The 47784-nt window shown below is 57.3% G+C and carries 40 protein-coding genes, 1 tRNA gene and 3 pseudogenes; 11 read left to right on the top strand and 33 right to left on the bottom strand.

What is annotated here, in order from left to right; all coding sequences use genetic code 11:
* Window positions 1-8 precede the first annotated feature (8 nt).
* A tRNA-Met gene (locus tag HA41_RS11690) sits at window positions 9-85 on the top strand.
* 104 nt (window positions 86-189) lie between these two features.
* On the opposite strand, the gene amiC is transcribed toward HA41_RS11690, so the two are convergent.
* Window positions 190-1434 carry an N-acetylmuramoyl-L-alanine amidase AmiC gene (gene amiC, locus HA41_RS11685; protein ID WP_094120943.1) on the bottom strand — a complete coding sequence of 415 codons (1245 nt, stop codon included), beginning with the start codon at window positions 1432-1434 and terminating at the stop codon, window positions 190-192.
* 232 nt (window positions 1435-1666) lie between these two features.
* On the opposite strand from amiC, the gene argA reads away from it, so the two are divergent.
* Window positions 1667-3007: an amino-acid N-acetyltransferase gene (gene argA, locus HA41_RS11680; RefSeq protein ID WP_094120942.1), complete on the top strand. Its 1341-nt coding sequence runs from the start codon at window positions 1667-1669 to the stop codon at window positions 3005-3007.
* Between the two features lie 50 nt (window positions 3008-3057).
* Here the strand turns inward: argA and recD are convergent.
* From recD to rppH, 12 genes and pseudogenes are all read right to left on the bottom strand, one after another.
* Window positions 3058-4898 (bottom strand): annotated as a pseudogene (recD, locus tag HA41_RS11675) (exodeoxyribonuclease V subunit alpha).
* A complete protein-coding gene (gene recB / locus HA41_RS11670) occupies window positions 4895-8434 on the bottom strand; it encodes an exodeoxyribonuclease V subunit beta (protein ID WP_094120941.1) in 3540 nt (1179 codons plus the stop codon). The pseudogene recD and the gene recB overlap by 4 nt, the downstream one beginning before the upstream one ends.
* Window positions 8431-11322, bottom strand: coding sequence for a pitrilysin (ptrA, locus tag HA41_RS11665; RefSeq protein ID WP_094120940.1), 2892 nt, complete (start codon window positions 11320-11322; stop codon window positions 8431-8433). Before ptrA ends, recB begins: the two co-directional genes overlap by 4 nt.
* A gap of 107 nt (window positions 11323-11429) precedes the next feature.
* Window positions 11430-14807 carry an exodeoxyribonuclease V subunit gamma gene (gene recC, locus HA41_RS11660; RefSeq protein WP_094120939.1) on the bottom strand — a complete coding sequence of 1126 codons (3378 nt, stop codon included), beginning with the start codon at window positions 14805-14807 and terminating at the stop codon, window positions 11430-11432.
* Between the two features lie 104 nt (window positions 14808-14911).
* Complete coding sequence (locus HA41_RS11655; protein ID WP_094120938.1) at window positions 14912-15151, bottom strand: prepilin-type N-terminal cleavage/methylation domain-containing protein; 240 nt, start codon at window positions 15149-15151, stop codon at window positions 14912-14914.
* Between the two features lie 46 nt (window positions 15152-15197).
* Window positions 15198-15602: a DUF2509 family protein gene (locus tag HA41_RS11650; protein ID WP_094120937.1), complete on the bottom strand. Its 405-nt coding sequence runs from the start codon at window positions 15600-15602 to the stop codon at window positions 15198-15200.
* On the bottom strand, window positions 15599-16126 hold the full coding sequence (locus tag HA41_RS11645; RefSeq protein ID WP_208612761.1) for a prepilin peptidase-dependent protein: 528 nt from the start codon (window positions 16124-16126) through the stop codon (window positions 15599-15601). Before HA41_RS11645 ends, HA41_RS11650 begins: the two co-directional genes overlap by 4 nt.
* Window positions 16127-16393: 267 nt before the next feature.
* Entirely contained in the window at window positions 16394-16591 is a 198-nt protein-coding gene (locus tag HA41_RS21700) for a prepilin-type N-terminal cleavage/methylation domain-containing protein (protein ID WP_425270646.1), read from the bottom strand.
* Window positions 16592-16782: 191 nt separating this feature from the next.
* Window positions 16783-17577, bottom strand: coding sequence for a thymidylate synthase (gene thyA / locus HA41_RS11635; protein WP_094120935.1), 795 nt, complete (start codon window positions 17575-17577; stop codon window positions 16783-16785).
* Window positions 17574-18455, bottom strand: a complete 882-nt coding sequence (gene lgt, locus HA41_RS11630) for a prolipoprotein diacylglyceryl transferase (protein ID WP_094120945.1) — start codon at window positions 18453-18455, stop codon at window positions 17574-17576. The genes thyA and lgt overlap by 4 nt, the downstream gene beginning before the upstream one ends.
* Window positions 18456-18631: 176 nt before the next feature.
* Window positions 18632-20878: a phosphoenolpyruvate--protein phosphotransferase gene (ptsP, locus tag HA41_RS11625; RefSeq protein ID WP_094120934.1), complete on the bottom strand. Its 2247-nt coding sequence runs from the start codon at window positions 20876-20878 to the stop codon at window positions 18632-18634.
* Between the two features lie 12 nt (window positions 20879-20890).
* A pseudogene (rppH, locus tag HA41_RS11620) lies at window positions 20891-21417 on the bottom strand (RNA pyrophosphohydrolase).
* A gap of 684 nt (window positions 21418-22101) precedes the next feature.
* On the opposite strand from rppH, the gene mutH reads away from it, so the two are divergent.
* From mutH to HA41_RS11595, 4 genes and pseudogenes are all read left to right on the top strand, one after another.
* Entirely contained in the window at window positions 22102-22779 is a 678-nt protein-coding gene (mutH, locus tag HA41_RS11610; protein WP_094120933.1) for a DNA mismatch repair endonuclease MutH, read from the top strand.
* Window positions 22780-22878: 99 nt separating this feature from the next.
* A complete protein-coding gene (locus HA41_RS11605) occupies window positions 22879-23589 on the top strand; it encodes a TerC family protein (protein ID WP_094120932.1) in 711 nt (236 codons plus the stop codon).
* 118 nt (window positions 23590-23707) lie between these two features.
* Window positions 23708-23926 (top strand): YgdI/YgdR family lipoprotein, encoded by a 219-nt coding sequence (locus tag HA41_RS11600; protein WP_094120931.1) that lies wholly within the window; start codon window positions 23708-23710, stop codon window positions 23924-23926.
* 140 nt (window positions 23927-24066) lie between these two features.
* A pseudogene (locus HA41_RS11595) lies at window positions 24067-25105 on the top strand (NADP(H)-dependent aldo-keto reductase).
* Window positions 25106-25145: 40 nt separating this feature from the next.
* Here HA41_RS11595 and HA41_RS11590 read toward each other — a convergent pair.
* The 5 genes from HA41_RS11590 to HA41_RS11570 form a co-directional block, all read right to left on the bottom strand.
* Entirely contained in the window at window positions 25146-25610 is a 465-nt protein-coding gene (locus tag HA41_RS11590) for a GNAT family N-acetyltransferase (protein WP_094120930.1), read from the bottom strand.
* Window positions 25610-26383, bottom strand: a complete 774-nt coding sequence (locus HA41_RS11585) for an FCD domain-containing protein (RefSeq protein WP_033733824.1) — start codon at window positions 26381-26383, stop codon at window positions 25610-25612. The genes HA41_RS11590 and HA41_RS11585 overlap by 1 nt, the downstream gene beginning before the upstream one ends.
* A 96-nt stretch (window positions 26384-26479) precedes the next feature.
* The gene (locus tag HA41_RS11580; protein ID WP_094120929.1) at window positions 26480-26797 is read right to left on the bottom strand and encodes a PTS sugar transporter subunit IIB; all 318 of its coding nucleotides are present in this window, start codon (window positions 26795-26797) and stop codon (window positions 26480-26482) included.
* Between the two features lie 23 nt (window positions 26798-26820).
* The gene (locus HA41_RS11575; protein WP_094120928.1) at window positions 26821-28248 is read right to left on the bottom strand and encodes a glycoside hydrolase family 1 protein; all 1428 of its coding nucleotides are present in this window, start codon (window positions 28246-28248) and stop codon (window positions 26821-26823) included.
* Window positions 28245-29594: a PTS sugar transporter subunit IIC gene (locus HA41_RS11570; protein WP_094120927.1), complete on the bottom strand. Its 1350-nt coding sequence runs from the start codon at window positions 29592-29594 to the stop codon at window positions 28245-28247. The genes HA41_RS11575 and HA41_RS11570 overlap by 4 nt, the downstream gene beginning before the upstream one ends.
* A 179-nt stretch (window positions 29595-29773) precedes the next feature.
* On the opposite strand from HA41_RS11570, the gene HA41_RS11565 reads away from it, so the two are divergent.
* Window positions 29774-30082 (top strand): PTS lactose/cellobiose transporter subunit IIA, encoded by a 309-nt coding sequence (locus HA41_RS11565; protein WP_094120926.1) that lies wholly within the window; start codon window positions 29774-29776, stop codon window positions 30080-30082.
* A gap of 32 nt (window positions 30083-30114) precedes the next feature.
* Here the strand turns inward: HA41_RS11565 and lysA are convergent, their stop codons facing one another.
* Window positions 30115-31371: a diaminopimelate decarboxylase gene (lysA, locus tag HA41_RS11560; RefSeq protein ID WP_094120925.1), complete on the bottom strand. Its 1257-nt coding sequence runs from the start codon at window positions 31369-31371 to the stop codon at window positions 30115-30117.
* 101 nt (window positions 31372-31472) lie between these two features.
* On the opposite strand from lysA, the gene HA41_RS11555 reads away from it, so the two are divergent.
* On the top strand, window positions 31473-32393 hold the full coding sequence (locus HA41_RS11555; RefSeq protein WP_094120924.1) for a LysR family transcriptional regulator: 921 nt from the start codon (window positions 31473-31475) through the stop codon (window positions 32391-32393).
* Here the strand turns inward: HA41_RS11555 and HA41_RS11550 are convergent.
* Window positions 32390-33553 (bottom strand): MFS transporter, encoded by a 1164-nt coding sequence (locus tag HA41_RS11550; protein WP_094120923.1) that lies wholly within the window; start codon window positions 33551-33553, stop codon window positions 32390-32392. The two genes, HA41_RS11555 and HA41_RS11550, sit on opposite strands and share 4 nt — an antisense overlap.
* Before the next feature lie 367 nt (window positions 33554-33920).
* On the opposite strand from HA41_RS11550, the gene HA41_RS11545 reads away from it, so the two are divergent.
* A complete protein-coding gene (locus tag HA41_RS11545; RefSeq protein ID WP_094120922.1) occupies window positions 33921-34547 on the top strand; it encodes a hypothetical protein in 627 nt (208 codons plus the stop codon).
* Here HA41_RS11545 and HA41_RS11540 read toward each other — a convergent pair.
* The 6 genes from HA41_RS11540 to xerD all read right to left on the bottom strand — a co-directional run bounded on the left by HA41_RS11540 (window position 34514) and on the right by xerD (window position 41387).
* Window positions 34514-35038 carry a cupin domain-containing protein gene (locus HA41_RS11540; protein WP_094120921.1) on the bottom strand — a complete coding sequence of 175 codons (525 nt, stop codon included), beginning with the start codon at window positions 35036-35038 and terminating at the stop codon, window positions 34514-34516. The two genes, HA41_RS11545 and HA41_RS11540, sit on opposite strands and share 34 nt — an antisense overlap.
* 132 nt (window positions 35039-35170) lie before the next feature.
* Entirely contained in the window at window positions 35171-36691 is a 1521-nt protein-coding gene (gene lysS, locus HA41_RS11535) for a lysine--tRNA ligase (protein WP_094120920.1), read from the bottom strand.
* Window positions 36692-36700: 9 nt separating this feature from the next.
* A protein-coding gene (gene prfB / locus HA41_RS11530; RefSeq protein ID WP_143807323.1) for a peptide chain release factor 2 occupies window positions 36701-37799 on the bottom strand; the annotation gives its coding sequence in 2 pieces (ribosomal slippage) (window positions 36701-37723 and window positions 37725-37799; 1098 coding nt in all).
* Between the two features lie 219 nt (window positions 37800-38018).
* The gene (gene recJ, locus HA41_RS11525; RefSeq protein WP_094120919.1) at window positions 38019-39755 is read right to left on the bottom strand and encodes a single-stranded-DNA-specific exonuclease RecJ; all 1737 of its coding nucleotides are present in this window, start codon (window positions 39753-39755) and stop codon (window positions 38019-38021) included.
* 3 nt (window positions 39756-39758) lie between these two features.
* On the bottom strand, window positions 39759-40472 hold the full coding sequence (gene dsbC, locus HA41_RS11520) for a bifunctional protein-disulfide isomerase/oxidoreductase DsbC (RefSeq protein ID WP_094120918.1): 714 nt from the start codon (window positions 40470-40472) through the stop codon (window positions 39759-39761).
* A gap of 21 nt (window positions 40473-40493) precedes the next feature.
* On the bottom strand, window positions 40494-41387 hold the full coding sequence (xerD, locus tag HA41_RS11515) for a site-specific tyrosine recombinase XerD (RefSeq protein WP_094120917.1): 894 nt from the start codon (window positions 41385-41387) through the stop codon (window positions 40494-40496).
* Window positions 41388-41489: 102 nt separating this feature from the next.
* Here xerD and fldB point away from each other — a divergent pair, with 102 nt between their 5' ends.
* Window positions 41490-42008 carry a flavodoxin FldB gene (gene fldB / locus HA41_RS11510; protein WP_094120916.1) on the top strand — a complete coding sequence of 173 codons (519 nt, stop codon included), beginning with the start codon at window positions 41490-41492 and terminating at the stop codon, window positions 42006-42008.
* A gap of 53 nt (window positions 42009-42061) precedes the next feature.
* Here the strand turns inward: fldB and HA41_RS11505 are convergent, their stop codons facing one another.
* The gene (locus HA41_RS11505) at window positions 42062-42466 is read right to left on the bottom strand and encodes a protein YgfX (protein WP_094120915.1); all 405 of its coding nucleotides are present in this window, start codon (window positions 42464-42466) and stop codon (window positions 42062-42064) included.
* Window positions 42441-42707, bottom strand: a complete 267-nt coding sequence (gene sdhE / locus HA41_RS11500) for an FAD assembly factor SdhE (protein WP_031376214.1) — start codon at window positions 42705-42707, stop codon at window positions 42441-42443. The genes HA41_RS11505 and sdhE overlap by 26 nt, the downstream gene beginning before the upstream one ends.
* Window positions 42708-42933: 226 nt before the next feature.
* On the opposite strand from sdhE, the gene ygfZ reads away from it, so the two are divergent.
* Window positions 42934-43920: a tRNA-modifying protein YgfZ gene (gene ygfZ / locus HA41_RS11495; protein ID WP_094120914.1), complete on the top strand. Its 987-nt coding sequence runs from the start codon at window positions 42934-42936 to the stop codon at window positions 43918-43920.
* Window positions 43921-43964: 44 nt separating this feature from the next.
* Here ygfZ and HA41_RS11490 read toward each other — a convergent pair whose 3' ends face one another.
* From HA41_RS11490 to HA41_RS11470, 5 genes are all read right to left on the bottom strand, one after another.
* A complete protein-coding gene (locus HA41_RS11490; protein WP_094120913.1) occupies window positions 43965-44939 on the bottom strand; it encodes a sugar-binding transcriptional regulator in 975 nt (324 codons plus the stop codon).
* A gap of 122 nt (window positions 44940-45061) precedes the next feature.
* Window positions 45062-45919, bottom strand: a complete 858-nt coding sequence (locus HA41_RS11485) for a phosphogluconate dehydrogenase C-terminal domain-containing protein (protein ID WP_143807322.1) — start codon at window positions 45917-45919, stop codon at window positions 45062-45064.
* Between the two features lie 2 nt (window positions 45920-45921).
* Entirely contained in the window at window positions 45922-46731 is an 810-nt protein-coding gene (locus HA41_RS11480; RefSeq protein ID WP_094120911.1) for a sugar phosphate isomerase/epimerase family protein, read from the bottom strand.
* A complete protein-coding gene (locus tag HA41_RS11475; RefSeq protein WP_094120910.1) occupies window positions 46728-47507 on the bottom strand; it encodes a triose-phosphate isomerase family protein in 780 nt (259 codons plus the stop codon). The genes HA41_RS11480 and HA41_RS11475 overlap by 4 nt, the downstream gene beginning before the upstream one ends.
* Window positions 47508-47509: 2 nt before the next feature.
* Window positions 47510-47784, bottom strand: a 275-nt coding sequence (locus HA41_RS11470) for a DAK2 domain-containing protein (protein ID WP_143807321.1), incomplete at its 5' end; no start/stop codon positions are given.

Below are 47784 nucleotides of genomic sequence, written 5' to 3'. Positions count from 1 at the left end.
AATACGGACGCGGGGTGGAGCAGCCTGGTAGCTCGTCGGGCTCATAACCCGAAGGTCGTCGGTTCAAATCCGGCCCCCGCAACCAATCATTTAAACACCTGAAAGGGTGTTTTTTTGTTTCTGCCGTTCCATAACGTCTTCTCCCCCGCAATCGGTACAGAACGGATAGCACAGGCTACCCGCTGCAATTTACCGATGCGCCAGCGCCGCCCCACTCTCCACATACGCCCTGATGCCTTGCAGAATCGCCTCCGCTACCTGATGCTGATAGCGCGTGGTGCGCAACTTACGTTCCTCTTCGACATTACTGATAAAAGCCGTCTCCACCAGGATTGACGGGATATCAGGCGCTTTCAGCACCGCAAATCCGGCCTGATCCACCGTGCGTTTGTGCAGATGGTTGATGCGCCCCATGCGGTGCAGCACCTCTTTGCCAAACTTCAGGCTGTCGTGGATGGTCTGCCGCTGCACCATATCGAACATGGTGTGGTCGAGATAGCGATCGCCGCTCTTGCTGACGCCGCCAATCAGGTCAGATTCATTCTGGGTCTGGGCGAGGAAGCGGGCTGCAGCCGACGTGGCACCGCTGGTCGAGAGGGCGAAGACAGAAGAGCCGCGCGCCGCCCGGCTGGTAAACGCGTCAGCATGAATCGAAACGAACAGATCGGCGCGCTGCTTACGGGCTTTGGCAACTCTGACGCGCAGCGGAATAAATACATCTTCATTGCGCGTCATATAGGCTTTCATATTGGCTTCTTTATCGATCAACGCTTTCAGCCGCCGACCGATCTTCAGCACAATATCTTTCTCTCGGGTTTTATATTTGCCGTGCGCACCGGGATCTTCGCCGCCATGACCAGGATCGATCATGATAATGATCGGACGATCGCGCCCGGCTTTACCCGGCAGCGGCGCCTGCACCGTTTCACCTTTTTCCAGATCGCCCTGGTTATAATCCTTCAGCAGCGCCAGCAGCGGATCGTCCTCCACCTGATTCTGGTTGGGATAGAGATCCACCACCAGCCGGTGATTAATTCCTGCAACCGGCGTCAGATTAAAGATCTTAGGTGCGACACTGCGCTTTAGCTCCAGCACCACCCGCACCGTGTTGCTGTCGAACTGGCCGACACGCGCATTTTTGATAAAGGGATCATCCACCCTCACCTGTTTATCCACGCCTTTCAGTACCGGGTTGAGATGCAGACCTTCTATATCAATCACCAGCCGTTCGGGATTGCTCAGTGCAAACTGCCTGTACTTCAGCGCCACATTCGATTCCAGCGTCATACGCGAGTAGGTCGAGGATGGCCAGATACGCACCGCGACGATGTGGCTTTTCGCCGCCATACCCACCCGGCTAACGCTTAGCAGCAGTAAGGCACCGCTTCCTTGTAAAAATCGTCTGCGTGAAAAGGAGGAATTAAAATCCGACATGCCGCTCCAGCTGCTGTGTAATGTCTAAAAAAGCGCCAGTTAATAAAATGGCGGCGAAAACTTTATCCAATCCGTAGGGGGATGTCACCCCGGAAATCCTAAATAATGCAGGCTGTTAGCGGCTTTGGCACCCGGAAAAACGTAAATTTTCGTCAGGATTAACGCTTGCAAAATCGCGGCTAAAAGCATAAAAATACAAAAAATTCGAATAATCATTCACTGAGGACTGGCCGTGAAGGAACGTAGTACTGAACTGGTTCAGGGTTTTCGCCATACCGTTCCCTATATCAATGCCCATCGGGACAAGACCTTTGTCATCATGCTGGGCGGCGAAGCCATTGAGCATGAGAACTTCTCGGGCATCGTCAACGATATTGGTCTGCTGCACAGCCTCGGTATCCGCCTGGTGGTGGTCTATGGTGCCCGTCCGCAGATTGATGCCAGCCTGGCGGAACATCAGCTTGAGCCGGTTTATCACAAGTTTACCCGGGTGACCGATGCGCAATCGCTGGAATTAGTGAAGCAAGCTGCCGGTCGTCTGCAGTTAGATATCACCGCCCGTCTCTCCATGAGCCTCAACAATACGCCGCTGCAGGGCGCGCATATCAATGTGGTCAGCGGCAACTTCATTATTGCGCAGCCGCTGGGGGTGGATGATGGCGTTGATTATTGTCACAGCGGGCGTATTCGTCGTATTGATGAAGAAGCTATTCATCGTCAGCTGGATAACGACGCGATCGTGCTGCTTGGTCCGGTGGCGGTGTCGGTAACCGGTGAGAGTTTTAATCTGACCTCGGAAGAGGTGGCGACCCAGCTGGCGATTAAACTTAAAGCGGAAAAAATGATCGGCTTCTGCTCAGAACAGGGCGTACTGGATAGCGAAGGAAACATCATCTCCGAGCTATTCCCGAATGATGCCCAGGCGCGTATTGACGAGATTGAAAGTGACGGCGATTACCTCTCCGGCACCGTTCGTTTCCTGCGCGGCGCGGTCAAAGCCTGCCGCAGCGGCGTGCGTCGCAGCCATTTAATCAGCTACCAGGAAGATGGCGCGCTGTTGCAGGAGCTGTTCTCTCGTGACGGTATCGGTACTCAGATCGTGATGGAATCTGCCGAGCAGATCCGGCGCGCCAATATCAACGATATCGGCGGCATTCTCGAACTGATCCGGCCGCTGGAGCAACAGGGCATTCTGGTGCGTCGCTCACGCGAACAGCTGGAGATGGAGATCGATAAATTCACCATCATTCAGCGCGACAACCTGACGATTGCCTGTGCCGCGCTCTATCCCTTTATGGATGAGAAAATCGGTGAAATGGCCTGCGTGGCGGTTCATCCTGACTACCGCAGTTCATCGCGTGGTGAAATGTTGCTGCAACGTGTGGCGCTCCAGGCACGTCAGATGGGGCTGCAGAAGCTGTTTGTGTTAACCACCCGCAGTATCCACTGGTTCCAGGAGCGGGGTTTTACGCCGGTCGATATCGAGTCGCTGCCTGAGAGTAAAAAAGAGATGTACAACTATCAGCGCCGATCCAAGGTCCTGATGGCCGATCTGACCCGCCATACGCTGTAATGGCTGAACGGGCCGGACGATTGATGTCGCCAGCCCGCTCTGACAGGCGTTTATCCTGCCTCGCCCAGACGCTCTACCAGACCACTACGCCGCTGGGTTTGCAACTGCACGGCGCGCTGGAATACGCCCGGATCGCTGTAGAGCGTCAGCTGTTTACGAGCGCGCGTTATCGCGGTGTAGACCAGCTCACGGGTCAGCACCGGCAAAAACTGCGTTGGCATCACCAGCGCGGTATGTTCGAACTCCGATCCCTGTGATTTGTGTACCGTCATCACCCAGGCCGTTTCATGCGATGGCAGGCGGCTTGGCTGAATCGCTTTGATGCTACCATCCGGCAACGGGAAAAAGACCTTCAGGTTGCCCTCTTCGTCCCGCAACGTAACGCCGATATCGCCGTTGAACAGCCCCAGCGCACTGTCGTTACGGGTAATCATCACCGGTCTTCCCAGGTACCAGCGCCCGCCGATAGCGGGACGGCGGATACGCTGTAGCTGCATCAGCCGCTGTTCAATACGCTGGTTTAATCCCTGTACGCCAAACGGTCCATCTCGTAACGCACACAGTAACTGATAACGGCCAAAGGCTGTCAGCACGTCGGCAGGTGACGCCTGCTGCCTGATCAGCTGCAAATAAGGCTGATAACCCTGCGCCACCTCATCCAGCATCGCCTGATAAGCCTCGCCACTGGTTAACGGCTGATAGCAGAGATCCTGAAAGCCTGCGGCGAAAACCGTTTTCACCTGCTGCGCATCGCCAAGGTTGATTGCCTGAGCCAGCTGGCCAATACCCGATTTCGCGTCAAAACGGTAACTTTTTGCAGCAGGCAGATACTGTCGCGTACCGCGGGTGCCAGCCGATCGTCACTGCCCTGCAGCGAACATCCGGTCAGCAACGCGAGCTGTTCTGCCCGCGCCAGGCTGTAGCCGCTCTCGGTACAGCGACAGATATCGCCCAGCACGGCACCTGCCTCAACCGACGCCAGCTGGTCCCGATCGCCAAGAAAAACCACCCGCGCATGGGCCGGCAGTGCGGCGATCAGCTTCGCCATCATCGACAGATCGACCATTGAGGCTTCATCAACTACCAGCACATCAAGATGCAGGGGATTACCGGCGTGATAGCGCAGACGCTGGGTATCCGGTTGCGCGCCCAGCAGGCGATGCAGCGTGGTCGCTTCCGTCGGAAAGCGCCGACGCTCTTCCTCGCTGACCGCTAAATTCTGCAACGCGTTACCCAGTGATTCGGTAAGGCGTGCCGCGGCTTTGCCGGTCGGTGCGGCTAACTGAATCCGTAAATTGCCAGGGTTAAGCCGGATCAGCGCGGCGAGTAATTTCGCCACCGTGGTGGTTTTACCGGTTCCGGGTCCGCCGGAAATCACCGCGGTCTTGCGGGTCAGCGCCACCGCGGCGGCAATTTTCTGCCAGTCGTCCGGGCGCGTGCCGAACAGCGTATTCAGCACTTCACTGGCCGCCTGGGCATCAAACGCCGACTTCACCTCCTGCAGGGCAAAGAAGCTCGCGACTCTGCCCTCGCTGTGCCACAGGCGATGCAGGTAGAGACGGCGGTTACTGAGCACCAGCGGGGTAATCAGGCTGCCGTCACTGACGGCAGCCCAGTCGGCCAGCAGTGATATCCAGTCATCCGGCGCACCGGCAGCCTGCCACAGTGCCTGCGCCAGCGCGGGCTGACGACCCGCAAACAGGCCCGCTTCGCACAGATTATCCAGCGGCAGGCAGACGTGGCCTTCCCCCGCTTCCGCGCTAACGCAGGCCGCCGCGAGCAGCAGTGCCGGTTGTGATTCTTCTGCCAGCAGGCGGGCAAACTGAATATCTAACGGCCGCAGGAGACGCTTCTCAACCGCCTGAAGCAGCAAGCTCAGCATTTCACTCATGACATCTCCGTGGTATGACCAAACAACGCATCAATTTCTTCAATAAAGGCTTCGCCGGGACGGGTGGCAAAAATACCGTTATCTGGCGAACTGCCGTCCATCCCGCGTAAAAACAGATAAAACACCCCACCGAAGTGGCGCTGATAATCATAATCCTGCAGGCGGTGCTGAAGATAGCGATGCAGCGCCAGGGTATACAACTGATACTGCAGGTCGTAGCGGTGGTCGATCATCGCCTGCGCCATCGCCTCGGGCGTATACGCAGCGTGGCTCTCCCCCAGCCAGTTCGACTTATAGTCGAGCAGATAATATTTTCCCTGCCAGCGGAACACCAGATCGATAAAGCCTTTTAACATGCCCCGCACCTGACGGAAATCGAGCGCTGCCGCCTGTCGTGATAGCGGATCGTGACGGCGCAACAGATCGTCGAGATCGGCCGCGGTCAGCAGATGATTAATCGGCAGATAAAACTCCATCTCGATCAGCCGGTCACTGCTTTTTATTGCCGATAGCGTCAGGCCGTCAGCATTAAGCGGCGTATGCAGTACCCGTTCGATCCACTGCTGGATAACCGGTAACCAGTTCAGCGGATAGCCGTGGTGCTGCAACTGATCTTCCAGCCAGATTTCATCCGGCGGTTCGGCAAAATCGATCGATTCAAACAGGCCATGTAAAAAGGTGCCGGGCGCGGCACCGCGCGGGAAATGGTGGGGCGTGAGAGCTGCCTCTTCACTGCCCTCCTCTTCACCTGCCGCGTCGATATCAAAATTGGGCAGCGCATCCAGCAGCGCGGAGCTGTGATGCTGTTGCAGTCCTGAGTAACTGGTGACCCGCCAGGCATCTGCCAGCGCACGCGTTACCTCCCGGCTGCTTAAAGCCTGATCGCCGGCTGGCCGATCCTGCCATGTTTCGCCTGGCCGCAAATCATCAGCGATAACCTCAATCCCGTTACCGCTTAACGCCGCCAGACGCTGGCTGAGCTGCTCCGCATCGGCCGCTTCGCCCCGCTGCACCAGATAACCCAGCGCACTTTTGTGCAGATCGCTTTCGCCCTCTTTTTTACGCGTTCCCTTGATCAACGGGGCAATACCCACGCTGCAGTGATAAACCGAACGGGTCAGTGCCACATAGAGCAGCCGCAAATCTTCTGCCAGTCGCTCCTCTTCGGCCAGCTCCATGCTCTGAGCATCGCCCTGCACATCCAGTAAGGCAGCAAAACTTTCACGATCGTGATAAAGCGCACTGGCTGCCTCACGGTAGCCGGCGGCAAACGGCAACCAGACCAGCGGGTATTGCAGCCCTTTCGATTTATGGATAGTGACGATTTGCACCAGATGACGATCGCTTTCCAGCCGTAGCTGCTGGCTGGCTGCCTGGCTATTGGGCCGGGCAATCTGCTGGGCCAGAAAACGCACCAGCGCATGCGGACTGTCGAGCTGCACCGCGGCTTCCTGCAGCAGTTCGCCCAGATGCATCAGATCGGTCAGGCGGCGCTCTCCGTTTTCGGAGGCCAGCATATTTTCAGCCAGCTGACGCTTGATCATCACGTCGCGCAGCATCGGTAACACGCCACGCTGCTGCCAGAGCTGCTGCCAGAGGGCAAACTGCTCGACCAGCCCATCCCACTCGCGTTCATTCCGGGTCAGTGCATCCAGCGCCGCGGCATCAATGGCGAAGATCGAGGTCGCCAGCGCGCTGCGCACCAGCCGTTCCTGCTCCGGTGCCTGAATCGCCTGCAGCAACCACAGTAACTCTCGCGCTTCAGGCGTGGTGTAAACGCTGTCGCGACTGGAGAGATAGACGGAAGGAATCGACAACGCATTGAGCGCATCGCGGATGAATCCTGCTTCGTTGCGACTACGGACCAGTACCGTGATGTCAGAGGCGCGCACCGGTTGCAGTGCCTCGCCTTTTCCCAGCAATGCCCGGCCCTGCTGCCCGGCCACCAGCCAGCGGCTGATATCCGCCGCACATTGACGCGCCATAAACTGCTGATAATCACTGCTGCCGGTTCCGCCGCCGGGCTGTAACCAGAAGCGCAGCGCCGGTTGCGGTCGATCGTCATAGATCAGTTTCAGCGCCTGATTCGGCGCGGCCGGTTTCACCTGCAGGAACGGAATGGCGGAGAACAGAAACGGCGATTCCAGCTGTGAAAACAGGCGATTGACGCTATTGACCATTTCCGGCGATGAGCGCCAGTTAGTATCGAGGGTATAGTGAGCACTGACTTCGTTTCTCGCCCGCAGATAGGTAAAAATATCCGCGCCGCGAAACGCATAAATCGCCTGCTTAGGGTCACCGATCAACAGCAGCGCCTGTTCCGGCTGGTTGATATAGAGCGTGCGGAAAATGCGATATTGCTGCGGGTCGGTATCCTGAAATTCATCGATCAGGGCGACCGGAAAGCGCGCCCGAATGGTCTCAGCCAGCAGGATACCACCGGGCTGCTGCAACGCCTCATCGAGCTTACTCAGCAGGTCATCAAAGCCTAACAGCGCCCGCAGCCGTTTCTCACGCTGAACGGTGGCGCGCACGTCGGTCAGCGCCTGGGCAATGATCACATCGCGCAGCGACAGAGGTTCCGCCAGAAACTGATCGATCGCCTCAAACACCGGGTGACGCGGCGCTTCGCCTTTTTTGGTTTTCTCCTCCAGCTGCTGCTGACTAAAGCGCTCCAGCTCTTTCGGCAGCTGGTAATCCAGCGTTTCGCTGTTGGCCCATTGCGTCACTTTCGCTACCCAGATCGGCAGATTTTTGCTGCTGTAGCTGCGCTTATCGACGCCGGAAGCGCCGATGATGCCTTCCACATCAGCACTGAGCGACTGCCACTGCTGCTTGATTGATGTGATGCGAGCCAGATTGCGGGCGTGACGTGACGCCAGGGTTTCATCGGCGGCTGGCGGACGTTTCAGGCTGGGCGATTCGCCCTGTAGCCAGGGGCGCAGCGTGGTCAGCAGACTGTCCGGTCCGCTCCATTCCGCTGCAATCACCCGCGCCACGTCAAGCGACAGCGGATAGCACTGACGCCGCCAGAAGTCGGCGGTGGATTGCTTCAGCAACGCCTGTTCATCCTCAATCAGCTCCTGCTCAAACAGCATGCCGGATTCAAAAGCGTTGAGGTTGAGCATCCGCTGGCAGAAGCCGTGGATGGTAAAGATGGCCGCTTCATCCATCTGTCGCTCTGCCGCCAGCAGCTGCGCGGCGGCGTGCGTTAAGTCGGGTATCTGATCAAGCAGCAACTGGTGCATCGAATCGCTGCTTTTACCGCGGATACAGGCCAGCCGCAGCTGATGGATATTCTCCCGGATACGCCCGCGCAGTTCAGCGGTGGCGGCCTCGGTAAAGGTCACCACTAAAATTTCTTCAACTGACAGGGGCCGACTGTAGGCGTTGTCGCCGCCAAGGCCCAGCAGCAGGCGCAGATAAAGCAAGCCAATGGTAAAGGTTTTTCCGGTGCCCGCTGAGGCCTCAATCAGCCGCTCGCCCCGGAGCGGCAGTGTTAAAGGATTCAGCGATTCAGGCGGTAACTGCGTCATTGAGTCTCACTCTTTACCGGCAGCGACTGCTGCAACTGTGCTACTTCACGCCAGGTTTTCCAGCCTGGCAACGCGGCAAAGGCCACTTTTTCATCACTGTTGCCCGCAATCTGCGAGGTCATCACCATACCCGTATGCTCTATCACCGCCTGCTGGAAGAAATCGGCCAGGCTGGCGGGCGTCAGTTGTTTAATCTGTGCGATCACTTTCTGGCGCGTATTAAACGCGTCGTTCTGGCGGTCAAAATCGCGACTGTAGCGATCCGCTTCCTCGTCGAGGGTCTGAGGCCGTTGTTGCAGCTCGTTGATCATCGCCTGCTGGTATTGAGCAAAGTCGGCCTGACTCATGTTGCGTAAGCGTTTTTCCGCCTGCGGATAGAAGGCCTGATAGCGTTGCAGCAGCAGGGCGGGCTGTTTGCTGTTGCTCTGCAGCAGGAAGCCAATTCCCCACTGGCGTCCCACCGGCATCTGGAAGGCAAATACCGCATAGCCGAGTTGCTCTTCAGTACGTAACTGGTTGTAGAACCACGGCTGCACAATCTGGCTCAGCATCGAACTGTTCGCCATGCTCTGATATTCGCCATAGCCCAGCGGAATATAGAGCGCCGCCAGGGCAGAATCGGTACTGCTGCCCTTCTGCTGCAGATTGGCTTTCAGCGGTTTTTCGAACGTTACATATTTGCTGCGCCAGGCATCGGTCCCGGTACTCTGCATCTGCTGTTTCAGTTCGCGACCCAGCTGAGTCACGCTGTCGGCGCTGAGGTTTCCTACCACCATCATTTCCGGCGTTGCCGCGCGGAACAGTTCATCGCGATAGGCGGTGACGTCGTTAAGGGTGATAGTACTCACCAGCTTGCGACGCGTCTCACGCTGGGTATAAGGCAACTGTGACAGCAGCTGCATCGGCTGAATCGCCTGCTCAAAGGCTTTTCCTTTCTCTGCCGCCTCAAGCCGTTCCAGATACCAGGATTTGGCCTGCTCCAGCTGCTGTTGCGTTGGCTGGAAAGTGGCATACCCTTCCACCAGCTTCTTCAGCAGGGTGGGCAGGCGCTGGGTAAAGCCGCTGGCACTGAATACCAGTCCTTCATTTTCGCCGGTTGAGAAACTGATGCCGCCCACCGACGCCTGCGAGTTAAGCTCGTCCAGCGCCAGACTGGAAAGGTAGTCATTCAGGCCAAACAGGACCTGCTGGCGCGCATCGCTGATGGCATGCTTGTTGCGCAACGCCAGCGTTATCGCAGCCTTTGGCTCACTGGCGTAAAACTGACTGGGCATCCAGTAAATGCGCATCCCGGCATCATTTTCCAGCCTGACCGGATGCGGATACTGTTTCCCGTCCGCCGGCAGCAGGGTGAAGTCATCCGGAATATAGGGATTCAGTGTGGGCATCGACAGCGCGATCTGGCTGGCCCGTTGCTGCCAGTCAGCAAACGTCTGTGGCGCTATTTTTTCAACCTGATACGGCGCATCCACAAAGTAAGCCTGTTTATTGTGCGGTTCCTGCGGACTGATATACCAGATACGCGCCTGCTGCGGCGTCATCTCGTCGAGCCGTGCTTTGATCGCCGCAGCATCATACTGATCCGCCAGATAAGGCGCATCCAGCGTGTGTTCAACCGGTACCCGCAGCATGGTGTCTGCCAGCCATTCGATGTAGTCCATATCCCGGGTGATTGAGGGATAGCGGAAATCGAGCGCCAGTACGTGAGAGACCTCATCGAAATAGCGTTTGTCATCCGCCTGCTCACGCAACAGGTTGATATAACTAAAAATAGCCGCAACCACTTCATCGCGCTGCGCCAGGCCTTTGTCGGTCAGCGAGGCGGTAATAGCAAAGACGCCGCTGTTACGATCGGTCATCGGGTCCGCACCGGCATTAACGCCATCGGCCAGTCCCTGCTTTTGCAGCCAGTCGGTCAGCGTATTTTTACTGCGATTGCCGATCAGGTAGCTAATCAGGGTGTCCGTTTTGCTGCGAAAACGGTCGCTGTTATTAGCAATACGAAACTCAATTTTAAGCTGTTTACGCGGCTGAGCCGGGACGTAATGGATCAGGATGCCCTGCTGTTCCGCGGTCACAACCGGCACGGTAATCGCGGGTACGGTGATGTTGTGGTTAGCGACCCGACCAAAGGTTTTCGCGGCAATCGACGCCATCTCTGGCAGCGTTTTATTGCTGTAAATGACCGCCTTCATCAGATTGGCGGAGTAGTGCGAGTGGTAAAAATCCTGTAGCGCCTGATGCAGTTTGCTGTCGGGCTTATCTTTCAGCGTGTCGAGGTTACCGCCGGAAAAGCGCGAGGCAGGATGAGCCGGGTTAAGGGTTTCCGCCCCGACCTGCGCCATACGTAAACCGTCGCGCGAGCGCGCCATCGTCAGTTCAGCGTTGACCGCATGGCGTTCCCGGTCAGCGTTCACCGGGTCCAGCAGCGGCGCGGCAACCGCATCGGCCAGGCGATCCACCGCCGGCTCCAGCGAAGCATTTTCCACTTCCAGATAGAAGGCGGTGCGGTAAGAGGCGGTGCTGGCATTGTGGCTGCCCCCGTGCTTTTTCAGGTACTCAGCCAGATTGTCCGGCTGCGGGTAATGGGCAGAGCCCATCAGCACCATATGCTCCAGATAGTGCGCCAGACCGAGCTGCTGATCCGGATCGTCCAGGGAACCAATCGGTAAGGTCAGTGCCGCCAGAGATTTGGGTGCCACCGGATCGGAAACCAGTAACACCGTCATGCCATTGTCGAGCCGAATCGCCTGATACTGACGAGGATCGTGTTCACTCTTGCGAATGATGTCATTAATCGGCTGCCAGCCCGTTTCTGTCTGCGCCAGTGCTGTACAAGCCAGCAGGCTTATCAGAAGCGCTGCTAACCAGCGTGCGTATGTCCGCATGTAAACCCCTTACCTTACCCAATCAACCGTCAGTGTCTGACACCGCGGCTCAACCAGAGCAAACTTTCTGTGTAATTAGCCAGTGAGCACATCTGCTGTCTGGCCTGCTATTCATCATCCTGATGTGCAGCCAGCACCGGTAAATACCAGCGCTGTGCCGCCTCAGTTATCTGGTGTAACTGTGTCTCTTCCAGCACGCGACACAGGCGTTGCAGGTAGGGATCGCTGCCTTCACCCTCTACCTGATAACTGCCTGACCACGCCGTCAGCAGGCGATTTCGCGCTTTAAGCTGGGTCGCCTCATCGGTCAGAAGTTGCTGGCTTTTTTTGTCATAGCTGGCCGTTAACCAGGCGCCGCCGCTTTTATTGAGCAGCATCAGCGGCTGGCGCATACCGGTCAGGTAGCCCGCGATATAATCATTCAGCGCAGCGATGGCGTCCTGCTGACTTACCGCCAGAAAGCACCAGCGACTATGTTGCCGGCCATACATCCGGCTACTGCCGGTTCCACCCAGCGCGCAGTAGACCAGATGCTCCAGCCAGAGCAGCAGGCCGTCGTTCATGTTCAGTACCCCTGGTCGCCAGCGCAACAGGCCGTCGCCCTGCACCTGCGTAAGCCAGCCGGTCAGGCTGACCTGTTCCAGTTGCAGATTGACTTCCCAGCTCTCCCCTTCGCTGCGCTGGGTCACCACTTCTGCCGCCACTTCCTGCATCTCGTCGCGCTGCGCCTGCCAGAAGAGTTCACCAAACGCACCATAAGGCAGATTACCCGCCGCACGGTGGTGCGCATAGAGCCGCTGGGTATCCTCTCCTTCCACCAGCGCATTCAGCAACTGCGCGTTAATCTGATAACGCTCCAGATTGTCGAGCGCAAAGGGCTCACTGTCAGGCAGTTCGTTCTCTTCCAGCCAGAAATTTACCCCGAGTCGTTGATGAAACCACGCCCGTACCGGATGGCGCCAGAAGCGCAGAAACGCCTCCAGCGTCAGCATTTCAATCGTCGGTGCCGCCAGCGGCTGGACAAAATCGGGTTGCGGCTGCCCCGTTCCCTGCGCGGCCGGTAACCATTCACGGGCAAAGCTCTGCAGCCTGGCGGCTGGCTGGAAGTTGTCGGCAGCAAACGGCATCCGGCTGTGCAGATGCTGCAGATGATCCCGTACCCGCGCCGCACTCTCATCCAGATCGCGATCTTCATCCCCCTCCAGATAAAAACTCTGTCCGATGTAATCCAGCAGTTCTGTGACCAGCACCGACGGATAGCGTTCCGTATTATCCTGAATGGCCCGCCCGATATAGCTGATGTAGAGCTGCTGCTGTGCAGAGATCAGCGCTTCCAGAAACAGATAACGGTCATCGTCACGGCGGCTGCGATCGCCTTTGCGTGACTTTTGTTGCATCAAATCAAAACCTAACGGCGCTAAGGTGCGCGGATAAACGCCATCATTCATCCCCAGCAGGCAAACTACCTGGAACGGGATCGAACGCATCGGCATCAGGGTACAGAAGTTAATCTGTCCGGCGAGAAAACGCTGGCTGATACGCTGCTGATCCAGCCGGCTGCGGAGATCGTCACGCAGCAGGGTGACCGGAATCGCCTCTTCAAACCGTGCGTTCATGCCATATTCGATCAACTCCTGCCACTGCTCCTCCACCAGCAGCAACGCCGCTTCGGTCTCCGTATCCGGGCTGAAAAAGGCGTTCAGCAGCTCGCGGCATAGCGGCAGCCAGGCCTGCAGCGGTCGTGGTTCGGCCAGCCGCTGCCGCCAATGGTTAAGCCGTGACAACAGCTCCGCCAGATGCCCGGCCAGTTCACCCACCAGGCCGCTCGATTCGTCATACGGCAGAATGCCTTGCCAGTCACCGTTGTGGCTTTCCATCGCATAGCCCAGCAGCATACGTTGCAGACCAAAGCGCCAGGTGTGCTGGCCGGTAATCGGTAATGACAGGGCTTCCACGCTGGCGTCATCCAGCCCCCAGCGCACGCCCGATTCGCTGACCCAGCGTCGCAGCAGGCGCAATCCGCTTTCATCAATGGCGAAATGGCTGGCCAGCGCTGGCACATCCAGCAGCGCCAGTACATCTTCTGAGACAAACCGGCTGTCCGGCAGCGCCAGCAGGTGCAGGAACGCGACAATCGCCGGGTGCGCCTGACTAGCCCGGCGATCTGAAATGGCGAAAGGTAAATAACGATCCGCAGGGGCGTTGGCGAAAACGGCCTGAATAAAGGGCGCATAGGCGTCGATATCGGCCACCATGACAATAATGTCACGCGCTTTCAGCGCCGGGTTGGCCTCCATCAGCGCTAACAGGTGATCCTGTAGCACTTCAACTTCACGCTGGGCACTGTGGCATACCTGTACCGCAACCGACCGATCGGCGGGATCGAGCCGGCGTTTCTGATCGCTATGCGCCAGTTCGGCGGCGTTCAGTCCGATGACAGCGTTGTCCTGCAGGTTGAGCAGATCGGACTGCAGACAGTGCAGCAGGTTGTCTTCTTCCACCTCAACAAAGGCGTCAATGTCGTCATTATCTTCCATCTGGCTGAGCAGAAAAAGATTGTCACGCCCCAGCTTGCCCCATGAGGCAAGCAACGGATTCGTCAGCTGTTGTTCACCCGCTTCATTGAAGAGCGCGGGTGCCTGTTCCACGTCGCGGAACAGTCCGCGCTGTTCATCCGCGCCGTGACGCCGACGCTGACGGCTTTGCAGCTTCGCCAGAAAGGCATAATCCTGAATATCGCCCCAGTAATCGCGGCAGGGATTGGTAAACAGCAGATGGATATCGATATGGCGTCCCAGCGCCTGCAACGCCTGAAGATAGACCGGTGGCAAGGCGGAGATGCCGCAGATAAAGACCCGCTTCGGCAGATTTTCTGGCGTGCGCTGCGCCTGTTCCAGCGTCTGAATAAAACGCGCATAGAGGTTGGCACGATGCCATTCAGGCTGCCGCAGGGTGGCGGTATAGCTAACCAGATCGCGCCACAGTGCTGCCTGCCAGCGCTGCGCCTCGCCCAGCCCCTCAATGGTTTCACCGCGCTCCCAGCTGTTGAGCCAGTCGGCGCGATAGACCAGATACTGGTCAAACAGATCCGCCACCCGCGAGCTCAGCTGGAACAGTTTACGTTTGTCGCCATCGTCATGCAGGTAGTGGCGCAGCGAGATAAATTCCTCATGCTCCAGCATCTCCGGCAGACGATGCATCAGCTTCCAGCTCATGCTGGCTTTACTGAAGGCGCTCTCCACCGGAATGTCGGGCAGCACCCGGACGAACATCTCCCAGATGAAGCTGGCCGGCAGTGGAAATTCGATGTTGGCGGCGATACCAAAGGTCTGCGCCAGCTCCATTTGCAGCCACTGCGCCATCCCCGGGCTTTGCACCAGCACCATTTCTGAGGCGAAAGGATCATCCAGTGGATCATGTTTAATCACCGCAGCCGCCAGAATCTTCAGCACATCAAGCTGATTTGAGTGATAAACGTGAAACATGAAAACTCCTGTGGTAACTCAGAACATAACTGCGGTATTGCGGCCCGGTAACTCTACCGCGGATCGCGGTTGAAGCCCATCAAAAGGGCGTTCGTGACTGCGGTTTAACAGCGTAATCGCGTCAGGGTAGCCGTACGCTGCTGCGGCCCCTGGACGTCGGCCCGTTCCAGCACACAGCCTGTCGGGCTGCTCTGCCGTTGCAGGGTGGAATGCCAGCCTGCGACGGCCTGCCCGACCAGACGTTGCTCCGCTACCCGCCACGCCTCGCGCTGCTCCCACTGCTGGCTGAACCCGCGAACCAGCGCGCGATGATATTGTAAAAGCGCACTGCTGCTTAATGCCATTAACAGCAGAGCAAATAACGCTTCCGGCAGGCTGAATCCGCCGGTCTCAGAGACAGTCGCCCGGCCTGGTGAACGGACAGTAATCGATCCAGCCGTGCGGCAGCGCCTGAATCCGGCTCTGCTGGAGTGTGACCCACTGCCATACCGCGGTGCCACTGCCGCTGGCTTCACCTTTAAGCAGCCCTTTTCCATCTTCACCTCGCTGTAGACAACTGCGCCAGCCCTCGCCTTCGTTAAGCTGGCAACCGGCCGTTTCGCCTGCCGGCCAGCGTTGGGTTAAGCCCCATTGCAGTGCCGACTGCGCCCGCCAGAAATCCTGTATGAACTGCTGCTCATCAGCCAGTAACAGCACCCCCTGCTCCAGCATTTTCCGGCTGGCATGCAGCGTCAGGCTGCCGATCACTAACAGCATTAACACCATGCCCAGCGTGCTGCTGCCCCGCTGCTTCACAGGTTTTCACCCTCTACCCAGCTTTCCACCGTTTCCAGCCAGCGCCCGGCTCGTCCCTGCAACCGCAACCGGATTAACCTCTGCTGGCGGATCACACTGAACTGCTCCAGCGTCAGGAAAGCCGGATCAGAGAGCCGTTCCCAGCCGCCAGAACGGCAGTCATCAACCCCGCGCTGCATCTCCAGCTGTTGCAGCCGCAGGCGATAGCCGTAGTGATCGCTGTCCGTCTGGTTAACGCCTTCCCACTGACCATTGCTGTTCTCATCCCAGCGCAGCAGCAGACAGTTTTCACTGATTGTCAGTGCGCCGTTGCCACACTCGCCGTGGCAATAGCCGGCCCGCCGCACCGCCTTTTCCAGCGTGGCCATGATCTGCTGAAGCTCCTGACGCAGCTGCGCCCGCTGCAACAATTCGACGTTCTCGCCCAGCAGCAGCGGTAAGAAACGTCCGGCGCTGACCATCAGCACCGCACCAATCGCCATCGCGATCAGCATCTCCAGCAGGCTGAAACCGGCCGCTTTCACCGGCACGCCTCCTCTTCGGTAGAGCAAAACGGATACGCGCCCGGGCCGAAATAATCAGCCGCAGCCGGCCTGCCTTATTACCCAGTTCGATGCTGCCCGCTCTGGCCACGTTGCGACGCCCGTAAAAGCCCGGCTCGCCGCGTATCTCGTATAGGATCACTTCAGGGTACGGCGCAACGAAATGCAGCCGCTTTCCGGCCTGACATGCATCAGGCGATGGACTGCCGCCGCCAATACACCAGGGATGATCCGCCCGTGACCAGAGGATCAGGTCACGATTTTGCCGGAACGCCTGAGCACGCAGCCGCAACAAAAACCCTGCAGCTGCTGGGCGGTATCGCGCAGCTGCTGCCGCTGCTGCCAGCGCTGCCAGCCGTGAAGCGCGCCGAGGCTCAGGATGCCAGCAATCACCATCACCACCAGCAGTTCCGGCAGGGTAAAACCGCGTAACGGGTATCTTTTCATGGCGCTAGCGTGCCGGGTGATGAAAGCGGGAACAAGCGGGCAGTTGAGGGGCTGGAAACCACATCGCAGAGAAAACGATCATCAGACATTCAGTGGCATGCCGCTGCGAGCCGTGCCGCCTTTTTTGCCGCTCAGGCATAAAAAAAGCCCCGGCGTGCAGAGCATCACCGGGGCTTTTTCATTGGCATGGGTTAAATCGCGACCGGCGCCTTAATGGCCGGATGCGGATCGTAACCTTCAATGTCGAAATCATCGAACTGGTAGTCAAACAATGAAGCGGGTTTACGCTTAATGACCAGCTTCGGCAATGGACGCGGCTCACGGGTCAGCTGCAGGCGCGCCTGCTCCAGATGGTTACTGTAGAGGTGGGTATCCCCACCGGTCCAGACGAAGTCACCGACCTGCAGGTCACACTGCTGTGCCACCATATGCACCAGCAGTGCATAACTGGCAATGTTGAACGGCAGACCCAGGAAAATGTCACAGGAGCGCTGGTAAAGCTGGCAGGAGAGTTTGCCGTCAGCCACATAGAACTGGAAGAAAGCGTGGCACGGTGCCAGCGCCATCTGCTCCAGTTCACCCACGTTCCAGGCTGAAACGATAATCCGGCGTGAGTCAGGGTCGCGTTTCAGTTGTTCAATCACTTTGCTGATCTGGTCAATCTCTCCGCCGCTGGCGGTGCCCCAGCTGCGCCACTGCTTGCCATAAACCGGGCCAAGATCGCCCTGTTCATCCGCCCACTCATCCCAGATCGAGACATTATTGTCCTTCAGATAACCGATGTTAGTGTCACCTTTCAGGAACCACAGCAGCTCATGAATGATCGAGCGGATATGGCATTTTTTCGTGGTGACCAGCGGAAAACCATCCTGCAGATTGAAACGCATCTGGTGTCCAAAAATTGAAAGCGTGCCGGTTCCGGTACGGTCAGCTTTTGGCGTGCCTTCATTCAGCACATGTTGCATCAGATCCAGATACTGTTTCATTTTTCCTCACGAAATTGTGGCTGTGGACGACGACGATAGGCCCAAATCATCATGGCGATACCGGCAATAATCATGGGTACGGAGAGAATCTGCCCCATACTGATTCCGCCTTCAAACAGGCCAAGCTGAGCATCCGGCTGGCGGAAGAACTCGACGATAATACGGAATGCGCCGTAACCGATCAGGAACAGGCCAGAGACACTGCCCATCGGGCGCGGCTTACGAATAAACAGGTTAAGAATGATGAACAGCACCACCCCTTCAAGAATCAGTTCATAGAGCTGCGAAGGATGACGCGGCAGGACGCCATAGGTATTGAGCAGCGCCTGATACTGTGGATTGGTGGCGGCCAGCGCGACATCTTCGCTGCGTGAGCCGGGGAACAGCATGGCAAACGGGAAGCCAGGATCAACACGGCCCCACAGCTCGCCGTTAATGAAGTTGCCAAGACGGCCTGCACCGAGACCAAACGGGATCAGCGGGGCGATGAAATCAGCCACCTGGAAGAAATGGCGCTTAGTGCGGCGAGCGAAGACCAGCATCACCACAATCACCCCAATCAGGCCACCGTGGAATGACATACCGCCATCCCAGACTTTGAACAGATAGAGCGGATTTTCAAGGAACAGCGGTAAATTGTAGAACAGCACGTAACCAATACGGCCGCCAAGGAACACGCCGAGGAAACCGGCATACAGCAGGTTTTCCACTTCCTCTTTTTTCCAGCCGCTGCCTGGCTTGTTGGCGCGACGCACCGCCAGCCACATGGCGAAAACAAAGCCGACCAGATACATCAGACCGTACCAGTGCAGCGAAACCGGTCCGATCGAGAAGATCACCGGATCGAACTGCGGAAATGCAATATAGCCGTTATTCATCATTCACCGTCTATTTTTCAGCCCTGAAAAAGGGCGTTAACAGGCACATAAATTAAGGCTGCGCATCATAGCACAGCCGGTTTTGTCAGTTGACGCCGAAATGTCAATGCACTTAACGCTTCGCGCCTGGCCCGCCTGGCCAGCAGGGGAAATAAAATCGCCTGCCGGGATGGCGCTTAGCGGCCTCCGCGGATCAGACCGCCCAATCCACGCCGCTCCATAAAGGCGGAGACCAGATGGCGAACCTCGGTAGCGGTGTGCGCATTCATTCCCTGCTCACTGAGCTTCTGCGCTTCTTCATGATCCAGATGGCGCAGCAGGTATTTCACGCGCGGCACATTTTTTCCGTTCATGCTGAGATGGTGATAACCCATCCCCACCAGCAGTGCGACACACATCGGATCGCCCGCCATTTCACCACACAGGCAGAGTTCAAGATTGGCCTGACGGGCTTCGCGGGCGATGGCGTGCAGGGCGCGCAGCATCGCCGGGTGCAGCGAGTCGTAGAGATTGGCCACGCGGGTGTTATTGCGGTCCACCGCCAGCAGATACTGGGTCAGATCGTTGGTGCCGACCGAGACAAAATCAACGCGCGACGCCAGATGCGGGATCATAAACAGCATCGACGGCACTTCAATCATGATACCGATGCGCGGCGTGGGGATGGGGTAGCCCAGCATCTCTTCCACTTCGCGACCGGCGCGATCGATCAACCGTTTCGCCTCGTCGATTTCATCGATATGACTGATCATCGGCAGCAGAATACTGAGGTTGCCGGAGGCCGCATTCGCCCGCAGCATGGCACGCACCTGGACCAGAAAAATTTCCGGCTGATCGAGCGTCAGGCGGATACCGCGCCAGCCGAGACAGGGATTCTCTTCACTGATCGGCATGTAGGGCAGCTGTTTATCCGCGCCCACATCAAGGGTGCGCAGCGTGACCGGCTTGTTGTGAAACAGCTGCAACATGCCCTGGTACTGCGCCACCTGCTCCTCTTCTGACGGGAAGCCATTCTGCAGCATAAAGGGGATCTCGGTGCGATAGAGACCAATGCCGTCAACCCAACTGCCGAGCGCCTGTTCATGCTCCGGACTTAAACCGGCGTTGAGCATCACCTGCACGCGCTCGCCGCTTTTCAGCTCACCGGGTTGATCGACGACCCCTTCTGCCGTTTTGCTCAGTGCGTTCTCTTCACTGATCAGCCGCTGATACTCCTGCACCAGCACCGGTTCGGGATCAATTAACAGCTCGCCGCGATAACCATCGACGATCAGCAGTCGTTTATTCAGCTGATGCGGCAGGATATCGGCGCCCATTACCGTCGGGATCCCCATGGCACGCGTCAGGATCGCCGCATGGGAGTTAGCGGCACCGTCGCGCACCACTACCCCAGCCAGCCGCTCGTGCGGCAGCTCTGCCAGCGAGGTGGCGGTCAGTTCATCCGCCACCAGCACAAACCGCTCCGGCCAGGCGTTGGTGCCGACCAGCGAATCATCAAGATGGAATAACAACCGCTGACCCAGCACCCGCAGATCGCCCGCACGTTCCCGCAGATAGCTGTCGGTCAGGCTGGCGAACTGTTCGGCAAACTTCTCGATCACCTGTTTAACCGCCCACTCCGCCACCGATCCGCGCTCGATCTCATCGAACAGATCTTTCTTCAGCCGGGCATCGGTTAACAGGTGGGAATAGAGGTCAAAGATCGCCGCGCTCTCTTTCTGCACGCTGGCACTGAAACGCTTGCTGAAACGGCGAAATTCGCTGGCGGCTTCGCTCATGGCGAGCGACAGGCGTTCACGCTCACGCTGAACATCCAGCGTTGAGGCCGCGGAGACCTGATCGAGCAGCGGCTGCGTCTCATCGACCCAGCCCGGTGCTACCGCCACGCCTGGCGCGGCGGCGATGGCACGTATCCGGGTCTGACGGAACTGACCAAACAGCTGCCCCATCTGGGATTGCGACAGCAGCGCCGCCATCTGCGTGGCCAGCGTGACCAGAAACGACTCTTCGCTCTCATCAAACTGGCGATGTTCACGCTGCTGTACCACCAGCACGCCAAGCAGCTGGCGACGGCTGATAATCGGCACGCCGAGGAAGGAGCGATAGCGCTCCTCTTTCACCGCGGGGATATATTTAAAACTGGGATGACTTTGCGCGTCGGCAAGGTTGATCGGCTCGGCCAGACGGCCGACTAAGCCAACGATGCCTTCGTCAAACGCCAGCGTCACAGTGCGGCCACGCGGCTTTTTCAGGCCGCGCGTCGCCATCAGGTAATAGCAGCGACGATCGTGATCGGCGAGGTAAACGGAACAGACTTCCGTATCCATCGCCAGACAGATCTCATTAACCAGGATGTCGAGTGCTTCATTCAGACGCGGCGCACTCGCCACTTTTTCTACAATTTCGCGCAACTGAGTGAGCATAAAGGGCGTGGCCTATCCTCTCTTACGTCGATGGGCAGGATTGTTTCGCTGCCCCGCACTCTCCTGCATAGACATCACCACGCCAGCGAATTCCTTCATCACCCGACGGTAGACGTCGCGTTTGAAGGAGACAACCTGACGCACCGGATACCAGAAGCTCACCCAGCGCCAGCCGTCGAACTCAGGCGTGCTGCTGTGCTGCACATTGATATCCGCGTCATTAGACATTAACTGCAGAAGAAACCACTTTTGTTTCTGGCCGATACATACCGGCTTTGTGTCCCAACGCACCAAACGTTTTGGCAACTTGTAGCGCAACCAGTTACGGGTAGATGCAAGTATTCGAACATCTTTACGGTGTAACCCCACTTCTTCGAACAGTTCGCGATACATCGCCTGTTCAGCGGTTTCACCGGGATTGATGCCTCCCTGAGGAAATTGCCAGGAGTGCTGTCCAAAGCGCCTGGCCCATAACACTTGTCCCTGCCTGTTACAAATTACGATACCAACATTCGGGCGGTAGCATCATCATCGATCACCGGACTACCTCAAAGCTAAATTTGAATAGGCTGATTGTTTCACACTCCTTACAGGCGGTAAACCACTGGATTCACGGGGTGTTGAGCGTAAAACTCCGGGATAACTCACAGAGAAGCCGCTAGTTATGAACAATCCCCGTCAGAAAAATCGATCTTATTCACCTTTTCTGTGGATAGCTTTGTGCAGAACGCGGGAGTTAACTGAATAACCTTGTCAGCCGGTTCAGAGAGATAAAAAATGGATTATTTACTATCCTTATGATTAATATGTATAAAAAGTAATTCCAGCCAAATTGGCTGAGTGTTAAAACTCCGACAAAACCGCCGCCTCTTTACAATTGAATGAATTTTAACCAACCAGCAGGTTATCCACAACAGATTGCTCAGCCTGAGGTCAGAGTGGCGAAATTAGCGTCAAAAACGGGAAAGTCAAGGCTGTAAATGGAACCAGTACCGTACAAGCTGGCCGGTTATCCCACTTTTCTGTGGATAACCGGGTATGAGATCCTGTTCATTGTTGCGAGTAAGTTGGGATAACCTGCAACGTCTCATCCTGTTGCCCGCGAGATCCCCTGAAAAAAGCATGATCTATCATGTTATTATCCTCACTCAGCGCAGTGAATTATTCAGTTAAACCTACTACGCAACATCCTGTACAAATTTTAATCAACACGAGTGATCGCTATGAAACACCTGCCCGCACCGCCTGAAGATGAAGCTATCCTGCTGGCCCGGGCGCAGGCGTTAGCCGGATTAACGCTGGAAACGCTGGCCGATCGGGCCGGTCTGACGATGCCGGCCGACCTGAAACGCGATAAAGGCTGGGTCGGTATGCTGCTGGAACTGCTGCTGGGGGCCAGTGCCGGCAGCAAAGCCGAGCAGGACTTCGCCCATCTGGGTATTGAGCTAAAAACCATTCCGATTGATGCCACGGGTAAACCGCTGGAAACCACCTTTGTCTGCGTCGCCCCGCTCACCGGTAACAGTGGCGTCACCTGGCTGACCAGCCACGTGCGACATAAGCTGACGCGGGTGTTGTGGATCCCGGTCGAGGGCCAGCGGGACATTCCGCTGCGGCAGCGTCGGGTCGGGGCACCGCTGTTATGGAGCCCGAGCGCAGAAGAAGATGAGATGCTGCGTCAGGACTGGGAAGAGTTGATGGATATGATTGTGCTGGGCCAGGTCGATCAGATCACCGCCCGGCATGGCGCATGGCTGCAGATCCGTCCCAAAGCCGCCAACAGTAAAGCGCTGACCAGCGGGATTGGCGATCAGGGTCAACCGATCCTAACCTTACCGCGCGGCTTCTACCTGAAGAAGAGTTTTACCGGACCGCTGCTGGCGCGCCACTTTTTGCTGTAGAGATAATATTCTGTTCTGGCGTGGCGCAATTTTATGGGAGAGAAGCAAATTCAGTGCGTATAATCCCCGTTTAATTTTCGTTTAGGATTGAATGTAGGTATGTTTGAGTGGATTGCCGATCCCAACGCCTGGCTGGCACTGGGAACCCTGACCATCCTTGAGGTGGTGCTGGGTATTGATAACATTATTTTCCTGTCGTTAGTGGTCGCTAAACTACCTAAGCACCAGCAAGCCAGCGCACGCCGCATCGGTTTGCTGGGCGCGATGTTAATGCGTCTGGCCCTGCTGGCCTCGATCGCCTGGGTCGCCAGGCTGACCAATCCGCTGTTTACGCTGATGGACCACGCCTTTTCTGCCCGCGATCTGATCCTGCTGTTCGGGGGTCTGTTCCTGCTGTGGAAATCGAGCATGGAGATCCACGAAACCATCGAGGGCAGTGAAGCGGAACAGAAATCCAATGTCCATTCGTTCCTCGGCGCGATTGTACAGATCATGCTGCTGGATATTATTTTCAGCCTCGACTCAGTGATTACCGCCATCGGCCTCTCCGATCATCTGTTTATCATGATGGCGGCGGTGGTGATTGCGGTGCTGATGATGATGTTCGCTGCCCGCAGCATTGGTGAATTCGTTGAGCGCCATCCGTCGGTGAAAATGCTGGCGTTAGCTTTCCTGATTCTGGTCGGTTTTACCCTGATTCTGGAGAGTTTCGCGGTTCATGTACCAAAAGGTTACATTTATTTCGCCATGTTCTTCTCAATGGCGGTTGAGTGCCTTAACCTGATGCGTGGTAAGAAAAAGAGCGCATAAGTTTGTCAAGGGCGAGTCTGCTCGCCCGCGAATTTTCAGATTCATGCGATTACCCCGGCCGGCAAAACAATTTATTACTACACTTTTTGCAGTCGATGATGTGTGGAGATGAGGCGTAATGAAAGGATGGGCAGGTGTAGCAATCGTGGCGTTAACCGCAGCGATGTTGAGCGGATGCAGTTCTGATTATGTTATGGCAACGAAAGATGGCCGGATGATTATGACCGAAGGTAAGCCGACCATCGATAAAGAGACCGGGCTGGTGGAGTATACCGATCAGTCCGGGCATGCAGTGCAGATTAACGGCGATGAGGTCTCGACCATCATTGAACGCTAAGTGCGAAATTGTCTCGCCTGCCACAGATTCCCCGCTGGCAGGCGATTTCCCCGACTTTTCCCCCTTCCTTCCCCGCCATTGCTCGCGCTATAGTCCCTGAGGACACAACATTCCATTCCATAAAGAAAAGGAAGCTGGCAATGCACTATCATCGTATTCCCCATAGCACGCTGGAAGTGAGTCAGCTGGGGTTGGGCACCATGACGTTTGGCGAGCAGAACAGTGAAGCGACGCCCATGCTCAGCTGGATTTGGCTATTCGTTCCGGCATCAACTTTATTGATACCGCCGAAATGTATCCGGTGCCACCACGCCCGGAAACCCAGGGTCTTACCGAACAGTACATTGGCAGCTGGCTGAAACAGCGCGGCAGCCGTGACAAAATCATTCTGGCCAGCAAAGTGTCGGGCCTTCACGGGGTAACGATGCCTCGATTCGTCCTGACATGGCGCTGGACCGCAAGAATATCCGCGAAGCGCTGGACGCCAGCCTGAAACGCCTGAATACCGACTATCTCGATCTTTATCAGCTGCACTGGCCGCAACGTCAGACCAACTATTTTGGCAAGCTGGGCTATCAGTACAGTGAAACCACCGCCCAGGTGACGCTGCTGGAGACGCTGGAAGCGCTGACCGAGCAGGTGCGCGCCGGTAAGATTCGCTATATCGGGGTGTCGAATGAAACCGCATGGGGCGTGATGCGCTACCTGCAACTGGCGGAAAAGCATGAACTGCCGCGCATTATCAGCATCCAGAATCCCTACAGCCTGCTGAACCGAAGCTTTGAAGTCGGTCTGGCCGAAATAAGCCAGCACGAAGGCGTTGAACTGCTGGCTTATTCCAGCCTGGCGTTTGGCACCCTGAGCGGTAAGTATCTGAATGGTGCGCAGCCTGCCGGTGCTCGTAATACGCTGTTCAGTCGCTTTACCCGCTACAGCGGCGAGCAGTCACAGCAGGCAATCGCCGAATATGTGGCGTTAGCCCGTCAGCACCAGATTGATCCGTCACAGATGGCACTGGCTTATGTGCGTCAGCAGCCGTTTGTCGCCAGCACCCTGCTTGGCGCCACCACGCTGGAGCAGTTGCAGATCAACATCGACAGTTTCAATCTGACGCTAAATGCAGAGATCCTGGAAGGCATAGAGGCGATCCACCGTCGTTATACCTATCCGGCACCCTGAATCACGCCTTGCCAGTCGCGAATAACGCGGCTGGCACCGCTTATACATCGCGGGAATAGAGCATCACACGCTTGTCGGGATAATCCAGCGCCTCACCCTGGGGCTGCCAGCCAAAACGTTCGTAATAGCCGCTGAAGGTTGACCATAACCACAACTGCGAATACCCCTGCGCCTGGGCATGTTGAATGACCCGCTGCTGCAATGCTTCACTCACGCCTTTGCCGCGCGCCGGCGTATCCACATAGAGGGCCGCCAGCCACGGAAAGAGATCCTGACGGCTGATGAGATCGCAGCGCCAGAAGCCCACTGTGCCAATCGCGTTGCCCGCCTCCACCGCCACAAACGTCATCGGAAAATCGCTGCCGCTCAGGCTGCTGGCGACAATGCTGGCGAAAAAGTCACGGCTATCGGGCTCGCCGAAAGCCCGCCACTGCCATTCGGTAATCTGATCGGCAAAATGGGGCACGGCGCTAAGCGGCACTATCTCAATTACACCAGTCTCCATTACATCAGCTTCCCCTGGAAGATCGGCACTGAATCAAACAGGTAGCCGTCGAAGTCAGGCGCATCAGCATCGGAGAGCTCCAGCAGCGTATTTTTGACATTCTCAAGGTGCTGCCACGTAGCCTGCCACGCACCCATCACGTCGCGCCGGCGCAGAGCGGCAAGAATGGTCTGGTGATCGCCGAGCCATTTCAGGCGGTAGGCACGAGTTTCAAACTGAGGACGCAGCTGCTGCCACAGCGGGCTGCTGTCGTGATGACGCCAGATGCTGGTCACGGTGTCGAGTAGCATCTGATTCTGACTGGCTCCCGCCAGTAACAGATGGAATAACTTGTCGTTATCCTGACTGCTGTCATTGGCGGCGATGGCACGCTGCTCCTGCTCAAGCGTACGGCGCAGGTTTTCGATGTCCGCCTTGGTGGCCATTTTAGCGGCAAAGGCGGCGATATTGCTTTCCAGCAGCTGACGCGCCTGCAGCATTTCAAACGGGCCGACATCGCTGCGGAAAAACGCCTCTTCTTCATCGTCGCTGGCGGAGGGAATGCGCATCACGTAGACGCCGGAACTCTGGCGAATATCCACCGTGCCTTCCAGCTCCAGCATCAATAACGCCTCGCGCACAATGGTCCGGCTGACGCCCCAGGTTTCAGCCAGCTGACGTTCAGGCGGCAGGCGCGATCCCACCGGATAATGTCCGTCGCTGATTTGCTGGCGCAGATGCTGACCAATTTCCTGATACTGCTTTTTTTCTTGCGGCGCTTCGGCTTTGTCCACGCTTTCACCCTTTGCAATCAATGCGCTAACGGCATTGCCGCCGTTCCCTGCGCGACAATGCCCGCGAGCCAGAGAAGATAGCTCGCAAACTGAGCCTCAGTGTATCAAAGCCAGCGCCTGATCGAGTACCTTTGCGCCATTCAGGGTGCCGTAAGCGACGGTATCAATCACCGCAATCGGCAGCTGATAGCTGTCGGTCAGTTTTTTATTCTCTTCCAGTTTAAAGCGCACCTGCGGACCCAGCAGCACCACCACCACCTCGTTGCCGTAATTTTGCAGCTCCTCACGCAGATTCTGTTCAGGGATGGCATAGATCTGAAAAGCTAATCCGCGCGCGGCGGCCTCTTTTTCCATTCTTGTCACCACCATTGATGTCGACATGCCTGCGGCACAGGCCAGAACAATACGTTTCATTCTCGCTTCCTCTGGTTATTTCGTTATTTCGGCTCATCATCAAGCCACAGGGTAAATTGCTGGTTATCGCGCAGCGCCCGGAACCAGTGGGCGGATTTTTTCATCCGGCGCTGACGCTGGTTCTCCAGGTCGATTTCAATCAGGCCGTAGCGGTTTTTGAAGGCGTTCATTGGCGAGACATTGTCGGTGAACGCCCACAGCATATAGCCCTGACAGTTGATGCCCGCCTGTTGCGCACGGATCGCCTGATGCAGATGCTCGCTGATAAAGTGAATGCGGTAGTCGTCCTGAATTTCCCCCTCTGCGTTTTTGAACTGCGCTTCGTTCTCAACGCCCATGCCGCTCTCGGCGACAAACCACGGGATGTTGCCATACTCATCACGCATACGCTGCGCCATATGCCAGATGATTTCCGGCTGAATTTCCCAGCCGCGCGAAGGGTTCATCCGCCGGCCCGGCAACTCAAAGTGCTCGTAATACCAGGCGGGATGGAACGGCGTTTCCGGATGCCAGGCACGAGACGGTGCTTTCACGCGGTGCGGATAGTAAAGGTTAAGCCCGACCTCATCGACGGTATTGGCGGCAATGATCGCCAGCTCTTCCGGCGTGGCCTGCCACTCAATCTGATGTTTATCCAGCAGCGCCAGCAGCTCCGCCGGATAGGTGCCGTTAATAGCCGGATCGAGAAACACCCGGTTGTAGAACAGGTCATAGATATGCGCCGCCTTCTGGTCATGCGCCGCCGAAGAACGCGGATAGGTCACTTCCGGGTTGAGTATGGTGCCGATGCGGCCGGCATAGCCCGCCTGGCGGAACAGCTGCACTGTCCGGGCGGTGGCAAGATTTTTATGGTGGTTCCACTGCATCCATTTATGGGTGTTCTGCTCATAGGGCCAGCGCAGCGCGTCAAGGTAGACGCGGGTCTGCACCACAATCGGCTCGTTAAACACAAACCAGCGCGTCACCCGTCCGGCATAGCGTTTAAACACCTGTTCGACGTAACGGATAAACAGGTCAACCACATGCTTTGACTGCCAGCCGCCATACTGCTCCAGCAGCGTGGCGGGCAGTTCGTAATGCTCCAGGCAGAGCATCAGCTCGATCCCCTGCCGCTGCATCTCGTCAATCAGCCGGTCATAGTAAGCCGCGTACTCTTCATCCACCGTGGCCGTTTCATAGTCGGTGAGAAAACGCGACCAGTTGATCGAGGTGCGGTAGTGGGTCAGCCCGGTGGCTTTCATCAGCGCCACATCTTCTTCAAAGCGGTTAATGAAATCGGTGGCCACTGCCGGGCCATAGCCGTTATGCCAGACGTGCCGATCCTGCTGATACCAGGCATCTGGCCAGGAGTCCTGCCCCACTTTTTTCCCGCTCCAGCCTTCGGTTTGCCAGGCTGAAGCGGCAGCGCCGAGAATGAAATTTTGCGGGATCGGGATCAGCTGGCGACTCATAACACCTCCGGTCGGGTCGGGGTCAGTTCAGGTTGCGAATTTTGCGCTTCGGCAGCATCGGCGCGGCGGGCAGCCACTTTGACAAATGGCAGGTAGATCAGCACCGACACCAGAATGCAGATGATCTGGGTCACCACCGCGCCCATCGATCCCGCCGTCGAGAGCCAGGCATTAATGATCGGTGGCGTCGTCCACGGCACCATTACCACCGCTTTGCCGGCGAATCCCATCACCGTGGCGAAGTAGCCGATGGATCCGGTCACCAGCGGCGTGATGATGAACGGGATCGCCAGGATCGGGTTGAGCATAATCGGCATACCAAATATCACCGGTTCATTGATATTGAAGATGCCGGGGCCAAAGGAGAGTTTGGCGATTTCACGCATCTCTTTGCGCCGCGTCGCCAGCATCACTGCCGTCAGCAGACCGATGGTCAGGCCAGAACCGCCGATGCTCATGTAAACATCCCAGAACGGCATGGTAATGATATTCGGTGCCTCTTTACCCTGCTCAAAGGCGGTCATATTAACCATAATCGCCCCCAGCAGCAGCGGTTCACGAATCGGTTTCACCATCTGATTGCCGTGAATGCCGATGACCCAGAACAGCTGGGCTACGAACATCAGAATCAGAATCCCCCACAGGCTCTGCACCACCGACTCCAGCGGTTGCTGCACCACCTGATAGACCGCGTCATACAGATACATGCCGCTAACGCGATGGAAAACGAAGCCAAAGGTGGCCACCAGCGTCACGGTGATAATCGACGGGATCAGCGCCGAAAAAGAGGCGGCAACGTTGGGCGGCACAGTATCGGGCATCTTAATTTTCAGCCGCTCCACCTGTTCGAGGCGGCAATAGATCTCGACCGACAGAATGGCGATAAACATGCCGAGGAACAGGCTCTTAGTGTCAGAAAATTGCTTTGCCAGCACATCGGTGACCAGATGCATCTGACCGTCGACCATCATCTGTAAGGTGGTCGGCGTCACGGAGACAAAACAGATGACCGCCAGCAGGCCAGGGAATAAGGTTTTGATGCCGTTGATACGGCCAAGCTCAATCCCAATCAGGAACACCGCCCCAATGTTGAGGAAGCTGAGCGTGGCATAGTTAATACTGCTGGTGATCGGTTTGAGATCGGCTAAAAAACTCAGCGCGGCGAAGCTGGCGAGGCCATTTTTACTGTCCAGCACCATATTTGAAATCAGCACCGAGAAGGCGCCGACGATGATCACCGGCATCAGGGTAATGAACGAGGCTTTGATCGCCATGATGTAGCGGTAGCTATTGAAGCGGGTGGCAAAGCTGCCCAGCGAATCGATAAGGCGGTCCTGTAGAGACATGGGTCAACCCTCAGAGATGTAAGATTGGCATTCCAGTAGTCGTGGCTATCTTCCCTGTTAGTGGCATACCAAAATGACGATTGTCACCGATTCTTTCTGTGACAAAGCTCCCGGAAACGCTTTTTGGCATTCCAGTATGATTAAAAAAGCCAATTTGGCATACCAATAACGGAGATCGTATGGATTTCGAACAAACCATGATGGAATTGCTGATCAATGCCGGGGAAGCCCGATCGTCAGCGATGATGGCGATCCAGTGCGCACGCCAGCGTGACTGGTCAGGTGCCGACGCAGCGCTGGCCGCCTCCGATACCGCAGCTAAAGAGGCGCACAAGATTCAGACGCAGTTGATTGGCGCAGATGAAGGCAGCGGCAAGTTGCCGGTGACGCTGATCCTGGTGCATGCGCAGGATCATTTAATGAATGCGATGTTGTGTCGCGATCTGGCGGAGGAGATGGTGATGCTGCGTAAAGAGCTGTTTAACTGACAGGCGGCAGCAAATGCCGCCTGTGCTGGCGATCAGACGCCTTCCAGCGCCAGTAATTCCTGGATGGTCTGCGCACGACGGATCTCACGCGGTTGCCCCTGTTCAAACAGGACTTCCGGAATCAGGGGACGGCTGTTGTAATTGGATGACATCGATGCGCCATACGCGCCGGTGTCATGAAACACCAGATAATCGCCGACCTGCGCCGCCGGAATGGCACGGGTATCAACTTTGCCGCCTTCCAGCTGGGTAAAGACATCGCCCGACTCACACAGCGGACCGGCCACCACGCTCTCCAGGGTCTGCTGCTCATCAATCTGGCGACCATCGCCCGCCATCAGCGAGATGTGATGGTAGCTGCCATACATTGACGGGCGCATTAAATCATTGAAACCGGCGTCGACCAGCACAAAATGGCGGCTGCCCATCTCTTTGACCGCCCTTACCTGCGACACCAGCACGCCCGACTCGGCCACCAGGAAACGACCCGGTTCAATCTCCAGTTTGACATCATGACCCAGGTGCTGCGCAATACGCTGACGCGCCGCATCCCACAAACCAAAATAGTGCCCGGTATCGATCGCCTCTTCACCGTAGCGATAAGGAATCGATAAACCACCGCCCGCCGAGATCGCGGTCAGATCCTGGCCGAACTCCACCACCAGACTGACCATCGCATCGCACACCTGTTGCAGATGGGCGTAATCGACGCCGGAGCCGATATGCATATGAATGCCCACCAGTCGCAGGCCATATTGCTGGATTGCCGCCAGCGCTAAGGCCAGATCTCCGTGCCAGATACCGTGCTTGCTGTTTTCGCCGCCGGTATTGGTTTTCTGACTGTGACCGTGCCCGAAACCGGGATTAACCCGCAGCCATACCGCATGGCCCGGCGAGACAGCACCCAGCTGATGCAGCATATCGACGGAACCGGCGTTAACCGGCACCTGTAGCGCCGCAACCCGCGCCAGCGTCGGCTGATCAAACAGGTCAGCAGTAAACACGATCTCGTCACCGCCCGGCTGGTATCCCGCCACCAGCGCACGTTCAATTTCGCCCAGCGAGACGGAATCAACCTTAACGCCAGCCGCCCGCATCAGGCGCAGAATGTGGATATTTGAGCAGGATTTCTGGGCAAAGCGCACCACATCAAACGCCTGCAACTGGGCGATGCGCGCCTGAATGATTTCGGCATCGTAGGCCCAGAACGGCCCGGCATAGCGGCGTGCCAGCGGCAGCAGGTTAGTGGCGTTGAGCGCGGTTTGAGTGGTCTGTAAAGAACGGGGCATAAGGATTCTCCTGTGGCGATAACCCATTAAGCCAGAATCGTGTCATAGCGAAAAATATCTGTTTTAATAGCATCTATGCAAAACTGATATGGGGTAGCGGTGTGGCGAACATTAACTGGCGACACATTGAAATTTTTCACGCGGTGATGACCAGCGGCAACCTGACGCAGGCCGCGACGTTGCTGCACACGTCGCAGCCGACGGTGAGCCGGGAGCTGGCGCGGCTGGAGCAGCAGCTCGGACTGCAGCTGTTTGGCCGGGTGCGCGGGCGTCTGCAGCCGACGGTACAGGGACTGCGGCTGTTTGAGGAGGTGCAGCGTTCCTGGTATGGGCTGGATCGCATTATGGAGGCGGCGGATAACCTGCGGCAGTTTCGTCAGGGCGAGCTTTCGGTGGCCTGTTTACCGGCGTTTTCGCAGTCGCTGTTGCCGCCGCTGTGTCAGCCTTTTTTGCAGCGCTATCCGGATGTCAGTCTGAATGTGATTCCGCAGGAGTCGCCACTGCTGGAGGAGTGGCTGTCGGCGCAGCGCTATGACCTCGGTTTAACCGAAACCCAGCATGCGCCGGCCGGAACCGATCGTTATGCGCTGTTAACCTGTGATGAGGTCTGTGTGTTGCCGCAGCAGCATCCCCTGAGCCAGCGTGCGGTACTGACGCCGCAGGATTTTGCCGGTGAGAACTATGTCAGCCTGTCGCGCACCGACAGTTATCGCCAGCTGCTTGATGCGTTATTTCATGAACAGGGCGTTGATCGTCGCCTGGTGCTGGAGACCCACAGCGCCGCGTCGGTGTGCGCCATGGTCAGAGCGGGAGTGGGCATTTCAATTGTCAATCCGCTGACGGCGCTCGATTATGCCGACAGCGGCGTGGTGATGCGCCGGTTCAGCGTTTCGGTGCCGTTTACCGTTAGCCTGGTCCGGCCGCATCACCGCCCCGCCTCGGCGCTGGTCGATGCGTTCGTCAGCCATCTGCAACAACAGGTGGCTGACTTTCCGGCGCGCATCACCGCACGCCTGGCTTAAGCGCGCACTGCAGAAGCCGCGCCACCCGATTTACGGAAGGTGATCAGGCAGACCAGCAGACCGATCACCGCCAGCGCCGCGGCTGCGACCGGTACCACTGTCAGGCCGTAACCGTGACCAATGACCGCTCCGCCGACCCAGGCGCCCAGCGCATTACCAACGTTGAACGCGGAAATGTTCAGGGTTGAGACCAGGTTAGGGGCCTCTTTACCGTGACGTACCACGTTAATCTGCAGGCCTGGCACGGTGGCAAAGGTTGCCATCGCCCACAGGAACAGGGTGATCTCCGCCAGCCACAGCGCGTGGCTGGTCCAGCTGAACAACAGGGAGAAAATAGCAATCAGGGAGAAGCTGAGGATCAGGCTGAAGGAGACTTTCCAGTCCGCCATTTTACCGCCCAGGATATTGCCGACCGTCAGGCCTGCGCCAATCAGGAACAGTGTCCAGCTGACGCCCCGATCGCTAATCCCGGTCACCTCTAACAGCAGCGGCGCGATATAGCTGAACAGCGCAAACATCGCCGCGGCAAAAAACACCGTCATCAGCAGCGACAGCCAGAGTTTACCGTTAGCCAGCGCGCTCACTTCACTGGCGAGATCGACCGGTTTTTCCTGTTTGTTATTCGGCAGGCTGACAATCAGGGCGATGAAAGCCAGCACCCCGATGATCGCCACGCCCCAGAAGGTCGCGCGCCAGCCAAACAGCTGACCAAACCAGGTACCTAATGGAACGCCCAGTACGTTAGCCAGCGTCAGTCCGGTAAACATCAGTGCCACGGCGGACGCCTGACGTCCCGGAGCCACCAGACTGGCCGCTACCACAGCGCCAATGCCAAAGAAGGCCCCGTGGCACAGCGCGGTGACGATACGCGCCAGCATCAGCAAATTGTAATTGTAGGCCAGCGCACACAGCAGATTGCCAACGATGAAGATCACCATTAACAGCGTCAGCGTTTTTTTACGCGGTAACCGGGCGGTCAGCAGCGCCATAATCGGTGCGCCAATCGCGACGCCTAACGCATAACCGCTGATTAACCAGCCTGCTGACGGAATCGACACCTGAAGATCGCCTGCCACGTCTGGCAGCAGGCCCATAATGACAAACTCGGTGGTGCCGATGGCGAACGCACTCAGCGCCAGCGCCAGTAACGCTACAGGCATAACATTTCTCCCAATACGATGAAAATGCAGGTGAACCGCGCAAAGTCGTGGCCCGGTCGACGCTTATTAATATTTGATCTGCGTCACGCGGGCTATTACAGCACAGCTGCTGAGCACCACATAGCCCAATAGCGGCAAAGGATTATTGCCGCATCCGCAATAATTTCCGTTATCAATCCGCCAGACGGGTACCGCCAACGCGCCGGAAAATTCCAGGAATCACCGTCGCAGGCAATCTCTGGTTGTCATTTGTCTGTCACCGGTTACGCTTTTTAATGTGTTAACAATAAATAAAATTTTAGCGTTGCCGATAACCCCATTATGAAACGCCAGGTGATGTGATCAAATTCTGACGCGGGGAGAAAGAATGCAACGGCTCATTGCCTTGATGGTTTTTGCTTTAACCGGCTGCTCGGTGGGCCACTATGAGTACAGTAAAGAGGCCGGAAAGCGGGTCGATATGACCGTGACCGGTATTCCCACCGTGCTGGGATTAGGCACGCTGGGCACCACCATTCCGCTGACGTCGGAGTACAGCCTGACCGCCGCGCACGTGGCGAAGTTTTCGCTCTATCGGGTAAAGTCCTGGCATCCGCAATGCGATCTGGCGGTGGTCTATCACAAAAACAGCGAAGCCAGCCTGCCCCCCAGCTTTCGCAACAGCCATATCGGCGACCAGGTGAACCTCTATGGTTACAGTTTTATTTCGGCGATGCCGGTCAGTTCCAGCGGACAGAACCTGATTAATACCACGCTGGCAAACAGCTGGAACAAAGCGGACTGTGTGGTGGTGGCGGCCAATGCAGGCGTGGTGAAAGGCATGTCGGGCGGCGCAGTCTATAACGCCTCTGACGATACGCTGGCGGGGGTGATCATTGGCTACAGCGATCGCATCAATGACAATACCAGCGGCAAAACCCTGTATAAGAACGTGGCGCTGTATGTACCTTATGCGCGGTTTCAGCAGTGGCTGGATGGCGTGGTGAAGTCCTGAGATTTTTTATCGGGCAAACCGGGATGGTTGCCCATAGGATGTTCGGGCGGATTCAGCCATCTGTCTTTACGGGTTGCTTCGTAGTCCGGGTTAAGAGGATAAGCAATACGATTTTCAGGCTTGCTGGTCTCCCCTACCACTAAAAAGCGAGCTTCGTGCTCGCTGTTATTGATAAAGGTGTGGCAAATGCCAGTGCCCGCCGGAAAGGCCACTGCATCACCCGGCGACAGCGGATACAGCTCGCCGTTGATCCAGGCGTCAGGATGACCTTCAAGCACAAAGATGAACTCTTCTTCCGCGCTCTCCGCGTGGGGATAAGACATACGGCGTCCGGGCAACAGCCTTTCATGATGAATGCCAAGGCGGGTTAATCCCAGTAACCTCCCCAGTGGCGCACCAATCGACATGCGCTCATCGCTGTCTGCATAATGTTCGTTATCCTGGCCTTCCAGCGCTTGCCAGTGGCGAATACAGTCGGGACGTTGCGTCATGATGATTGCTCCAGGTTGAGACGTTCAGCCTGGCAGAGGAAATAACATGACACAAGCATGGCAAGGCGAACCGCAGACATAAAAAAGGCCGGAGTCTCCGGCCTTTCTGCATTCTGCTTAACGCAAAGTGACTTACTTGCTGCCCGGACGCAGTGCCGGGAACAGGATCACGTCGCGGATGGTGTGGCTGTTGGTAAACAGCATCACCATGCGGTCGATACCGATACCGAGACCGGCGGTCGGTGGCAGACCGTGTTCCAGCGCGGTGACATAATCTTCGTCGTAGAACATCGCTTCGTCATCGCCTGCATCTTTGGCATTCACCTGCTGCAGGAAACGCTCAGCCTGATCTTCCGCATCGTTCAGCTCGGAGAAACCATTACCGATTTCGCGGCCGCCGATGAAGAACTCGAAGCGATCGGTGATCTCCGGATTCTGATCGTTACGACGCGCCAGCGGTGATACTTCAGCCGGATATTCAGTGATGAAGGTTGGCTGAATCAGATGCGCTTCGGCCGTTTCTTCGAAGATCTCGGTGACAACACGGCCCAGGCCCCAGCTCTTCTCGACTTTAATGTGCAGCGATTCAGCGATCGCTACCGCTTTATCAAACTCTTCCAGATCGGCCAGATCGGTTTCCGGACGGTATTTTTTGATCGCTTCGCGCATCGTCAGTTTTTCAAACGACTTGCCGAAATCGAACTGATGCTCGCCATACGGCACCACGGTGGTGCCCAGCACATCCTGCGCCAGGGTACGGAACAGACTCTCGGTCAGCTCAATCAGATCTTTGTAATCCGCATACGCCATATAGAGTTCCATCATGGTGAACTCTGGGTTATGACGTGGCGAAATGCCTTCGTTACGGAAGTTACGGTTGATCTCGAACACCCGATCAAAACCACCAACCACCAGTCGCTTCAGGTAGAGCTCAGGTGCAATACGCAGGTACATATCGATGTCCAGCGCATTGTGATGGGTGATGAACGGACGCGCAGAGGCACCGCCCGGGATCACCTGCATCATCGGGGTTTCCACTTCCATAAAGTCGCGGCTGACCATGAACTGGCGGATACCGGCCATGATTTGCGAGCGAATCTGGAAGGTCTTACGTGATTCGTCGTTGGCGATCAGATCAAGGTAGCGCTGACGATAACGGGTTTCCTGATCGGCCAGACCGTGGAACTTATCCGGCAACGGACGCAGGGCTTTGGTCAGCAGACGCAGCTCAGAACAGTGAATCGACAGTTCGCCGGTTTTGGTTTTGAACAGCTTGCCGCGCGCGCCGAGGATATCGCCGAGGTCCCATTTCTTGAACTGTTCGTTGTAGATCCCTTCAGCCAGATCGTCACGCGAAACATAGAGCTGAATGCGTCCGCCGACATCCTGCAGGGTAACGAATGACGCTTTACCCATGATACGGCGAGTCATCATGCGTCCGGCCACGCTCACTTCGATGCCGAGATCTTCCAGTTCTTCGTTGCTCTTTTCGTCATAGCGTTCATGCAGCTGGTTCGAGAGCGTGTCACGACGGAAATCGTTGGGAAACGCCACGCCATTTTCACGCAGCGCGCTCAGCTTTTCGCGACGCGTTTTCAGTTCATTGTTTAACTCAAGTGCGGCGTCAGCGCTCTGCGGTTGTTGTTCAGACATGTCGGTTCCTTATAACCCTGCTTTTAAACTAGCTTCAATGAATCGATCCAGATCGCCGTCCAGCACCGCCTGGGTGTTGCGCGTTTCCACACCGGTACGCAGATCTTTAATGCGCGAATCGTCGAGCACGTAAGAACGGATCTGGCTGCCCCAGCCAATGTCAGACTTGTTGTCTTCCAGCGCCTGTTTCTCAGCATTTTTCTTTTGCATCTCAAGCTCGTACAGCTTCGCCTTCATCTGCTTCATCGCCTGATCTTTGTTCTTGTGCTGAGAACGGTCGTTCTGACACTGGGTCACGGTGCCGGTCGGAATATGGGTAATACGTACCGCGGATTCCGTCCGGTTAACGTGCTGGCCGCCCGCACCGGAGGCGCGATAGACGTCGATGCGCAGATCGGCGGGGTTGATGTCGATATCAATATCGTCATCCACTTCCGGATAGATAAAGGCCGAGCTGAATGAGGTGTGACGACGGCCACCCGAGTCGAACGGGCTCTTACGCACCAGGCGATGCACGCCGGTTTCGGTACGCAACCAGCCAAAAGCGTAATCGCCCGATACGCGAATGGTTACGGATTTAATGCCCGCCACTTCGCCTTCAGACTCTTCAATAATTTCAGTTTTGAAACCGCGGGATTCAGCCCAGCGCAGATACATGCGCATCAGCATGCTGGCCCAGTCCTGCGCTTCGGTGCCGCCAGAACCCGCCTGCAGATCGATATAGCAGTCAGCGCTGTCGTACTCACCAGAGAACATGCGGCGGAATTCAAGCTCGCCCAGCTTGCTTTCGAGGCCATCCAGCTCGGCCACCGCTTCGTTGAACGTCTCTTCGTCGTCAGCCTCGACGGCCAGCTCCAGCAGACCCTGGACATCTTCCAGCCCTTGCGTCATCTGGTCGAGCGTATCAACAATCGCTTCAAGCGAGGAGCGCTCTTTGCCCAGTGCCTGGGCGCGTTCCGGCGCGTTCCACACGTCTGGCTGTTCCAGCTCGGCGTTTACTTCTTCGAGGCGTTCTTTCTTGGCATCGTAGTCAAAGATACCCCCGAAGAACGTCGCTGCGCTCACTGAGGTCCTGAATACGGTTTTTGACCGGGTTGATTTCAAACATGGCTTTAGCGTCTTTTTTGCGTTCGATGGAGAGGAAAATTAACGAATAAGTTTACCCGAAACTGACGACAGTTTGTAGCGCTGATGCGGTTGCCGCATGGCGGGGATTAACGGTCTGGCGTGGCGTGCCCCGGCGGACGGAAAGCAGGAAGGGTGACATGACGCCGATCGGACGGTTGCGCCCCTTCACCCGCAGAAGAGGCGCGACTGTCTGCTGACGTCAGTTAACCGGCCAGAGATGATCGATAATCAGCTGCACCGAGCGGTTACCGCGGTATTCGTTAATATCCAGCTTGTAAGCCAGTTCGACCTGACGCACGCTGGTGTCGGGCCAGAGTGTGGTATCCACATTAAAAGCGATGCCATCGATCAGCGGGCCGCCGCCCAGCGGTTCCACCATCACTTTCAGATGGCGCTCACCGACCAGTCGCTGCTGCAACAGCTTAAATTTGCCGTCGAAAGCGGGCTCAGGAAACGCCTGGCCCCAGGGACCCGCCTCACGCAGCATCTCGGCGGTCTGCAGGGAAAATTCCTGCGGCTGCAGCGCGCCATCGGACCAGATAATGCCCTGCAGGGATTCGCCATCCAGCCATTCACCGACCAGTTCGGCAAAGCGCTGGCGGAACTCGTCGTAGCGTGCGGTTTCCAGCGACAGCCCCGCCGCCATCGCATGGCCGCCAAACTTCAGCATCAGGCCCGGATTCAGGGTATCGAGCCGTTCCAGCGCATCGCGCAGATGCAAACCGGCAATCGAGCGGCCGGAACCTTTCAGGGTGCCGTCACCGGCGGGCGCAAAAGCGATGACCGGACGATGGAAGCGCTCTTTCAGGCGTGAGGCCAGAATACCGACCACGCCCTGATGCCATTCCGGATGATAGAACGCCAGCCCCAGCGGCAGGTCGCTCTGCTCACGCTCCAGCGCCTGACACAGCGCCAGCGCTTCGCTCTGCATCCCCTGCTCAATCTCTTTGCGCGTCTGATTCAGCGCATCCAGTTCGCTGGCTAACATCCGCGCCTGGCTGAGATCGTCGGTCATCAGTAACGCCACCCCGACCGACATGTCATCCAGTCGCCCGGCGGCATTAAGCCGCGGGCCAAGCGCAAAGCCAAGATCGCTGGCCGCCAGCTGGCGCGCATCGCGATTGGCGATCTCCAGCAGCGCACGAATGCCGGGACGGCATTTACCGGCGCGAATCCGGCTCAGTCCCTGCCACACCAGGATGCGGTTATTGACGTCGAGCGGCACCACATCAGCCACCGTGCCCAGCGCCACCAGATCCAGCAGCTCCGCCAGGTTAGGTTCGCTGCGGGTTGCGCCGAACCAGCCCAGGGCGCGCAGATGGGCACGCAGCGCCAGCATCAGATAAAACGCGACCCCGACCCCTGCCAGCGCGCGCGAGGGGAAATTGCAGTCGGCCAGGTTGGGATTAACGATCGCTTCGGCGGCCGGTAAAGTTTCTCCCGGCAGGTGGTGATCGGTGATCAGCACCGGAATACCGTGCTGATGCGCACATTCAACCCCGGCATGGGACGAAATACCGTTATCCACCGTCAGGATCATCGCCGCACCGCGCGCGCGCGCCTGCTCAACCACTTCCGGGCTAAGCCCATAGCCATCTTCGAAGCGGTTAGGCACCAGATACTGGACGTTGCTGCCGCCCATGCTGCGCAGCGCCATCACCGTCAGCGCGGTGCTGGTCGCGCCATCGGCATCAAAATCGCCGACCACCATAATGCGACGACCATCGAGCAGCGCCTGATGCAGTAAAGTCACTGCACTATCAATGCCACTCAGCGCCTGGAACGGCAGCAGGTTTTTCGCGCCGCGCTCCAGCTCCGCCGCGTCACCTACCCCGCGTTGCAGATAAAGACGTTTCAGCAACGGCGGCAGGGTTGCCGGCAGCGCATCCTCAACCGTCACCTCACGGCGACGCAGTTCCACTTCGTTTTTTACCACCGATTAACCACCACGCTTTTGATTATCCAGTACCTGCTTCAGCTCCTGCGGGCCCTGATAGCCAGGGATCATCATGCCGCTGTCGGTCAGGATGGCTGGCGTGCCCTGAATGCCAAACAGCACCCCGAGCTTGTAGTGCTGTTCAATATTGATTTTGCAGCTGTCTGGCGCGGCCATCTTCGGCGCATCACCCTTCATCGCCTCATCAAAGGCTTTGTTACGATCGGCGCTGCACCAGATCGCTTTCATCGCGGTTTCAATCTGGCCATGCAGCCCTTCACGCGGGAACGCCAGATAGCGCACGGTGATGCCCAGCGCATTGTAGTCTGCCATCTGCTCATGCAGCTTGCGGCAGTAGCCACAGGTAATGTCGGTAAACACCGTCACCACATGCTGCTCTTTTGGCGCTTTATAGACGATCATTTCCGGCACCAGCGCCTCGACTTTTTTATCGAGCAGCTGATTGGTCACGTTGACCGGTTGCGCGCCGCTGACGTCATACAGCGGTCCCTGAATCATATGTTTGCCATCATCGGTCACGTAGAGCACGCCGCTCTCCGACAGCACGGTTTTGAAGCCCGGCAGCGGTGACGGGGAAATCTCGGTCTGGTTTAAGCCGAGCTTTTTCAATGATTGCTGAATGGCGCTGTCATCGGCCTGTGCCAGACCGGAAAAGGCGCTGGCTAACAGCGCCAGCATGGCAAAATGCTTGTTCATCTCTTTCCTTATGTCCGCAGATCAGGCCCGCGGATGATGTTGTTGATGCAACTGACGCAGGCGCTCGGTCGCGACATGCGTATAAATTTGAGTAGTGGAGAGATCGCTGTGTCCCAGCAACATCTGTACGACACGCAGATCGGCACCGTGGTTCAGCAGATGGGTGGCAAACGCATGCCGCATCACATGCGGCGACAATTTTTCACTGTCGATACCGGCCAGCGTGGCGTAATGCTTGATGCGGTGCCAGAAGGTCTGCCGCGTCATCTGCTGCGCCCGGTTGCTCGGGAACATCACATCCAGCGTCTGTCCATTGAGTAACCACGGCCGCCCATGCTCCAGATAGTGCTCCAGCCAGTACACCGCTTCTTCACCTAACGGCACAAGTCGCTCTTTATCGCCTTTACCAATGACTCGCACCACGCCTTGCCGCAGACTGATATCACTCAGCGTCAGGCCCACCAGCTCAGAGACGCGCAAACCGGTGGCATAAAGTAACTCCAGCATCGCTTTGTCGCGCAGTTCAAGCGGAATGTCGATGTTCGGGGCCTGCAACAGGCGCTCCACCTGTGCTTCGCTGAGATCCTTCGGCAGTCGCTGCGGCAATTTCGGTGCCGATAACAGCGCGCTGGGATCGTCAGACCGGAGCTTCTCGCGATAAAGATATTGAAACAGGCGGCGCATGGCGCTGAGCAGCCGGGCGGAACTGGTCGCCTTGTAGCCGCCCTCCAGCCGCTCGGCCAGAAACTGCTGCAGATCCAACGGCATCACGCTGAGCAGCGTCAGATTATGATGCGCCAGCCAGCCGGTCAGCGTCTGGAGATCCTGGCGATAAGAGGAGAGCGTATTCTGCGCCAGATTGCGTTCAATCCAGAGCGCATCGAGAAACTGTTCAGTCAGTTCGCTGTCTTGCACGTTATCCCCGCCGTTCGCTGTAAAATCATGCTCATTATGCCTGATTCAGCGGCGCTTCTGGTACAATTGCGCCAAAGTCAGTCTTTACAGAGTGTTATCTGCATGAAAATCGGTCTTTTTTACGGTTCCAGTACCTGTTACACCGAAATCGTAGCGGAGAAAATTCGCGATTTTATAGGCGAAGAGCTCGTCACCCTGCACAACGTGAAAGATGACGATCCGCGCCTGATGGAGCAGTACGATCTGCTAATCATGGGCATTCCGACCTGGGATTTCGGCGAGTTGCAGGAGGACTGGGAAGCGATCTGGTCGCAGCTGCCGACCCTGAATCTGCGCAACAAGATTGTGGCGCTGTACGGCATGGGCGATCAGATTGGTTACGGTGAATGGTTCCTTGATGCGCTGGGTATGCTGCATGAGCTGTTGCAGCCGATGGGCGTGCGCTTTGTCGGTTACTGGCCGCTGGAAGGGTATGAGTTCACCAGCCCAAAACCGCTCAGTGCCGACGGCCAGCAGTTTGTCGGTCTGGCGCTCGACGATGTGAACCAGTTTGAGGTCACCGACGAACGCGTCGAACAGTGGTGTGAGCAGATATTAACCGAGACCGCCGAACTGCTGTAATCGGTAAACGGCATTATCCGGTTAGCGGCGTAACCCGGTAAAGCCACTCACTGTTATTCGCTCTGTTCCTCGCTGAAGCAACGGGCGCGTAACGCCCGCCATTCACCCGGCGGCATGGTGTCCTGCATCAGCCATAGGCGCAAGGTTCTGCCCTGCTCGTTTTTCGCCACCAGCAGCACACCAAACGGCAGCCAGCGCAGCGGCTGAGTGGGCCGCCAGCGTTCGCCCTGCCAGCACCAGATTTGCGCACTCTCCCGCTGAAGCGAACCGCGCCGCTGACTGAGCCGCCGATACGTGCGCCCGCCTTCAGCCAGCATTAATCCCGCTATCGCCAGCTTAATCAGCCCTCCGCTGTCGGACAGCAGCACACCAGCCAGCGCCACCACCAGCCACGCGCCCAGCAGGCCACGCGCCAGACGGGACGGCTGCAGGTTACATTGCCACCGGGCCGCGTTCACGGTTGCGCTGCTGGATCAGGTTAACCATCCGCTTCAGTTCAGGATCGCTGGGCTCCCCGTGGTTCATCAGCCAGTTAAACAGGTCGGGATCGTCGCTCTTCAGCAACGCAATAAAAACCTGCTTATCGGTGTCGTTCAGGCTGTCATATTCATATTTAAAGAACGGCATAATAGCCACATCCAGCTCCAGCATGCCGCGGCGGCAGGCCCACTGAATACGTGATTTATCATTGATATCCATGCGTCAGTTTCCACAGTTCACAACATGGCGGCTAGTGTAACCTGGATTGTGGCGGGCTGCAGGCGAAGCGCACCCTGCTGTGCGATCTCTCGCACATCAGGCCGTCTTTTTTCAGGGGTATCACGCGATTTGTGCGCCGTTTTGGGTAAACAGGTTGCATTGCCAGTCGGCTCTTTTAACATTGAGGATATTGTTTCGGATGAACCTTCTTAATCAGGATATCTCCATGCCAACCTTTACTTTACCGCCGCGTCAGCCTGTCGCCTCGTCTCGTCTGCCGTTAACGCTGATTTCACTGGATGCCTGGGCGCTGGTTTCCGTCTTCGGTGCCGACAGCACGCCTTACCTGCAGGGTCAGCTGACGCTGGACGTCGCCGCGCTGGATGCCGCTCACCATCTGCCCGCCGCTCACTGTGATGCCAAAGGCAAGATGTGGAGCAACCTGCGCCTGTTCCATCGCGGCGAAGGTTACGCCTATCTGGTGCGTCGTGAACTGCGCGACACCCAGCTCAGCGAATTAAAAAAATATGCGGTGTTCTCGAAAGTGACGCTGGTGGCCGATGATGACGCGGTGTTGCTGGGCGTGGCCGGTTTCCAGGCGCGCGCCGCGCTGGCCAACCTGTTTGAACAGTTGCCTGACAGCGAAACCCCGGTGGTGCAACAGGGCGAGACCACGCTGTTGTGGTTTGCGCATCCGGCGGAGCGTTTCCTGATCGTGACCTCGCTGGCGCAGGCTGAAGCGCTGCAGCAGAAACTGGCGGATGATGCCGAGTTAAATGACAGCCAGCAGTGGCTGGCGCTGGAGATTGAAGCCGGCATTCCGGTGATTGACCCCGCCTCCAGCGTGCAGTTTATTCCTCAGGCTACCAACCTGCAGGCGCTGGACGCCATCAGCTTTAAAAAAGGCTGCTACACCGGCCAGGAGATGGTGGCGCGGGCCAAATACCGTGGCGCGAACAAACGCGCGCTCTACTGGCTGGCAGGACAGGCCAGCCATCTGCCAGCAGCCAATGCGGCGCTGGAACTCCGGATGGGTGAGCGCTGGCGACGTACCGGTAGCGTGCTGGCGGCGGTGCAGCTGGATGACGGTGTCAGCTGGGTGCAGGTGGTGATGAATAACGATCTGGAGCCGGATAGCGTGCTGCGGGTTGAAGGTGATGAAGGCGGTCATCTGACCATTCAGCCGCTGCCCTATTCGCTGCTGGAAGAGTAATGCCTCAGGCACGTCGCCAAAGGGGCTGCGTGCCTGCGCGGCGACTACTCCGCTTTCTGCGTCATGTTCAGCAGGGTGCGGATGTTCTGCGCCGTGGTGGCGATGATGTCGATAGCGCCGGTGCGTAATGCACCCAGAATCGCCATCGCTTTGGTGTTCTCCGAGGCGATGGCAATCACGCACGGGATCTTGCGCAGCTCATCAATGCTCAGACCAATCACCCGATCTTTCATCACGGTATCAACGTGCTGCCCCTGCGAATTAAAAAAGTCGTAGCCCGCGATATCGCCGATGACACCCTGATTCAGGCTCGCGTCGATAATTTCGTGCGGCGTAAACCAGCCTAACTTCACCATATAGCTGTTTTCATTCATGTCGCCGATGCCGACCAGCGCGAAGTCAGCTTTGCGCGCCCGATCCAGCGTCTCTTTAATGGTGCCGTTCTGCATAAACGCCGCTTTCAGTGACCGATCTTCGACATACGCCGGGGCGTAGAGCGTTTCGCTGATGCCACCAAACTTCTTCGCCAGCCGACGGCTGATGTGGTCAGCATTGATCGCATCGCCGGGACGGTGAGTACCGCCGATACCACTGATGAAGTGACAGTTACGCGTCGGGACCTGGCCCGGATGATCGGCCACCGCCGCCACGTTGCGCCCTTGCCCGACGGCCACCACCGAGTTTTCTTTAAGCGATTGTTCCAGCCAGGAGGAGACCAGCGCCGCCACCTGACGCCGCTGCTCATCATTGTCCTGCAGGTCGAGCGCAATCAGCGCACGCTGTAAGTGGGGAAAGCGGTCAAGCAACTGTTGCTCAAGCCGGGTACTGAATACCGGATGGTAACGCACGTTGATTTCAACAATGCCCTCTTCCCTGGCGCGCCTCAGCAGCCGTCCGACTTTGATGCGTGAAATGCCAAACTTACGCGCAATCTCTTCCTGGGTAATTTCGTCCTGATAATAGGCGACGGCGATTTCGGTCAGCAGTTCAGCGTCCTGAGAAGGCGTGTGTTTTTCCATGCGTTATCTGTCTCGCAGTGAGTTACCTGACTAAGCACAGGCGTTTAAGGAGGGAATTTATACCATTGAACCGGCTCACCTCGCCAGGCATAGACGCGGCGAGCCGGTAGCGGTGTCACAGATTAGCGACGAATGGCGTCGATTTTCAGCATCCGGGCAATCACGATATCCAGCTCTTTCTGATCGAAAATCTGCTTCCAGTCAGGCTTCACAATCTTCTCGCGTCCATACTCCATGGCGATCATACAGGCATCCGAGAACGGGTTGGTGGCGCGGAACGCGACCGCCAGCGCAATCTGAATATGCCCGTAGAGCATCGCTTTTGCGGCCTCTTCCGGGACGCCACTGTGCTTCACCGTTTCATCCAGCGCCTCTTTCATAAAAGCACCGACCATGCAGGCGACGGTCTCGACCAGCGTTGGCTCAAGGTAGGCCAGCTGGGTCACCGTCACCCAGTGCACCTGCTCCACCGGGCCATACATTACGCTGATTACCTTGCTGAGTTCGGCGCGCTGCGCCTCGCTGCCCGCTTCATAAGCCGCGGCGACGTGCTGAATCGCTGCAATACCGCCAAAGGCGTCGGCGTGCTCCTCTTTGGTGTAACGTTCAAGGAACACCGATGGATGGCAGGGATGCGCCACCGCATACTCAATATCGTCACGCTGGAAGATCAGATTGGCATAGGCAGCCGCCGGATCGAGCGTTAACAGCACCGCACCGGCCTTCATCTGCGGTACTACCGCTTCAGAGACTTTACCCAGCACGATATCCGGCACCGCCAGGATCACCACGTCGCTTAACGGCACCACCGAGGCGGCATCCGACAGTTCACGCCCCTGCTGAGTGACCTGCTGCTGCGCCGCAGGCGAATTTTCACAGTAAAAGACCTGGTAATCACTTTTCTGGAAGTTGGCTGAAATGCGCATGCCCATCTTGCCGCCGGCGCCAATCACAGTAAGGGTTTTCAGTTGATTCATTATTATTACTCCCGATTTTGTTTACTACGTAAGAATTCCACGCTGCGCGCAGTCCACTCAGCTTCACGCTGGCAAGTGGTGGCGGCGTCCTCCTGCCACGGCAGCCAGTGTTCAATAATCTGGTTAATGCCGCGTTCGACCGGACGCACGCTGGCGATCATCTGGTCATAATCAAGCAAGCCTTCGCCCATCGGGCAACCGGCATAGGTAAAGCCGACCCAGCCATCACGCCGGGTAAAGGCGAAATCTTTGATGTGCAGATTGCCGACCCGCGCCGCAGTCTGCGCAATCACCTGTTCAGGTAACTCCAGCCCGGCGACGCAGTTGGCCGGATCGAGACAGACACCCAGCCACGGCGACGGAAAGCGGTTAATCACGGACATCAGGTCCGCCGTTTTGACCTGCTCGTAGGTTTCAAGACAGAGCCGGACCTGCTGATCCGCATAGTCCGGCAGCACATCGGCGATCAGCTGCGCTGCCTGTTCCAGTGAAGGTCGATGGCTGGCGCTGTAGAACATCGATCGCACCACATGCGCGTCGAGCTGCTGTGCCAGCTGCAGGTAGCGTTGCAGATGGGCGGTGTCCAGTCCCCGGGTACCGAGTTCCAGCGTAATGCCCAGCGCATCTGCCTGCTGCCGCAGCCGTTGCAGGTCGGCATCCGGCCAGCGCTCAATCGCCGGATAATCACAAATCTGGAACAGCGACAGATCGAGCGCGGCGGTCTGCTCCAGCATCTGTTCCAGCGTCAACGGCTGTGGAACCCGGTCTGACATGCGCCAGAAAAAAGCGTAGGTGCTGAGTCCGATCTGGCTCATGAGTGGCACTCCTCTGCCAGCGCGCTGGCCTCGTCAATAATCTGTTCCAGCGCGGCAGGATCGTGGGCAAAGCGGCCGAGGAACAGACCATCCACCGTTCCGCCAAGCCGCTGAATCAATCCCGGACCGGCGCTGCCGCCGTAGATCACCTGCAAGGTAATGCCTGCTGGCGTCGGCAGATGACGCACACCTTCACACACCGCGCGGATATAGCTTTCGGGTGCCGGTTGCGGTGCGCCAATCGCCCACTGTGGTTCCCAGGCAAAAAATAGCGTGCCGGTCAGACCCTGCTGCTGTGCCAGCGACAGCGCCTCGCCCAGCTGCTGCTGGCACAGGGCGATCGCCTGCGACGGTTCCCCCTGTTGCGCTTCCCCGATGCATAACACCGGCGTCAGGCCGTGGCTGAGCGACATCGCCACCTTGGCGGCAATCTGTGCGGAATCTTCATGGAAATGGCGGCGGCGTTCGGCGTGACCGATCTCCGCCAGCGAACAGCCCAGCTCCTGCAACATGCTGGCGCTGACTTCACCGGTCCAGGCACCGTTTTCGGCCTGGCAGACATCCTGGCCGCCAACGCGTACCGGGGTATCGGCAAAAATAGCGGCAGCGGCCGGAATAGCCGGATAGGCAGGCAGCACGAACAGCCCGATATCACCGCGCTGAATCGCCGGATGACGCCGCGCCAGTGCAGCAACATCGCGGCACCAGTCGAGGGTTTGCTGGTAGCCAAAGTACATTTTCAGGCTGACACCCAGCCACAGAACAGGTTGTGACATGCTCAGGCTCCCTGATCCGCGGTGGCGTGATCTCTCATCAAATCCGCCACGGTATTGACGATCATCGCCAGTGAAATCGCGCCTGCATCAGGCGTGCCGAGGCTTTTTTCAGCCAGCGGCCGGGCGCGCCCCATCTTCGGCAGCAGTTGCGCCGTGGCCTGCGCGGCTTCATCAGCCACGCGCGCCGCTTCGCGCCAGGCCTCTGTCAGTGAGCTACCGCGCGCAACGGCCGCATTCAGGCTGTCGCTGAACGGGACCAGCACATCAACCATGGTCT

It is taken from the genome of Pantoea conspicua, from assembly GCF_002095315.1.
GTDB lineage: Bacteria > Pseudomonadota > Gammaproteobacteria > Enterobacterales > Enterobacteriaceae > Pantoea > Pantoea conspicua.
Note: the sequence above shows the minus strand (reverse complement) of the source record. Positions and strands in the feature narration are given on the sequence as shown.

Excerpts from the sequence above, each read along its gene's own strand:
- ptrA (WP_094120940.1), bottom strand. The coding sequence starts at position 11,322 with ATGCGGACATACGCACGCTGGTTAGCAGCGCTTCTGATAAGCCTGCTG.
- HA41_RS11600 (WP_094120931.1), top strand. The coding sequence starts at position 23,708 with ATGAAAGGATGGGCAGGTGTAGCAATCGTGGCGTTAACCGCAGCGATG.
- HA41_RS11655 (WP_094120938.1), bottom strand. The coding sequence starts at position 15,151 with ATGGCATTAAGCAGCAGTGCGCTTTTACAATATCATCGCGCGCTGGTT.
- HA41_RS11480 (WP_094120911.1), bottom strand. The coding sequence starts at position 46,731 with ATGAGCCAGATCGGACTCAGCACCTACGCTTTTTTCTGGCGCATGTCA.
- amiC (WP_094120943.1), bottom strand. The coding sequence starts at position 1,434 with ATGTCGGATTTTAATTCCTCCTTTTCACGCAGACGATTTTTACAAGGA.
- HA41_RS11605 (WP_094120932.1), top strand. The coding sequence starts at position 22,879 with ATGTTTGAGTGGATTGCCGATCCCAACGCCTGGCTGGCACTGGGAACC.
- ygfZ (WP_094120914.1), top strand. The coding sequence starts at position 42,934 with ATGCCAACCTTTACTTTACCGCCGCGTCAGCCTGTCGCCTCGTCTCGT.
- thyA (WP_094120935.1), bottom strand. The coding sequence starts at position 17,577 with ATGAAACAGTATCTGGATCTGATGCAACATGTGCTGAATGAAGGCACG.
- lgt (WP_094120945.1), bottom strand. The coding sequence starts at position 18,455 with ATGAATAACGGCTATATTGCATTTCCGCAGTTCGATCCGGTGATCTTC.
- dsbC (WP_094120918.1), bottom strand. The coding sequence starts at position 40,472 with ATGAACAAGCATTTTGCCATGCTGGCGCTGTTAGCCAGCGCCTTTTCC.
- HA41_RS11490 (WP_094120913.1), bottom strand. The coding sequence starts at position 44,939 with ATGGAAAAACACACGCCTTCTCAGGACGCTGAACTGCTGACCGAAATC.
- mutH (WP_094120933.1), top strand. The coding sequence starts at position 22,102 with ATGAAACACCTGCCCGCACCGCCTGAAGATGAAGCTATCCTGCTGGCC.
- HA41_RS21700 (WP_425270646.1), bottom strand. The coding sequence starts at position 16,591 with ATGAAAAGATACCCGTTACGCGGTTTTACCCTGCCGGAACTGCTGGTG.
- HA41_RS11570 (WP_094120927.1), bottom strand. The coding sequence starts at position 29,594 with ATGTCTCTACAGGACCGCCTTATCGATTCGCTGGGCAGCTTTGCCACC.
- HA41_RS11580 (WP_094120929.1), bottom strand. The coding sequence starts at position 26,797 with ATGAAACGTATTGTTCTGGCCTGTGCCGCAGGCATGTCGACATCAATG.
- HA41_RS11540 (WP_094120921.1), bottom strand. The coding sequence starts at position 35,038 with ATGACGCAACGTCCCGACTGTATTCGCCACTGGCAAGCGCTGGAAGGC.
- recC (WP_094120939.1), bottom strand. The coding sequence starts at position 14,807 with ATGTTTCACGTTTATCACTCAAATCAGCTTGATGTGCTGAAGATTCTG.
- ptsP (WP_094120934.1), bottom strand. The coding sequence starts at position 20,878 with ATGCTCACTCAGTTGCGCGAAATTGTAGAAAAAGTGGCGAGTGCGCCG.
- recB (WP_094120941.1), bottom strand. The coding sequence starts at position 8,434 with ATGACGCAGTTACCGCCTGAATCGCTGAATCCTTTAACACTGCCGCTC.
- HA41_RS11565 (WP_094120926.1), top strand. The coding sequence starts at position 29,774 with ATGGATTTCGAACAAACCATGATGGAATTGCTGATCAATGCCGGGGAA.
- sdhE (WP_031376214.1), bottom strand. The coding sequence starts at position 42,707 with ATGGATATCAATGATAAATCACGTATTCAGTGGGCCTGCCGCCGCGGC.
- fldB (WP_094120916.1), top strand. The coding sequence starts at position 41,490 with ATGAAAATCGGTCTTTTTTACGGTTCCAGTACCTGTTACACCGAAATC.
- HA41_RS11475 (WP_094120910.1), bottom strand. The coding sequence starts at position 47,507 with ATGTCACAACCTGTTCTGTGGCTGGGTGTCAGCCTGAAAATGTACTTT.
- HA41_RS11575 (WP_094120928.1), bottom strand. The coding sequence starts at position 28,248 with ATGAGTCGCCAGCTGATCCCGATCCCGCAAAATTTCATTCTCGGCGCT.
- lysS (WP_094120920.1), bottom strand. The coding sequence starts at position 36,691 with ATGTCTGAACAACAACCGCAGAGCGCTGACGCCGCACTTGAGTTAAAC.
- HA41_RS11590 (WP_094120930.1), bottom strand. The coding sequence starts at position 25,610 with ATGGAGACTGGTGTAATTGAGATAGTGCCGCTTAGCGCCGTGCCCCAT.
- HA41_RS11550 (WP_094120923.1), bottom strand. The coding sequence starts at position 33,553 with ATGCCTGTAGCGTTACTGGCGCTGGCGCTGAGTGCGTTCGCCATCGGC.
- HA41_RS11545 (WP_094120922.1), top strand. The coding sequence starts at position 33,921 with ATGCAACGGCTCATTGCCTTGATGGTTTTTGCTTTAACCGGCTGCTCG.
- lysA (WP_094120925.1), bottom strand. The coding sequence starts at position 31,371 with ATGCCCCGTTCTTTACAGACCACTCAAACCGCGCTCAACGCCACTAAC.